The organism is Photobacterium sp. 1_MG-2023 (assembly GCF_030547945.1).
GTDB lineage: Bacteria > Pseudomonadota > Gammaproteobacteria > Enterobacterales > Vibrionaceae > Photobacterium.
This window is the reverse complement of the sequence record NZ_JAUORR010000007.1, coordinates 113,375-170,826: the sequence shown is the minus strand read 5'-3', so window position 1 is coordinate 170,826 and position 57,452 is coordinate 113,375. Positions and strand designations below refer to the sequence as shown.

Genomic DNA, 57,452 nt, shown 5'->3' with positions numbered 1-57,452 from the left:
ATGTTTGGGTTCCTTATTGTCTTCATCATGATTATTCTATAGCGACTCGTGAACATTTGGGGACGACTTCATGGGTTCTCATATTTACTCCTGCTTTGTGCCTTTTATCTTTCATGTATTTATTCAGGAAGAAATGAAATGTCAATCATTTGAATGAGACTTGCTGGAAGTTGAGTCTGTTGCAATGGAGCATCTTTTCTTAATATCCAGATTGACTAACTAAATTTTGGGGATTATTTTAAACGAAATTGTTTTTATTTGAGAGCGCTATGTATACTGAAAAAGTTATTTTTATATCAAGTGATAGTTTAGTTATTAAAGGGCAGGGGGTTTCTTTATCTAAAATTAGGCAGATGAAGGTTTGCGAGAAGTCCAGCAAAGAGGTTGTTTTAAACTTTGTAGCTTTTTCATTATTCATGTCTTCGACAGTTTGGTTGCTGCCTATTTTTGGCGCTGATCCAAAACTGTCCTTATACTTATCACCTGTGTTCTTTATTTTAGGTTTTCTTCTTGGTTTTTTTGTTATTAAAAAATACCAACTTAAAATTGAAGTGTCACATTCTGACGAGACAGGTATTCAATGGGTTAGTGTTGCTAAAAGTAATAGTGTAAAAGATTGTGAGATTTTCTCAAAAATTGTTTCTAAATATAATGCTTATATCAATTGATTAAAAAAGGTCAGCGTGACGGTTGTGAAACTGTGCAGGATTTAATCGATGTGCATGAATCGAATATTACTGAAATGAATCGTAACTTCGATGTGTATACAAACCATGGCGAAATTGAATTAGCGGTTTCTCCGTTCGGCGAAGATGATTTTCTGCCGCACTGTAAGATTGAAATCCCGGTTTCGGTTCATGTGGATGCGAGTTGAAAACGGTTTCTTTCCGTTGCGCGGAGTGACTGACGAGCGAGGAAGTTGAGTCTGTTGCAATGGATCATCATCAACAATGTCCTGTTGTTAGCTGTCAGTGGGGTGTTGCGAGTTCATGTTGAGTTCCTGGCTCAAGTCAGGCTGGTCGATTATCTCTTCTATAGTGGTTTTGTCTTCTGGTTGATCGGTGGGATGGTGTTGCTGGGGGGATCGCGCCTGACACGGGAAGATAGCATCAGTGTGGATGACATAGAGAATTACAGGGAGAATTTTCGGTTTTTTATCCTGATGCTGCTCTCGGGTTTACCCATCATTGTCAGTAGTGCTGTTTTGTATCGAATGGGTGTCATTACCTGAAGGTTGAGTGTGTGCTGGCGCTCAACCTGCCATTTTCCTGAATCATGTCTCGCTGTCATTCCCGTCAACGTCATATAATCAAGCCATTACCATCGTATCAGGGGCAGACAGCATGAGAACCCCATTGATCACCCGGGAAGGGTACAACCGGCTCAAGCAGGAGCTGGATTTTCTGTGGCAGGAAGAACGTCCGGAAGTGACGAAGAAAGTGACCTGGGCCGCGAGTCTTGGTGATCGTTCGGAAAATGCCGATTATCAGTACAACAAAAAACGCCTGCGGGAGATTGACCGCAGGGTGCGTTATCTGCGTAAAACGCTGGAGAACGTGAAAATTGTCGACTATTCCCCGGTTCAGGAAGGCAAAGTCTTTTTCGGGGCCTGGGTCGAAGTGGAAAATGAGGCTGGCACCTGTATGAAATTCCGCATCGTTGGGTATGATGAAATTTTTGGCCGCAAGGACTATATCTCGATTGATTCGCCGATGGCACGGGCGTTGCTGAAAAAAGAAGTGGACGATGAAGTCGTGGTCCGGACTCCGGAAGGGGATAAAGTCTGGTTCATCAATACGATAACTTATCTCAACGACTAAACTGTGCAGAACGGTCACTGAGTTGACATACTCGGTAACAATTTACGGTGAAGAATTGCGCACCATTTCAGTCAGAAAAGGCAAGGGTCGCGTAAAATATCGTCCCGGCGACATCCGGAATTCGAACCATAAGGTGTAACGATGCAAGACAATTTCAAGATTTTAGTGGTCGATGACGACATGCGCCTGCGTGCGCTGCTGGAGCGTTATCTGTCTGAGCAGGGTTTTCAGGTCCGCAGTGTAGCGAATGGCGAACAGATGGATCGCCTGCTGGCACGTGAGAATTTCCACCTGATGGTCCTGGATTTAATGTTGCCGGGTGAGGATGGCTTGTCGATTTGCCGCCGTCTGCGGAATGCCAACAATATGCTGCCGATCCTGATGCTGACTGCCAAGGGCGACGAAGTCGACCGAATTGTCGGGCTGGAAGTCGGCGCCGATGACTATCTGCCAAAACCGTTTAACCCGCGTGAGTTGCTGGCCCGTATCCGTGCCGTGTTGCGTCGTCAGACCGTTGAGGCGCCGGGCGCGCCGAGTGTGGAAGGCAAAATCATCACCTTTGGTGAGTTTCGTCTGAATCTTGGCACCCGTGAAATGTTCCGTGGCGAAGAATCGATGCCACTGACATCCGGTGAATTCGCCGTGCTGAAAGCGCTGGTGACCAATGCCCGTGAGCCGATGTCGCGCGATAAGCTGATGAATATGGCCCGCGGTCGCGAATATTCAGCGATGGAACGTTCCATTGATGTGCAGATCTCTCGGCTTCGCCGCATGATTGAAGAAGATCCGAGCCGTCCGCGTTATATCCAGACCGTTTGGGGGCTGGGCTACGTTTTCGTTCCCGATGGCAGTGAGGCGTAAACCATGCCGATGCGCCTGTCGCCGCGCTCGACGTTTACCCGCACACTCATTCTGCTGGCTGGCCTGTTGATTGCCAGCCAGGTTTTTTCTTATCTGGCCGTGTTGAACTATGCCTTGCTGCCCAGTTTGCAGCAGTTCAACCGGATTATGGCCTACGAAGTCCGGCTGATGCTCAAAGAAGATGTTGAGCTGGCAGATGGCCATACCTTTCATCTCGATACCCCTTTACGCCGTCAATTGCTGGAACAGCTGGGCGTCACGCTGCATGCGGATAACAGCCCGGAGTCAGAAGAGTTCCGTGCTGCAAGCAAGATTGATTATCTGAGTGATGAGATGACCCGGGAGCTGGGCACACCCACGGAAGTCCGGCTGGTGCTGGGGGCCGACAGTTATGTGCTGTGGCTCGATTGCGATGCAATGCCGGGTTTTCTGATGCGGGTGCCTTTGTCTGAACTACAGGAAGATGATTTCGCGCCGCTGTTTGGTTACAGCTTGTTTATCGCCTTTATGGTGATTGCTGGCGGCTGGCTGTTCATCCGGATTCAGAATCGTCCGCTGGTTGCGCTGGAGCAGGCTGCGCTGGAAGTGGCGAAAGGTGGATCGCCCCCGCATCTGGAAGTGCAGGGCGCGTCGGAAATTCGGGCGGTGACTAAAGCTTTCAACCGGATGGGCGAAGGCATCAAGCAACTGGAAGATGATCGGGCACTGCTGATGGCCGGTGTGAGTCATGACTTGCGTACGCCGTTGACCCGGATCCGACTGGCGACTGAAATGATGTCCCCGGCAGATGCTTATCTGGCTGAGAGTATGATTAAAGACACGGAAGAGTGTAATGCCATCATCAATCAGTTCATGGAGTATCTGAAATCAACCCATCTGCTGGAGCAGGAACTGCATGACCTGAATATTCTGGTCGAAGATGTGGTGGAAGCCGAAGGGGGGATCGAGCGAGGCATAGAAACTGCACTGGGTCCTGTGAGCGGCAAAGTTTACGTCAATGGTGTCGCGATTAAACGCTTGATTACCAACCTGGTGATCAACGCATTACGCTATGGTCACGGCTGGGTGCATGTCACCAGTGGGATGACGGCGGATCGAAAAATGGCCTGGTTCTGCGTTGAAGATGACGGCCCGGGTATCGAACCGGATCAGGTTGCCAAAATGCTGCAGCCACTGACCCGCGGCGACAGTGCCCGGGGGAGCGATGCAGAAGGTACCGGACTTGGTCTGGCGATTGTGAAGCGCATCGTGGATCAACATGAAGGCGAGATTCAGTTCAGCAACCGCAGTGAAGGTGGCCTTCGGGTACAAGTCAGCCTGCCGATGCGCACGGTGAAACAGAACGGTAAACGGGGCAGTAAGTCCTGATGCCCTGAAACTTCCCCCCCTTGAAAAGGGGGGAGGGATCGATGAGTGCGTGCTGCAATTCTGAAATTTCCCTCCCCTTGGCAAAGAGGGATCGGACAGAATCAGTCTTTCTTTTCTTCTGGCAGGATCAGGTTCAGAAGGATTGCAGTCAGGCCGCCAGCGGCCATGCCGGAAGACAGAATACTCTTCACAAACTCAGGCATGAACTGGAGAATTTCCGGCTTTTGCGCAATACCTAAGCCCATCGAGAACGACAACGCCATAATCAGAATCGCCCGACGGTCCAGCTCACAGCGGGAAATAATCCGGACGCCGGAAGCCGCGATGGTGCCGAACATCACGATGGTTGCGCCGCCCAGTACAGGTTCCGGAATTAACTGAACCAGATTGGCGACCACAGGAAACAGACCCAGCAAGACCAGCATGCCTGCCACAAAATAGCCGATATAACGGCTGGCAACCCCTGTCAGTTGGATGATGCCGTTGTTCTGGCTGAACGTCGAATTCGGGAAGCTGTTCAGCACGGCGGCCAGCGCGGAATTGATGCCATCGGCCAGCACACCACCTTTGATACGTTTCATGTAAACCGGGCCGGAGACCGGCTGTTCAGAGGTCTCGGACGTGGCGGTAATATCGCCGATGGCTTCGAGCGAGGTAATCGCAAACACGATGATCAGTGGGATCAGCAGCGACCAGTCAAACCCCAGGCCGTATTGCATCGGAACTGGAATTGCCATCAGCGAGGTCTCGGCCAGGCGGTCGGTCTCGATCATGCCCATCAGCCAGGCGGCCAGCGTTCCGGCAGCCATGGCGATCACAATAGAAGAGACCCGCAGGTAAGGGTTCTTCATCCGGTTCATCAGCACAATCAGTCCCAGTACAATGCCGGCCAGCAGTAGTTTATCCAGACTGCCGAAGCTGCCGTTTTCAATGGCAGCATAGCCACCAACGATGGAAGTCAGACCGATTTGAATCAGCGTCAGGCCAATCAGGGTCACCACAATCCCGGATACCAGCGGTGTAATCACCCGCCGTGTATGCTGTAAAATTCGTGAAATACCGACTTCTGTCAGTGAAGCGGCAAGGATCGTCCCGAAAATAGCCGCCATCATGGTTGGGACATCAGCCCCGCCGGCTTTCATCGCCAGTCCGGCACCGATTATCGGACCCAGAAAGTTGAAGCTGGTGCCCTGAATCGAGAGCAGGCCAGAGCCGACCGGGCCGATGGTGCGGATCTGAATGAAGGAAGCCACACCGGAAGCCAGCAAGGACATGCTGACAATGGTGTTGGTATCACTGGCCGGTAATCCGAGCGCCTGACAGATAATCAGCGAGGGCGTCACCACAGCGACAAACATCGCCAGCAGATGCTGCAGGGCGGCAAACAGGGTTTGTGGCAGCGGCGGGCGATCTTCAAGGCGGTAAATGAGGTCGGAAGAGCGCGGACGCTCGATTTCTCGGTGATGGCCGGTCATGGGCATTCCTTCATACGTCGACAGAGCGGCTTCAAGACGGAGATCTGAACAGAAACAGTTCGAAGCCGGACAAGACCCTTGGGTCAAAATTGGCCCTATTTTAATGACGCATCACAATTTAGCAAACGTTTGCGCAATTATACCAATCGCAGTAAATCACTGGTCATCCTAGCTTGTTCAAATGTTTGATAACTGCGTTAGATTTTTTGATTGTAGAATCACTACATATCTAAAAAGTCTGCCTTGTTCTCAACCATTTTTCCTGCGCTATTTCTGATCATTGACTTACTTTGATTGGTATTATTTATTTCGGATGAAAAGCAGAAAATGGCGGCATCATGCCGCCAAAGTGACGTAAGTTGGATGTATCGCTCAGGCGTTAGAGTAGTTTTCTTTATTACCCAGCCAGCGGTCGATAATGGCTTTTGCATTGCTGGGATACTGATCGTGCAGGTAGCGCGCCATTTTCTGAACTTGCGGGATTAAGTGCTGGTCACGCACCAGATCGGCTACTTTGAAATCGGCGATGCCGGTTTGCTTGGTGCCGAGCAGTTCACCGGGGCCCCGGATTTCGAGATCGCGTTGTGCGATCACAAAGCCGTCGCTGCTTTCCCGGAGGACGCCCAGACGCTGTTGCGCCGTTTTCGACAGTGGCGCATGGTAAAGCAGCACGCAGTGACTGGCGACGCTGCCCCGGCCAACCCGGCCACGCAGCTGGTGGAGCTGGGCCAGACCTAATCGCTCGGGATTTTCGATCACCATCAGGCTGGCGTTCGGGACGTCTACTCCGACTTCAATCACTGTCGTTGCGACGAGCAAGTGCAATTCACCCGCTTTGAAACGCTGCATCACGTCCTGTTTCTCTGCGGCTTTCATCCGGCCATGAACCAGGCCGATTTTCAGTTCCGGTAACTGAGCGGTGAGTTCGGTGGCGGTGTCTGACGCTGCCTGTGCTTCCAGTACTTCGGATTCATCAATCAGGGTACAAACCCAATAGGCCTGCCGGCCTTCGCTGAGGCAGGCGGCCCGGATACGCTCAATGATGTCGGCCCGACGGGTGTCGGAAACGGCAACGGTCTGAATGGGTGTCCGGCCCGGCGGGAGTTCGTCAATCACCGAGGTTTCCAGATCGGCATAGGCGGTCATTGCCAGCGTGCGGGGAATGGGCGTGGCGGTCATGATCAACTGATGCGGATAGCGGCCCTCATTGGCGCCTTTTTCACGCAGTTCCAGCCGCTGATGCACCCCGAACCTGTGTTGTTCATCAATGATCACCAGTGCCAGATTGCTGAAGATGACCTGTTGCTGAAACAGCGCATGTGTGCCGACCACCATTTTGGCTTCGCCGCTTTCAATACGGGCCAGCTCGGTTTCCCGGGCTTTGCCTTTGAGTTTACCGGCCAGCCAGCCGACCTGAATACCCAGTGGTGCCAGCCATTGGGCAAAATTCAGGGCGTGTTGCTCTGCCAGAAGTTCGGTCGGAGCCATCAGGGCGACCTGATAGCCATGCTCAATCGCACGGATCGCAGCCAAAGCAGCGACCAGGGTTTTACCGGAGCCGACATCGCCTTGTACCAGCCGCATCATGGGCACGGGTTTGGCGAGATCGTTTTCGATATCGGCAGTCACCCGTTGCTGTGCACCTGTCGGACTGAAAGGCAAACCCGCCAGCAGTTGCTGCTTCAGGGTTTCACTCGGCGGCAGTGGCCAGGCCTGATGCTGCTGGCCTTTTTCACGTACTGCCAGCATCGATAGGTTCTGTGCCAGCAACTCTTCCAGGATCAGGCGTTTCTGCGCCGGGTGTTCCCCGTTTTCCAGTTGATCCAGCGATACATCCGGCGTTGGGCGATGCATCACATGCAGGGCTTGCGCCAGCGTCATCTGGCGGTCGTACAAGCCTTCCGGTAACAGCTCGGTGACGGCGGCTTTATCCAGCAGTTTCAGGGCTTGGTCGGTCAGATTGCGCAGGGTCAGCTGACGCAGACCATCGGTTGTGGGATAGACCGGCGTCAGCGTTTCCTCGACAGCCAGTGCCGTCGTTTCGGAAAAAACTTTGTAATCAGGATGAATGATTTCAGGCCCGTGCTGGCCGCGGCGGATTTCACCATAGGCTTTCACCTGTTTGCCTTCGGACAGAGCGTTTTTCATCGCGGCATTGAAGTTGAAGAAGCGCAGGGTCAGCGCGCCGGACTGGTCGCTGATTCTGACGGTCAGCATCCGGCGTTTGCCGAAGGAAATGGCATTGCTGAGCACTTCTCCCTGAACCGTCAGGTGCTGGCCGGGCTGAATTTCAGCGATTGGCCAGATCCGGGTCCGGTCTTCGTAACGGAGCGGCAGATGAAACAGGAGATCCTGCACGGTATGCAGGCCGATCTTGTTAAGTTTCTCCGCCATTTTGGCGCCCACGCCGGACAATTCGGTCAGGGCGATGGTCTCCAGCATTTGTCCGCTCATGCCTGTGTTCTCTGTGCTCCGTCAGATCCGGGGTTATTTATCCCGGGATTGAATGGCCTGCCACCAGGCATTATCAGCGACAATCTGGCCCGCATCATCCAGAGGCGGGTAAGGCAGTTTTTTGCGTTTGGCAACTTTGGCCAGCACCGGGTGTCCGCGCTCAAACAGAATACGGTGAACGGTTTCCGGCGGCAACTGTGTGTGTTCCCGTTCATACATCCCGGCATTGTGTCGCTGACGCTGCGCTTCATACAGAATGAGTGCGCTGGCGACCGAGACGTTCAGCGACTGTACCATACCCACCATGGGAATGATGATGTCCTGATCGGCCAGTGCTAAGGCTTCGGGTGTGATCCCGTTTTTTTCGCCGCCCAGAATGATGGCCGTGGGTTTTGTGTAATCAATCTCGCGAAAATCAACCGCGCGATCAGAAAGATGAGTGGCCAGAACCTGCATCCCTTCGCTTTTCAGCTGGCCGACCGCGCTGGCCATGGTGTCATGGGTTTGCAGTTCGACCCAGTTCCGGGCGCCTGCCGAGGTATGGCTCAGCACCCGCATGTCGTTTGGCCAGACGGCATGGACTTTGTGCACACCCACGGCGTCTGCGGTTCGAATGATGGCAGAGACGTTATTGGGCTTGTGCACTTCTTCCAGGCACAAAGTTAAATCGGTCTGACGGGTGGCCAGGACGGACTGGATCCGCGCAAAGCGTTCTGGGGTCATGGGCTTCGTATCTTGTTACAGTTCAGGCTGATTCGTTCAGCACTCGGGAAAGCACAAACGCCCGGTGCGGGCGTTTGTCAGTTCATTCACAGTCAGGCATCGTCGCCCAATCAGTTCTTCTGCCGGGCAACCCGGACCACGTTCGGCATCACCCGGATCCGGCGCATGATATTGGCCAGATGCACCCGGCCTTTGGTCGTCAGGCGAACGGTGATGGTATACAGGCGACCGTCTTTTTCTTCCGTCGCCAGACCCTGAATGTTCGAACCGGTATTGGCGATGGTATTGGTCAGATCGGCCAGCGCCCCCTGATGGTTCTGCATATCCACTTTGAGGTTGGTGACAAATTCCTGCTCGAAGTCGCGGCTCCATTCCACCGGCATGTATTTGTCCGGTTCTTTCTGATAACCACGGATGTTCGAGCATTCCTCACGGTGAATCACCAGACCTTTCCCCGGGCTGACATAGGCCATGATCGGGTCGCCATGGATCGGGTGACAGCAGTTGGCAAAGGTCAGCAGAATCCCGTCGGCTCCCCGGATTGGCATCCGGCGTTTGTCGTCATTCTGCGGCTCTTCTTCCAGCGTGCCGAGCAAACGGCGGGCGATCACCACGCTCATCAGTTCACCCAGACCGATCGCAGCCAGCAGAGATTCGGCATCCTTGAGGCGGAGATCTTTGAGCACTTTGTCGAGTGTGACCGGGTCAATCTGATCGATATTCAGCTCACCCAGCGCATGATTGAGCAGGCGGCGACCCAGGGTAATGGATTCGGCGCGGCGCATGGTTTTCAGCACCTGACGGATTTTGGTCCGTGCACGCGAAGTCACCACATAGTTGAGCCAGGCCGCATTGGGCCGGGCACCCGGCGCACTGATGATATCGACCGTCTGGCCGTTTTTCAGCGGCTTACTCAGTGGGTAAGGCTGGCGATCGACCTTGGCACCGACACAGGTATTGCCGACATCAGTATGGACAGCGTAGGCAAAGTCGACGGCGGTTGCACCGACCGGCAGTTCCACAATCCGGCCCTTCGGTGTGAAGACGTAAATCTCGTCCGGAAAGAGATCCGATTTGACGTTTTCAATGAATTCGAATGAGTTACCGGCACTTTGTTGCAGTTCCATCAGGCTTTGCATCCAGCGCTGGGCCTTCACCTGTGCTGTGGTGCCGGAGCTTTCCCGGTCTTTGTAGGTCCAGTGAGCCGCCACCCCTTTGTCCGCCATCTGATCCATGTCTTCTGTACGGATCTGGACTTCGACCGGCACCCCGTGCGGGCCGACCAGAGAGGTGTGGAGCGACTGATAGCCGTTAGCTTTCGGAATGGCGATGTAGTCTTTCATCCGGCTCGGGCGCGGCTTATACAGGTTGTGCACCTGTCCCAGCACCCGATAGCAGGTATCCAGATCGTTCACCAGTACCCGGAAGGCATAGATGTCCATGATGGAATGGAAGCGCTGTTCCTTGTTCTTCATCTTGTTGTAGATGGAGTACAGGTTCTTTTCGCGACCGACCACTTTGCCGTCGATCCCCGCGTCGTGAAGGCGGCCTTCAATCTCGGCGTGGATCCGGTTGATCATTTCTTTCCGGTTTCCGCGTGCAGCGGCAACCACTTCTTTCAGCACCCGATAGCGGTTCGGATACAGGGCCTCGAAACCCAGCTCTTCGAGCTCAGTCTTGATATTGTGAATACCCAGACGGTGGGCAAGGGGCGAGAAGATTTCCAGTGTTTCGCGGGCAATGCGGCGGCGTTTATCCGGGCGAAGTGCACCCAGCGTGCGCATGTTGTGGGTCCGGTCGGCCAGTTTGATCAGGATGACCCGGATGTCGTTGGCCATAGCCATGATCATCTTGCGGAAGTTCTCCGCCTGGGCTTCCTTCCGATCGCGGAATTTCAGCTTATCCAGCTTAGACACGCCATCCACCAGCTCGGCGACCGTGGAACCGAATCGACTGTCGAGGTCATCTTTGGTGACTTCGGTGTCTTCGATCACATCGTGGAGCAATGCGGCCATCAGCGTCTCATAGTCCAGGCGCATTTCGGCCAGAATCCGGGCGACGGCAATCGGGTGGATGATATAAGGTTCACCGCTGGAGCGGGTCTGACCTTCGTGGGCGTCTCTTGCGACTAAATAGGCCTGCCTGAGCGCCTCAATCTGAGTCTCAGGCAGGTATTCAATTACAACTTCTTTCAGGCTATCAAAGAGATACAAATTGCCCGCTTCCTTGAATTAGCGCTGGTTACCTGCAATGGCACTCACGGCTGCCAGTTCAGCAGCTTCCTGCTCTTGCATTTCCTGACGCTCACGTGCATCCAGGATGTCTTTCGTGATCAGGCCTTCTTCGATCTCGCGCAGTGCGATGACGGTGTACTTATCGTTCTCTTCAGGAACCAATGGATCCTTACCGCCAGTTTGCATTTGACGCGCACGGCGAGAAGCAATTTGGATCAGATCGAAACGGTTGCCAATTTTATCAACAGCATCTTGAACAGTTACACGTGCCATCGAGGACTCCAGTGGGTTTAATAAAAAGATGGAAAATTGTACAAAATTACTTACTGTTGCGCCAGTAGCGCAGAAAGCATGCTGCTATATTTAGCAGCTTGTTTGTCTTGCTTCAATCGCTCAGCACGGATGATTGCCTTAAAATCCATGAGGGCCACGTCAAAGTCATCGTTCACGATCACATAGTCATACTCGGTGTAATGCGAAATTTCAGACTGGGCTTCCTGCATGCGGCGGGCAATCACGGCGTTGCTGTCCTGACCACGGGCGTTGAGGCGGCGCTCAAGTTCATCTTTCGATGGGGGCAGAATAAAAATACTTTTGGCTTGGGGCATTTGCAGGCGAATTTGCTGCGCGCCCTGCCAGTCGATATCTAAAAAGACGTCAATGCCTTTCTCGAGCTGCTGTTCAATCCACAGGCGCGATGTGCCGTAGAAATTACCAAACACTTCCGCATGCTCTAAAAAAGCACTCTGTTCGGCCAACTCTTTGAATTCTTCAACGCTGACGAAATTGTAATGAACACCATGAACTTCACCCGGGCGCATGCCGCGTGTGGTGTGGGAAACTGAAACCTTCATATCATAAGTCGGGTTGGTTTCCAGCAGGGCGTTGATCAGGCTGGATTTGCCTGCGCCGCTTGGGGCCGAAACGATATATAACGTGCCTTTGCTCATTACCGCTGTCACTCAAGTGGAAGAAAGGGCGCGCAGGGTATCACGAACTGCTGCGAAATTGAATCGACAAGTGTAAGTTTCGTCCTCAGCCTCACAACCGGATTTTTGCCCTTCACCGGTCGTCCGGCTCGCGCACCTTTTACAGGCATTGTCTTTATAAAATAGCACGCGGGAATTAATCAGGATGAAGCGGATATCAGACGCTCAAAGTTCTCCAGCATGACTTGAAAACTGAATTGCTCTTGCGCCTTGCGGCGGTTGGCCTGGCCGATTTCCGACCACAGCTCGGGAGAGGAAAGTAATCCCCGCATTGCCCGGCTGTATCCGGAGGGCGGGACTACAAAAGGCTGATTGGCCGGGGCGACCATGGTTTTGACATCGCCCACATCCGTTGCAATCACGGGTAAGGCTGCGCCCATGGCTTCCAGAACCGACAGGGGCATCTGTTCGGTATCGGAAGACAGGCAGAAGAGATCGCCCTGAGCCAGAAAGGGCCAGACTTGCTCAATACGGCCCGCCAGCTGGATTCGCCCGCCCAGCTGATGATGGTTGAGGTAGGCTTCAATGTCCGGCTTCAGCGGGCCGTCCCCTCCGATCAGCAGGCGGCATTGAGGCGCCTGTTCTGCCACGGTATCAATCAGGCGGATCAGGTTTTTTTCTTTTCTGAGCGTCGCCAGGGTGATCAGTGTCGGGAAGCAAGTGGCGGCGGATGTGGCCGGTTGTTCCGGCATCCGGATACCGTTGGGAAAATAAACCAGACGGCTGGCAGGAATGTGCCAGTTTTGCCTGGCGATGCTCATCAGTGTTTGCGACGGCACCACCACTTGTGTCCGGCCGCCCAGCGCCAGCCTGCGGAACAGGTTGCGTCTCGGCAGCAGACGTGCGGATTCTTCCGGGTTGAATCCGTCTTCCCAGTGGATCCCTTTGCAATGCCCCAGCAGACGGTTACACAAGGCCCATTCAATCGCGCCCCAGTTGTAGGTCATCAGAACATCGGGCCGGTATTGCCGCAAGTATCCGGCAATTCGCCGGAGTTTGACCGGCAGCGGGAGCGGCTTGAGGTCAGGCAACCCGATGCAGGTGATCTGCTTTTGCGGGTCAATCCGGCTGGCGGCTTCGAGCTGGCCATCGAGCGCAATCACCACATGGCGCTCCCGTGCTGAACGGGCATTCACCAACTGAGCAAACCGGACCTGCGGCCCGCCCAGTGCAAAGGTTGAGAACACGTGCAGCACTGTTGTCATAGTGCGCTGACCTTGTTTGAAGACGAGTCAGGGGTCAAGGCGTTGTGCATTGCCGGAGTGGCTTGATCGGCCTGAGAGTGGACCGCTGTTGCTGACGGTGGCTGATGGACCAGCACAGCCTGCTGATAGAACACCTGCCAGTCATTAACCGGGTGCCAGTTGAGCAGGCGTTTTTCGCCGCTGGTATCGAAGCGGGCATTCATGGCGCGGGAGCGCAGATCTCGCAGGGACGGAATCTCGGGATGCCGGCCAGCCATGCGTTTGATCGCCCATTTTCCCAGTTCCTGCAGATAGAGCCAGAGCGTCAATTGAGGCACATAGCGATAGGGGCGTGACAGTCCTTTTCTGAGCATGGCTACATATTCCCGTGCTGAGGGACGGACATCTCCGACTAAATTCAATGTTTTCCCTTTGGCATCGGGCTGGGTCATGGCGGCCAGCGTGGCGGAGGCGACATCCTGCACCAGGACGAACGGCAGCGGATTGTGGCCCAGATTCCAGCCGATGAAATACTGACTGTTGTTGAAAAAACCAATGCCGGTGTGTTGGATCAGGCCGCCTTCACCGACCACAATACCGGGCCGGAGCAGCACGACATCCAGCGTGCTGAATTCATGCATCAGCATGTGATCGGCCATGGCTTTGGCTCTGGCGTAATGGGCGCGGTGGTGGGGCGCACTGTCAACCGGAGATGCACTGTGAATGACAGTCCGGTCATTCCCCAGATATAAAGAGGCGATGGAGCCCAGATGAACCAGCCGTGTGATCCCGTGGCTTTGGCAGGCCAGCGCGACATAGCGGGCTGAGTCGACCATGGCGTGCTGGATTGCCTGCCAGTCGCCACTGCCGCCCCCATGGGCCAGATTGATCACATAGGTCGCCCGGCTGACGGCATGGTCGACGGTGGCCTGATCGCAGACATCCCCCTGTATCCATTGAATGGCAGGGTGCTGGAAACATTCGGGCAGTGCGTCCAGATGCCGCGCCATGATGCCGACGGAATAGCCAGCCGTCAGTAACTGACGGACCACATGACGGCCGATGAAGCCGGTGCCACCAATCACCAGCACGTCGTATGGGCGCTGTTCTGTCAGCGGCATTGCCCGTGGCTTTGCGCGGGGTGCTTGGGTGGCTTGCAGATGCTGCGCCCCCAGACTTTTGCCGGCCAGTTGGTGACACAGGGCCACCAGCGTGCGGCCAAAGGTTGCATTGTGAATCGGGTGCTGTTTGGTTTCAATCGACTGATAAAAAGCACGGATGCTGGCTTGCATCGACAGGAAAAAGGGATCTTTCGAGGGCTTGAATCCAGTGATTGCGCCCGCGTAATCAATCAACTGACGGAAGCCCTGAGACAGCAGACTGCCAGCCATGGCGCTGGCGGTGACGGCTGTATCCAGGGCGGGCAAAAAGCGGCTACGTTCATTCAGGATCACACGCTGGCGGATAAAATCGAGGTGCAGGCTGCCATCCTCGCCGGTGATCTCTAATTGCCAGACGGGAAACGACTGGCCCAAAGCAAAGGATAAATGGAAGGGCACGGCCAGATCGCCCATGGCATCCAATCGCAGGATACAGGGCTGGTCGTTGAGCGTTTTGATCTGGCTGATCCGGCTGATCAGTGGGCCACTCGGAGCGCCGAATAAACTCAGCAGTTGAGAGAGCGGGTGGACAGCCTGCTCCAGCAGCAGGTTGACTGGCTTTCGGAACATCCAGTGCCCGAACTGGCCACTGTCCAGCTGACGGAGCGGCATTTCATAATTCAGCGAGACCGATTTGACCGGGCCGATGGCATTGGCATCCAGATATTGTTTTGCTTTTTCCATCACCGGATGAAACACAAAATTTTGGTTGACGGCCAGCGTCAGCCCTTGCGCCTGTGCCAGCGCATTCAGGGTGTCGCAGTCTGCGATGGTTTCCGCCATTGGCTTTTCGACCAGCACATGTTTGCCATGATGCAGCAGGGCCTGGACCAGTTCAAAATGGGTGTTCGGCGGGGTCAGGACGTGGGCGGTGTCAAAAGTGACTGCAGCCAGCGCCTCTTCCAGATGGCTGAAACACTGTGGGATCTCAAATTGCCCGGCAAGCGCTTTGGCGGCTGCCAGGTTCGGATCGACAATGGCTTTAATCTGACAATCTGGGAGCGATTGAATGGCTCTGGCGTGTACCCCGGAAATAAAGCCAGCACCGATCAAAATAATTTTGTGGTCTGCCTGTGTTTTCATTGCCACTTCCTTAAAAAAATTCAAAACCCAGCCATGGAGAAACCTGTTTTATCGGATATTTATCTCAGGTTCGTTTTGTCTTTTTTTAACTATAGTCAGCGAAGGGGCAGCACAGGAGAGGCAGAGAACAAAGTCATACAAAAGTTGACGGCATAAAATTGATAAGTGATTGATCTGGTAGCGGCGCTCTCACACAAAAAAATGTGAAGCGCCGAAATAAGGCAGCGGCGTGATCAGCCTGCCTGATAACGAGACAGGCCGTTGTGGCAGAAGGCCAGACGATTTTCTTTGGTCCGCATCAGAATGTCATGGTTGCAGGCCACCATATCCCTTGGGCTTTCATCGTGATACAGGTGATAGGCTACGGCAGCAAAACGCAGGCGCTTTCGGCGAATGCCATGATTGATCATCCGGGTCGCGAATTCGTTGTCTTCTTTGCCCCAGCCGACAAAGTCTTCATTAAAGCCGTTAATGGCGACCACATCCTGTTTCCAGAACGCCATATTGCAGCCTTTGGTGCCGGAAATTGAGGTCGGTGAACCATGGCTCAGGGCTCTCAGCAACGGCAGGCGAAGTCCGTAACAGCGGTTTTTCACATCCAGAATGCCCTGCATGCGAGAATGCGGAATCACGCCGTGTTCAAACACATGCTGGTTCCCCTGTTCATTCAGCCGGACTCGCCAGCCCTGAATGAAAAATCCAGGTTGAGCGATTTGGGCATGATCGCGGAGAAAATGCTGATGTAGCACCATATCGCCGTCAATCATGACCAGATAATCGCCATGAGCACAGGCGATGGCTTTATTCCGGCTGGCGGAGAGCCGGTAACCTTCATCTTCCTGCCAGCTGTGGATCACCGGAATCTTCAGTTTTTGCTGCCAGTAGTGGACGACGTCCCGGGTATCCTGACCGGAACCGTCATCGGCAATAATCACTTCGCGGGGGAGCAGGCTCTGTCTTTCGATACTTTCCAGAACTTTATTCAAAGCTTCCGGCCAGTTATAGGTGGTTACAATTAATGAAATATCCATATTTTGACTGCTTATGTGAATATATGAATTAATTTATCAGTGATAAATTGGGTCCAAGACGCCCCGTGACTGCTTTCGCAGCCATTTTTATAGGTTTAAATCAGGAGCGGATTGCTACATCGCTGTGTCTTCTGGTGAACAAGCACAAATTTACCATTATGCAAATGACAAAAAAATGAATGGCGGCAAAATCGTGCTTATATCGTGAGTTCGGTTCACATTTGGACATTTGACTGAAAAATCAGTGGTTTCTATTTAATCTTTGATGTGGTGTATCGCCTGATTCAGACTGAAATCAAGCGAACTCAAGCGGGGAGTGATAAGCTGTTGATATGCATGATTCATGGATAGGTGACGTTTGAGATGAAAGCGATTCATTTGGCATTTTTGAGCGCTTTACTGATGCTGACCGGGTGCGGCAGCACCAGCGCAGTGCCAGCCGGACCCGCTGCATATCACTACAGTGAAGATTGGTGGTACGACGATTATCTGTATTACTGGCACCATTATTATCCGGACTGCTGCCATGGTGACGGGGAGTACAAAGAGATGATCAGCGACTGGTGGCAGAGTCTGGATTCGGATAAACAACAGGAAATCAAAGGTAGGATCAGTGATTGGCGGGGAAATCCGGGAGATATCACCGGCAATCTGCCAGCCGTGAAAGCACAGCTCGACAGCAAATGGCAAAGCCTGCCGCCGGAAACCCAGCAGCGTGTGCAGCAACAATTGCAAACCCGGCGAGCGCAGGGACCTGTCGACCGCGCAACGATCCGCACGAATCGTCCGGCGATCCAGCGCGGCACGATCAATCGTCCCAATATCGGTGCGGGTCAGCTCCGGGGGATCGGGGGCGGCGGACTGCGCGGCCGATTGTGAGTGAGCAGCTGTGGTGCCATCATGACGACTCGCCAGACAAGGCAACTCAGATTTTGAGTTGAATCGCGCTTGATTGAACCGTTTTGTACAGTTCAGCATGCTGCGTCCGTTTTGAGCTAAAAAAGCAGTTTTGAAAGGCTTTATCGGGTAAATTTTCAATACCTTTGTCTTTTATGGATACAATAGTGTCCATTTTTGGTCTTTTATCCATATAATGGATAAAACTGTATCCAATAGGGCGTTGCGGATGAATTTTACCTTACTTGATGATACCGATGTGAGCCAAGCTTATGCTGCTTATTTGCGTGAGTTACGCCAAAAAGCAAAATTGTCACGAGCGGCACTGGCAGAGCGAAGCTGCGTACCTGCGGCCACCATTAAGAAGTTTGAGTTAACTGGACAAATTTCCTTCCGCCAACTGCTCTTGCTTTGGCAGACTCTCGACTCATTGGATAGGCTTTATCAGCTCACACAACCTAACAAAGAGCGCGCCACTATGCCCTCTAGTATTGATGAGGTGCTAAAAGATGGGTTTTAAACCGATTCAAAAGCTTACTGTAACCCGTACGTTAAGCTCAGGTGAGCAGGTAGGCGTAGGGGTCTTGGCTCAGAACCGGCAGGGCGTTTTTTTTCAATATGCAGACAGCTATTTGCAGCAGTTTGGCAATTTATCACCGTTTACTGTGCAGTCGAGCACACAAGTTCAAGCCGCACCTCAACAGCCGCACCAAGGTGTGCATGGCGTTTTTGGGGATTGTTTGCCTGATGGGTGGGGCATGCTGTTACAAGATCGTATTTTCCGGCAAAAAGGCATTCTGCCGAATCAATTCACGGCGATGGACAGACTGGCCTTTGTCGGTGACAAAGGCATGGGAGCGCTGTCTTTTTCTCCGGTGTCTGAGTTTTCAGCCACGACGTACGCTGAGATTGATTTAGCAATCTTGGGCTTAGAAGCGCAAACGCTGTTCGATGCTTCAATGTCAGAAAATACGGATGATAACCACGATGAGTTAGATGGGCATACTCAACAGGTGTTGGCCGCATTAGTCGCCGGCGGTAGTTCAGGTGGGGCAAGACCCAAGGCGCAGATTTATATGCCTGCGGGGGAAACGCAACATTGTCGAACTTTTGCACGGCCTGGTGATGAAGCTTGGCTGATTAAGTTTACCTCGAAAAATCTAGCGCTCGGGCATGAAGAAGGTTTGTGTGAGGCCGTCTATTTGCAAATGGCTGAGCAAGCCAAGTGTCAACCACCTCTGTGGCAACTTATTGAAGCACCGCCTACAAGCGGTGCAACTGCGTGGTTGGCGCTCAAGCGTTTTGATGATGTCACTGAACAGACCAATTTAGACAGCAAGCGCGGTTCTGGCCGCTTGCATATGCACAGCGCCTGCGGACTGCTGGATGCAGACTTTCGAACGCCAAGTTTAGATTATATTGACTTGATCAAAGCCAGCCGTCAGTTGTGTAAATCTCCGGCTGCTGGACAGCTGCAATTTCGCCGCGCCATTTTCAACCTGCTGTCGTCTAACCAAGACGACCACAGTAAAAACTGGGCGTTTTTGCAAGCTGATGACGGTCAATGGAATCCTGCACCTTTTTACGATGTTACCTACAGCCCACATCCATTCAACGAACACGCCACTGCGTTCGGAGGTTATGGCAAAGCGCCACCGGTTAAGGTGATGCAAAAACTTGCAGCAAGTGCAGGCTATGGGAGTTGGCATGATGCAAGGCATGTCATTGAAGAAGTCGCTGAAGCACTCAGCCAATTTACTTATCTTGCACAGCAACAAGGGATCAGTAAAACAACAGTGTCTGCGATTGCTAAAACACTGGATCAGCGCAAACAAGAAAATGCAGCGCTTTTTTTACAACGATAAGAAGGGACAACAATGAAGCTCGGCCGAAACGATCCTTGTCATTGTGGCAGTGGTAAAAAATTTAAACGTTGTTGTATGAACACCGTTTCCAAGCAACATGCCCAAGTCTTCGATGATGTTGACGCCATGCTGGCAATGAACCCAAATTTGAGCCTTGATGAACTCAACGCTGCTTTACAACACAAAGTGCAGGATCGCAATAATCAACCTCATCCCGATTTTTGTGGCGTGACACCAACGCAAATGGCCAATTGGCTTTATGCGCCTTTTGATGAATTACAGTGGGTGACAATCAGCACACCCGACTCTCTTTCTGCCAGCCCGGTGATGCGTTATCTAGCGCTCATTCTTGATGAGGCCATGGCACAAGAAGGCTCATTCAAAGCCACGAGTAAAGGCAACTTACCGGCTAAGTTGGTTAAACAGGCCAGTGAGTTACTGCCTGAGTTTACCGTGGCTCAATTCGAACGTGATATAAGTATCAGGGAGTTTGCGGGCAGTAACGAAGACAAATTCAATGCCTTGCACTACACCCGAGTGCTTGCCGAAATTAGCGGTATTATTTATCGACGTAGCGGCCGCTACCATGTGAAAAAATCAGCGCAAAAGCAGTATCAGGCGTTAGGCATACAGGCATTTTTTAAACCTTTGTTAGAAGCCGCCATCAGTAAATATAATTGGGGCTATTTGGACAGTTTTGAGTTCGATGTCGATTTGCGCACTTTTTGGCTGTTTATGTTGTGGCGCATTCAGAGCCATAGCAGTGTCGATCAACTGGTTGAAGAGGTGATAACAGCTTTCCCCGATTTATTGCTGGCAATCCCTGCGGATGATTACTTCTCTCCAGAGAGATATTTAAGCGTGCTCATCGAATCACGATTTATTGAGCGATTTTTGCAGTTTTGGGGCTTTGTAATCATTGACCCAATGCGTTATTTAAACGCTGAACCCGTTGCCAGGGTGGCTCAGGTGCAACCTTTGTTAAAACAAACTTTTCAATTCACCATAAATACATAGCAAGGTTATCGTGAGTGAATATCAATACTATAAATTCGAGCGTCTGGATGGGTATGAGTAAGCGCCACTGAGTATAATCGCCTTCCCATTGTGTGGCTTGGCGGCTTTCAGATCTGCTGTGGTGGATTGAGCAGAGAAAAGCCGCTTGAGTAAAGTTAGAGCCCTGTCCCGTGTAGGGTGGGGCTTTTATATCGTCAATATTTGTTGAAGCCGATGGTAAGCTTCGGAATGTTTCTCTGGGTTCATTTTGGCCAGGTTTTGTATTTTCCAGCGAACAGCAGGTAACTGGTCGATTCCTGAAAGCTCCAAAAGAGACCAGTCGGGGGAGCGATTTTTGAAAGACAGTAAAAATGATCGCTCTTGAGGCGTCAAAGACGAGTTTATGAGCCTCACCAGCTGCTCGCGAGTTGCTTCGAGTTCCGCTTGGGGAATGTCTTGATCGGCCATATTCCGAAACTCTCCTTCATAAACACCTGAAATGTCCTTGAAGTTTGGTCTAAGTAGTTCGGCAATAGGACGTGGGTGGCTAATAATATAAACCAATAAGGCTTTACGAAGTTCATCGGTGAGTCCTTCGTTATCAAGTAGTTGCTTGACGTCGAAAAGATCTCTCGGGTGCTGACGATCCAGTGCTGCACAGATTTTCCCCGCGTATAAATCGGCAAAACTCACCACTGGCATCTCTGCAAAACCAAACTCATCTTCAACAGCCCCACTGACTGGCATGACTTTGGGGGCGTAAACCGTACCGCGTAGTACAGGGGAGAGTTCAATTTTGATTTGAACGTTATCTCGCTCCACCAATAAACGCAGAGCATCTGATTTATCCAGGAAGGCGCGGACAACACGAGTATTGTCGATGTTAGCCGTGATCGTGGAGGCCAGGGTATCTAGGTTGCTCTTGATGGTCTGCAGGGCTTCATTCCGTTCCATCATGGGCAGAAAAACCAAGTCGATATCAACCGAAAGTCGAGGAAAGTCACGAACGAACAAATTGATAGCGGTTCCACCTTTGAGAGCGAAACAGTCGTGCTGCGCAACAAAAGGAATGATCCTGAGTAGTAGCTGCACTTGTCGGTAGTCGTGGCTTTGTCTATTCATGTTTTCACATGTCCTTAGGCACTGTTATTTGCCAGGTGGGCTCGAGTTTGCCGCCTTTAGCGATCAGTCGTTTACCAGTGCCCAGTGCATACTGTTCTGGTGTGAGGTATTTAAGCCAAGCGTGTTGATGTCTTCCTGCCAGCCAGAGAAAGAGTCGCTTTGCTTTGATACTGCGACAGGCTTTCAGCAAGGCATTCAGCTTACGAGGCGATAGGTTGTGTAATCCTTGCATAAGTTGGTCAGCGTGTTCAAAGCTGATGGTATTGGGCACTATTGCTAAAAGCTCCAAAATGGCTTTCTCTGGACAGGAATAATGTAATGAAGGAAGAGATGCTTGCCAGCTATCTTGCCTCAGGTACTGGTTGTCTTGCATTAGCGTCTCTGGCCATAGGCGACGAGTGCCATGCCTCTCAAATTGTGCTGGCGCATCGATTCTAGCCAGCCATCTAGGCAGCATCTCAGCAGAATAGAGGTGAACCTTGGGTTTGTTTCCTTTGGACAGGTAATGGCCAAGTCCTTCCTGCTCTAACGCTGTCAGACCTCCAACATGGACAGGGACATCGGCCATGCGTTGCAACGAGGCAACGATTCCTTTCCAGGACAGCCTCGCTTCTTGCCTAGTGTAAACACCGGCTGCGACAGGGATCAGCGTTTGGCTCCGGACTGCATTGTCCAGAAAATGCAGGTTGAGTCCTTGCGTCTCCAGCCATGATTTGGTGGCGATCATATCCAACGGCAGCAGTTTCTTTAGTTGCAGTCTGGCTTCAGTGTTCAGCATGGCTGATCCCATTTTGGTTTATAAAAAATAAAATACACGTTGATTATCGACGTGATTTTCAGGTTTTTCAAACTGATTTGGATTTTTGGTTTGTAAATTTGTAATTTCACGTCAATTATTTCCGTGAAAATTGTGATTTAGAAACTGAATCAAAATTGACAATCTTATTTGCCTTACTGCCGAAAATCATAGGCGCAAGCGACTCACCAAAATGGGCATGTGACATCTTCGCAGTGGTTGAATGAATCTGGATAAGGGCATACCCGATCAGCTCAATTCACCCGTTGGCTGAAAGAACAGGGCAGCGTCTGAAAGTTGATAAAAACCCCTGAAAACAGGGGTTTGGTAAGAGGTGTGGCAAATGAGGTAATAGAAGAGCGCGTTACTCGATATTCTGGATCTGCTCGTGGAGTGAAAAGTATATGAATATATAAATCAATTGGTTATATGCATCTTTTGCCATGATTTAATGTTCATACTTACCAGTTCACTCACCATTTGGCAAAAGTGAAACAATACCAGTTTAAAGCGACATTCAGGCGCAATCATACCGGAAGTGTAGGAGAGGAATAAAGTTTCATACTCTTTATAACTCACTTCTGGACATAAGTGTGTTAGTGCATTTGATCTCAGTTACTTACATCAGATTAGAAAAAGTATCTTCAAACCAAAGACCCTTGGTTGTTTCGGTGTTTGTTAGTCAGCCTTTAGTTACAATCACCACCGCCAGAGACGGTGGTTTAGAGATGACAATAAAATGTGCTATTGGCCCTTTCAAGTTTACATACCAAGAGTTTGTTTCATATGATTTTTTATCCTAATCAATTCAGCATATGTAATCCTTAACGTTGGAAATAGCTGTACTCTAGTAGAAGTACTAAAAGGTGCTTTATCTGATAAGTACTCATTATCTGCATTTATAAGGCTTTGACAGATGCTTTGATCAATTTCCAGCAACGCGGAGTCTTCTGGAAGTTGATAAGTACTAATAGTAAGTTTAATTTCTCTTAGCCGACCCCGATGTTCAACTAGAGTTTCGTTACAGAAACGAAGAAAACTTGAACTCTTATTACTTCGTAAGTAGCAAAGCTCTTTTCCATAAGCAGATGGGTAGTTACCATTTAAGTAATGAATCGTATTTATAGCTTTCGTAATCACTATTGGGTTTTGACCAATATCGACCCTTTCTGCCTTTGAATCGATAGTGAAACAGATATAATCAGCGATATCATACTCCAAACTTGATGGATCTAGCAGTTTGATATCAGTTACATTACCTTCCTCATCAGTAACGAAAAAGTTCTTATTCTCTTTTGCCAGATTGCAGCCAGTACACGCTTTGTGAAGATTTTGCCAAGTGTAACCTAGTTGCGGAAAATACCTTTTAGGAAGATAGTGCTCTACGTCATAATCACCAGAACTGATATCGCCTTCACAGATATAGCACTTATCAAAATACAGCATTTTCAAGCTATTTTTGACGTCTTGATGACCGTAGATGCTGCCACTAATCTGTTTATAGTTTTCTAAGTGGGCTAAATTATCTTCTGTCAGATTTTGCTGTAGTAGTCTATTTGGAAAAGGAACAGAAGATCTATCTACTTTGCGCATCTCCCTCTCCCTTCACGGTATTAATTAGTTCTTCATCAGCATATGAAGCAAGATACAACAACAACTCCTCTTTTGCAGAGTCTGATGAAGATAACTCTCCATACAACTGCTGCAACAACTGAACATTCGGCTCCTCTAACACTAGCGCGTTCTTAAACTGACTTAGCTTGTTTTTTATTGCTTCTGAAAAGCTACCATCGTAACCAAAAATGATATTAGTAATACTATCGATATCCATTGCTTCGAAGTTCTCTTCAAACACTCTACCTGATGGTAAGTTGACAACTTTTGAGTGCTTTGGAAGTCCTCGGACTACAAAAGGGCTATGAGTGGTAATAATGAATTGAATATTGGGGAATATGTTTGTTAGTGTTTTTATGTAACTTTCTTGGGCTCTTGGATGAAGATGCAGATCTACCTCATCAATTAAAACAATACCGGGGGTATCCAATAAGGTATTAAATCCTAGTTCTTTCTTTTGGTCCTTGGTGTATTGTTTGAAATGAAATAGTTGACGAGAAAGAATCGAAGATACTGTAACAAGTAGATCAAGCTCACCTTGAGATAACGATTTTATTGGCCCATTATTCGAAGATACTACCTGCCTATAAGGTGACTGTGATATTTGTAACTGACCGAATTCCTTGCCTGTAATCTTATCCAATATGTGAGTAATTAATCTAAAGGCATGAGCCGCATCTTCATAACCAATTGTTGCGTCGAGAATCATATCAAGAATGATTGACTGAATACTTTCTCCTATATGCGATACTGTAAGTGGGTATGGCATTTCCTCATTGTATCGCTCACCTACAGAATACGCAGGAGTTTGGGATCTAGCTTCAGACACTTCAAAGCCATCCTTCTCGTATCTTGTACTCGGCCTAATAAGAAATATATGTGAGACTAGATAATCTTGATTAGCCTCTAATCTAGATAAAGTCGAGAATTCTGAATAATATTCTCGTGTTAAGCTTACTCCCTGAATTACTTCCTGATATTCAGTTGCAGGAAGGCCCTTCTTCCGACCTACAAGCTTTTTGAACTGGTAAGAGCGGTTTTCAAAGTTTGAATAGTGCAGCTCTACCGAATAAAAACTGCTGTCCGCATTTATTTCAGAGTTACTCATCAGTCGATATCTTTTGCCACTGTGCAACTCAAAGTCGGGAAACTTTAGCTTTGACTGAGATACTATCGCTTCTGCAATAAGACTCAAAACCGACGTCTTTGCACTACCGTTCTCACCAACAAAACACACAACTCGGTTTTCAGTACCCAAGCTCAAGTCGAGCATTGAGATACTTCTGAAATTGTGAATCTTCAACTTTTGAATATTCATTATTTTTATCCGTATAAGTCAATTGATTGCACATTAGCAAAACGAAGTGAGTTTCGTCTAACTTTAAAAACAAAAACTGAGTTCCCCCTCAAACGGCGTTGTTGATCAAATAATTCACCTAACGCACTGATCCCAATGGGGTTGCCCCCATCAATCAACTCGGTAACTAACAGGCATACCAAGTCTTATGACTTTGTTTATCGCTTTCACGTTGGCCAATACTTCGCCAACTTGGGCATCGTAGTTACGTAGTGTCAGCTCAGGGCTGATTAACGTTTTGTATCGAGACATGCCTGTTTCTGACAGAGAGCGTTGGTGATAACCTTCTTCTCGTTTCCAGTTTGCCAAGTTACCCGACTTTAAGGCGCTGACGGCTGCATTGCGAGGATGATCATTCTCCCAATAACCCGCATTGCTGCGCGGTGGGATGGTCGGTTTGATGCCTTTTTTCTTGAGCACCTGATGACAGTCTTTCGTATCGTAAGCGCCGTCAGCACTGACTTGGGCAATTTTTCGGCGTAACGGGTTGAGCAGCGTCGGCAAGGCTTCATTGTCACCAACAGACGCTAAGCTAACGACGGCAGAAATCACTTCATGTGTACTGTCGTCAATCGCAAGATGCAGCTTGCGCCAAACACGGCGTTTTTCCTTGCCACGTTTGCGCATTTTCCATTCTCCCTCGCCAAACACTTTTAAACCGGTGGCATCAATGACGACGTGAGCAACGGGCCCACGACTGGGTAATCGGTAATTAACTTCAACCGTCTTCGATCGTTTACTGATACAACTATATGACGGCGATTTTAGCGGTACGTCCATCAAACCAAATATCGAGTCGAGAAAGCCTTGAAGGGCGCGAAGAGGGAGCTTGAAAATGCCTTTAACCATCAGTGCTGTTTCAATGGCACCATCGGTAAACGTAAAGCCTCTGCCTCGTTTGCCCTGATGCTCTTTGCAGTGCCAAGTCTGGATTGCGGCGTCATCAACCCAAAAGGTAATCGAACCACGATTAATCAGTGCTTGATTGTATTGCTTCCAATTGCTGATTTTGTACTTGGCTTTGCTCATCATCTGTGACCTGTTTGAGGCGTTGATGATCTGATCGCGGCTCGGATGATAAGTTCAATGATTTAGGAAACAACGCCGGTTTTGAATGTAAGTAGGTGCTCGAGATCATCAATCAAATTATTCACATCCTCTAACCCAATAGATAACATCAATGTGACGTTATTGAGTGCCTTGGACTCTTTGCTGGGGAGTTCACGTGGGGCAATCAAGCTTGAGTATCCCCCCCATCCGTATCCTAGCTTGAAGTGCTGCATGGTATTTAGGCGCTCAGTGATTTCTTGGTTTGTCATAGAGGAAAGGCGTATAGCAAAGCGTCCGCTGGCGCCGAGAAAAAGTCGAGACCACAGGTCATGATCCGGATGTGTTTTTAGGGCAGGGTAGTAAACGTCAAGCACTTGTGGATGTTGAGTCAACCAGTAAGCGATCTGGTAGGCTGAACGACTGAGCTGTGCCATCCTTGCTTTTAATGTTTGCAACCCTCTCCAAGCCAGATAGACGTCATCTGGGGACACATGAATGCCTTGGTAAAAAGCGTTGAGCTTCACTTTTTCCCAAGTTGTTTCATTGCAAACGGCCACGCCAAGTACCACATCGGAATGCCCTCCTATATACTTCGAAACCGAATGTATTGAAATATCAGCACCTTGTTCTAATGGGTTGGCGTAGCATGGCGATGCCCAAGTATTATCGGCGATGATAGCGAGGTTGCCGGATTTGACGTTTTCTCTAAGTTGAGCAATGTCTGTTATTCTCCCTTTAAAGTAACTGGGCGATTCCACATAGATGATTTGAGTATTGGATTTCACTCGCTGGCAGATGTCCTCAACATGACCTGAACGATAATATTCGATCTCAATGTCTAAACGATGTAGCACCTCCTGCGCAAAACGCTTCACACCACCAAAAACGTCATCAGCAATGAGGACATGCCCTCCGGATCTAACCAAGGCCATAAAGCACATTGTGATGGCAGATAAACCGGAGGGAGCCGTTACTGCCTTGAACCCATGCTCCAGTGTAGCCATAGCTTCTTCAAAGCATCGACTAGTAGGGTTGTTAACCCGACCGTATGCGCAGCTATTAAGGGGGTCTTGATCTGCAGCAATCATATCTTCCACGTTATTAAATACGACTGTTGAGCAACGACTGATATTGAAGGTATGGCTCATACCTTTCTCTCCTTACGTTTAAGCTCACTCCATACCCAGAAATGAAACGCTAAGTAAGAAGACCATTGCTCATACCCTTGTTTAGCAGTCTGTGTATATATATGCGGTAGATGGTAAGATTGTATCTTAGGAAAGTAGTGGTGTTCAGTATGGAAGTTGGCATTCCAAATAAAGTAGCGGACAACGCTATTGCTCAGTACTGTTCGGGATTCGGCGACAGCTAGAGACTCGGGACTGATTCGGTAATGTTCAGCCAGACTGAAAATATTGATTAGGACAATTGCAGTTATCATTGGTAACCAATAGCCCAACAAGATTTCGAGCGGCCAAGTGAATGTTATGATTACCAAGGAAAGCATCACCAAAAGGAGAAGTCCGGCATTCAACATGACTGCGTTTTGCTTACGTCGGGTGTTGATAGAAGTAGGAAAGTCCCGTAGTAAACATTGAAAGAGTGAACTCAGGATATATTTCCAGTAGCCGAGCCCAAGCATCGTAGCGATATAGTCTCTTCGACTGTTAAAATGCCTAGGTATCTCAGTATCTCTGCTTGTTCCAACATATCGGTGATGATCAAGGTGTTTCCAGCGATACAGATGGTAGTTGAGCAGTAACGGTAAGCACATAATGGTGCCTGCAAATTGATTGAGCCATTTGTTGCGATAATGTGTGTTATGCGTACATTCATGAGCGGCATTGATGAGCCCAGACAAAGCAAATCCTGTAAAAAGACTAGCTGTGATGAACCCTAATATTGAGTTGAACCTAAGCACGAATGCCCAAAGACACACCACACTTCCGGCGATGACAGAGAGCTGAATTAGAGTTCGATACCCAGAAATGTGCCGAGTTTCGGCGCGAATCTGATCTGGTAACTTTAGCATGTTTCCTCCGTCTTTATGTGAATGGTATTCTTATCGAAGTGGGCGGAGTGTCGCTTGGCTATTCGTTGGTGCTCTTTACCGGTTGTATAGTGTAAGTCAATGGTACGGGCACTTTCAGCCCATTGCTGAAGGGTGTTGATCTCTTTTAGTACTTTCACATAAAGGGGATCTGACAGTCGTTCTTGTATCCGATAAAGAATGGTCGATATTTCGTCATGAAGAATATGGCCAACAGTACCCTCATAAATCAAAGATCCTCTAATTTTTCCGTCAGGTTCGATTTGTATGGCATTGACTCTGGCTGTCCCACTTTCAATATCCTGCGCGCTCATTAAGAGCCGAAAGTTATCACTTATGGTAATGTGTTGCGCTTGTTCTTTTGGAAAAGGTGCTCTCAGGTGCTCAATAAATCTTGGATCGCGGACCGATTCCAGTTGTTCAAAAGTGAGTAGTTGCGTGTCAGCAAAAGTTTGGCGATTTGCAAGTCCTGATGGTATCGCAACGCCCATATTGATGAAATCTAAGGTGGGGAAGTGGCGAGCAATATGATGGCAGAAAACGTTCAAGTGGGGCAGGTTATCCTGCACGACCACCGTATCGATGCCAACCACGTTATCGCTGTTGTGTCGTCGATTAGACAGCAATAGCTCCAAAGCCTGTAACGCGCGCTGAGCGCCCCCTTTTTTTCCCCTTACCCGATCGTTTATTTCGGGGATATGGCAGTCAAGGCTGACACGGACTTCGGGAAAACACTCCAAGATTTTGCTTACATTTTTACTGTTAATCGTGTAACCACTTGTATAGAGAGTGACTCGTATCCCCTTTGATTTCAGGTAGCTCGCAAGAGAGTACACAGACTTTACTAAGAGTGGCTCTCCGCCACTGAACGCGACGCGGTCTGGGTGGATTTCAATAATCTTATCTGCGATGTCCATGAGCTTCTTGGTATCTTGTTCTTTATTTTCTCGGCGCCCTGACTCAGAGTAACAATACCCGCATCGCAACGGACAGGCGTAAGTGAGATCCCAGATGATGTCGTTCGGTAGATTTTTCATAACCCTACTCCGTTAGTGCCTTCAAATATTGCTGCTCCATCGTCCGTGCGGTGCCCAGTGATCGTGCAATCAAAACGATTTCCATTTGCTGGCTACCCTTGTCGAAGGCGAGAATGACAATGCCTTCTTGCTTTATTGGGCAAAAGCCCCGCTCCGTTTTTTCAAGTATACTTTTTGCGTACTCAAAACTAGGTGTGTTTATGGCTCGTCGGGCCGATACGACATGCGTCGAAGCGTAGTTTCGGCCGATGAGTTTTTCGGCTAAATGGTGAAGTACGGTGCAGCCGCCCCAGCGCCCGTTGGATTCATTGAATAGAAGCTGATGACGATCGGTGACAATTGCGTCGACATCGATATAACCACGATAGCCTCGCTTGGCCGCCGCTTGCACGAATCTAGACGACTCATTCACGTAATGTGCGAGCATGAGTGGTGGCAGAGAAGTATGAAGATCTAGGCCTATCCACTTCATACTCAAGCCGCTGGAGTCATCTACCATCCTAATTTCCCCTAGGTTGAGAAAATCGGCACGGCCATCGTCCTGCACAAAAAATTCGATAAACAACATATGGGTGGCGGTGTGGTAGCTTTCTACTACGGTGTTATCGATTTGCAGTGAGTCCAAATCAAAGTCACTTTCAGAGTACAGGCGTGAAATGCCGGGCAATGGGCGCAAGGGATGTCGGGTGATGGCGATATTACCAAGTCCTGCTACACCCACATCGCTTTTAATAATGACTATGCCTGTTTCATCGATGTGCCGTTGAATCGCTCCTGCGAGCTCTGTCTTGCTATGGAGGATTTCGCCACTAGGTACGGGAAGGCTTGACTGGGTGGCAAGAGTGCGAAATTGGCTTTTTCGGTTGTAGCGGTCAATGCCCTGCTGACGGATGAATGAGTCCCCTTCGCCCAGAGAGAGTCCAAGGCTATCTGCAAGCTCCGCCACCCCCACGCTTTGATAGCAGGGATTCACTGTCCAGACGGTATCGTGCTCAATGTACGGTTGTATTTTTGCTCGAAGGTGAGGTTCACGGAGAACGCTATCGGTTAGTACCGAAGCAACATCAGGGGCTATGAAGATGACCTTATCGGGTTCGCATTGAAGCACCTCACCTACGTACGCTTTTATTTCAGGCTCAAGCGCCTTAGGCAAAACAACGACGTCGCCTTCATTGGCTAGCCATATGTTGCGCCAAGCTGAATTAATCGCAGCTTGAATGTCAGCACTTGAAAGAGAATGCCCAAGCATTTGTTCTGTTGCGGCATTCATAATAAAAAGTGTTGGCATCTATTATACTCCCATCACGCTCAGACACCACTTGTGGTGTAGCTGGCAAGCAGTATCGAAGTGTTTAAGAAATGCGGCGCTTTTCTCACTGGGAATAACGGCGTCAATCAGTCGGTTGGTCATTTCGACATGATAAGCTTCAGCCGGATCATCTCCACCTATGTGTGCCTCAAAGAAAGCCAGCCCTTTATCAGGAATGTCTGTTAGCTTTTTCAGTGTCATATAGAGTGCTGTCAGCATGCTTTCTGCGTGCATTTCGAAGGCCACCATATGCGCTACTCGCTCACTCGCATCCTCTGAACCCAGTCCTGCCTTTAAGTTCATTAGGTAGTCCGTGGTCAGTGACGTAAACTCGGGATGGTAATTGTTGCCAAATACTTGTTGCATGTCCGCTTTGAACATGGAGGAATGGAATTGACTCCGATTAATTATGTTTGGCAAAGCCGCTTGCCCCCCCTGACAGACGGTATAGTGCCCGCCAAACTCATCCCATGAAAGGAATGTGCCGACGACAGAGGTTAAGCCCACACTGTCGGAAATAGTGCTGCAAGATTGGAGTTGTCGTTCAATATACGGTGCGCATGCAATGGCCTGTATGTAAGGGAAAAAATCGCTGACTCCATAAAATTCCCCTAGTGTGGTACGTGTGGCCTCAAGGCTTTCTAAATGTATGAATGGGTGTTCTTGAAAGTATAAGCGAAAAGTAGCCAATAACGTTGTTTGTAATGCTTCTGAGCTTTTCATAACGTCCTTATATTTTTAATGACTTTGGGTTACTCGGTAAGTTTGTGCATGCCAGCTTTGATGCTTGCCTCCCAGTTCTGGCCATCAAAGTCAACATATTCGATATGCTCGGATTGCTTTAAATTCAAGCACCGGGCATTGACACTAAAATAGCCTTCAGGGTGCGACTTAGGCCGATAGAACGGCATAACCCCACAAACTACACAAAAAGTATGATCGGCAATACAATCGCCGAATCTGTAAGGTTTCAAATTGGCTTGTCCTTTGTGTAAAACAAACCGCTCTTCAGGGATCATCAACTCCTGGTGACCATGCTTGTAGCAGATATCACAGTTACACAGAGTGACGGTGAGCTTTTTTGTCGCGTAGACGTCAAAGGCAATTGCACCGCAATGGCAGCATCCTTCGTATTTGGTTAAATTTTCCATGTGGTTTCTCAATATGTGGTAGAACGTATTGATTGCGAGGTTTCAGAGTGTTTCTTCTCAAGGCGTAAATAAATTAATACGACCCAGATACACAGGCCAAACATGATCTGAAAAACGACAGGACCTCCCCAATAATCCAGAATCATTCCACCGAGGTAGGGTGCACAAACATATCCTAAGGCGTTAAATGATGACGCGCCGTAGTAGGTTCCCTTGAGATGTTCGGGTGCAATTCGATCAATCTGGACGGTCATTAGTGGGAATATGATGGTTTGACCAAGGCTCATGGCAACGGCAACGGCAATCCATCCCCAGTAAAAGGCCATGGAATTTTGGGAGCAAATAATCTGGGCGATCGCAAAGAACATAAGACCCAGAATCATCTTTTTATTGATGGATAACCGGGTCAAATGTTTTACAACAAAGTACTGAGAAACAACCGTCACAAGAGAGTTGACCGCGACCATCATCGATACCAACGACATTAGACCTTCAGCACTCTCCCGGGTAAGGTACTGGATCAAAGTAGAGTCTTGCTGACCATAGATAAACAAGATAAGAATATTCGCCAGTACGATGACCAACAATTGTTTATCATTTCCGAGCGTGGAGATGATTTCTCGTTTTGAAGGGGGGGTACAGGTTGATGCACTGGTCTTCTGTACGGTCTGGGTAGATGGCGTAACCCAGGCTAACCACATGGCGGAAATAAACATGAGATACGAAGCGGCCGTGATGAAAAAATTAGAGGCATCCCCCTCAATACTGAGCCATATACCAACAAGGGGCCCGATGGCGCTGCCCACATTGATCGCGAAATAGCGCAGTTGAAACGCAAATTCCCTTTGTGTTGGGCACTCCATCAAGTCATTAAACAAGGCCGATATTGTTGGTTCCCAGATTGCCCGGCCAATCGACGAAAGAAATATCGCAATGGCATAACCTTCGATTGATTGCAGGGTGGCGAGCATGCAAAAGGCCACAATGTTTAAACAACCGCTCAATAATAAAAACCACTTTCTGCCGATAAAGTCGGAAAGGGACCCGACCATAAAGCCAATCAGTATCGATACCACGCCCGCAAATGACAGCAACGCCCCCACTTCACTTGCGGAAAGCTGATGTTGCTTTATGAGGATGATCGAAAGATAGGGCCATATCATGTAAAAGCTGCCACGGGTGATAAAGACACCGAAAAGCAGCACCCAAACGAGCTTGGGCAACGTCCGTATATGATTCAAAATTAACTATTTTCCAAGTTCAGTGGCTGTTAGAGACTTTTTAATCTAGAGACTGAGTGGACAAGTAAGAATCAGTTCACACTTTCATCTGAAAGCCTTTATCTTTTACGCATTCTTTAACTGTGCGATAAGTTTGTAAACCCTTCTTGTAATATTTAGTCTCATACATTTACATTTTGTTACATTCATCACGTTGACGTTAGGGCTGTTAGATATTAATCGGTGCATATTCCGGCGATTCCGGAATATGCAATCACCTCCATGGTTACTTACTTAGGTGAATTGTTAATTCTAGAATCTGTGATTTCAGATAATTTTTTCTAGTGCTAGGTAGCAAGTTGAAAGGAATGGATTGAATACACTAAATTGCTTTGGGGCATTTTCGATTTAGGAATGACAGCGTATCGACTGTGATCGCTGCCATTTTAGTATGAACCGTTATTACTCTCTTACAGCAAGGCTTATCGTTGTGTTGTTACTTTTGCATCCAAGCTAGAATGTCTGACAGCAACCAGACCGTGCTTCCTCCAATTCTTTTCCTTTTGGGTACTTGACCAGCTTTTTCCAGTCTCCACCAAGTTGTCCTGCTAATCGATGTTATGCGCTCTCGCTCGTTCTCTTTTACAAAACGTTCAGATTCACGGTAGGCACAGAGAAGTGCTCCGCGCTCGTCTGCTCGCGGGGGAGCGTATCTATTAGCTTGCTTCATAGATACCCCCTTGCTTGTTACGTAGCAACCACTGGTCTATTTCTGTGCGTTTGAAGTAGACCCGTTTGCCCATCGGCTTGAAAAACGGGATCTCTTTCTTGGACGTCAACTTGTACAGGTACGAGATGGACAGGCCCGTATAGATGGCACAGTCATTAATGGTCATGATTTCTTTGGCAGGAATGGCCAATGATTGGATCTGTTCTAGCACGGATACCAGTTGATTCTCGGTCATAATCTTTCCCTTGGGCGGTCAGGAGTTGCTGTTATTTTCTCTTGATCACCCTTCGAGGCCGACCTCTGGAATTGCCCTTTTCGGACAATTTGAGCGGTATTGCTACTCTCTGATTTCACATGCAGGGTCACCGCCTTGAATTCTGTGGCTTTCTGACGAGGTTCATGGGGTACCTGATGATCAGACTCTAACGGTGTAGACTTCACAGATAACGCTTGATTGTTTCTTGAGCAGGCGGGTTAAAATAAATATTGGTTTATAGAAAAGGTTAAATAAGAGGTTAAATAAGAGGTTATATGGGTGTAGATATCCAATGTAAGAGTTTGATTTTGAAAAATAAAGATCAAATGTCCAGCCCCTATAATGTCAATAAGGTGCCCGTCAAATGTCAATAGTTGGCCCCTCAAATGTCAATGATAGCGCCCCTCAAATATCAATAACGTTGCCCCTCAAATGTCAGTAGTCCGGCTGGGTTTCCAACAGGGTTGCCCACAGCAGTAGTGGATAACTCGCCGTTGCGCTGGCGTTTTACCGCGCTGTCGCGGCTCGGAAACAGCCAAAATAGCAACGCGCCCCTCATTTGTCAGTAGCTTGCCGAGGGGGTTGCCCTTCAAATGTCAATGAAAGCCCCCACTTATCAGTATTGGCCGCATTCCCCAGAGATAATTCAGGACTTATGCACAGGCTGGTCGGTCTTCCAGGGCATTTTGTGGTGTGCGCAGAAGGAATGATTGGAGGGAAAGGTGTTGGAAATCAGAAGGGATAGAGATGGTGTTGAAACCCAGAGTCACCGTTTACAGTGCACCAAGTCATTATGAACCCAGGCACTTGCCACCATGTCGTTCTCGCACAGCTCGTCACAGGCCGCGCCGACCTGTTCGCGCCACTTCTTTGCTCTGGTTGATTCTGAGCCGCACATCAACCGAAAGGTCTCCAGCTTAAGCGGATAGGGCTCTTTGTGGGATGCGAAGTAGTCGAACATCCGCCGGGCTGTGGGCGACAGCTTGCGGTACTTTTCCCAGACGAATTTCGAATAGTGATCGCCAGCGAAGAGCACGACGATCTCCTCGTCGATTTCAACCTGGCATAGAGATGTTCTCTTGCCCCGATCCAAGACGCGGAATCGATGGATAAGCGACAGTGATTCGAGGCGGCCGATCCGCGCGGAGGAAAAGGCCATTGCGGACGCCTGGAGGCGAGACAGGCATTCTTCGGCCTTGGTGTAATAGGCTTTGTTGATCGACCAACCCAAATCCTGGCAAAGTCTGTAGAACGTGAAAGTAATTGGCTCGCCCAATGGCGACCGTTTGGAATATTCCAGTACCTGCTGCCAAACCAGTTCGTCGTCCTGAGCGCGCAGCTCAACACCTGTATAGGTTATATTCACGTCTTTGTTGACATGGTAAATGGGGTGGTTCTGCAAGGCCGCACGGGGAGTACGCTTGTTGCGCACAGTGAACAATGCCGATCGAGCGTAGTCGTTCGGCATGACCCGCATATTGTCGGACCAGGGAGCAATGTCGAATAGCGAGAGTTGCAGGTCTTTTATCTCCTGCTTCGTGTGTTGAAGTAGAGCCGCCTGCTTCGCTTCATCCACTCTCGCAGCCAGCACTTCGGCGGCTGGCTTGCGGCGCTTTTTATTGCCTTCCATATATCTACTAGCAGGCTTCATCAGACTCAACCAGACGAGACGCCAGCCAGGATTCAAGTTGGTCGACCCGATAGCGCAGTGTCCGCTCTCCAGCCAGACGATAGGGCCGGGGAAAAGTTGGATCGTTGGCCCGGATTCGTTGAAGCGTTGGCGCGGAAATCTTCAGTAGAGCCGTTACTTCGTGCACTGACAGAAGCTGTAGATGCCCGTGACCAGTGTCACTTTCGATTTGGATTGTCTGCTGCATAGGTTCCCCTGATGAATTTGATCACAGGGGTAATTTTGCTGGGTGGCGTCTAAAAACCTCTCCTCTGGAAGTGCCCTTTTCGGGCGCAAAGAACGAGAATCACGAGAGAACTTTCACATGTGAAAGTTTTCATCAATGATTAAAGCCAGCATGATGCTGGCTTTAACGGGGTGGATCTCAATTCGAGCCGTCCCAGTCCGGGAAGATCTCGGACGCCAAGTCGCGCCGCGCCTTATCTACGTCGACGCCGTTCAAGCGTTCGAGTGTCCTTTCCTGGGCGTTCTTACGGCTACCGTCAATGTTGAAGTTGCTACCGGCTCCGGTCAGGCTGTCGAGGTTTAGCGAGTTCGGGTCCGGAAACTTGCCGTTCTGTTGCAGAATCCCAAGCCACTCGTCCAGGTTGACCTTGCTCCAGTCAATCTCTGCGATATTATCCAGCGGGATACCGCCGCATTGGGGATTCTCGGCGTTCCCGAAGTCCATGCCTAGCTGAGGACGAACCTGCTCCTGGAAAATGCGGGACAAAGGTGAATTGAAGCAGCAGTAAGCCTCGCGTTTCTCGATACAGGCTCCGAGCACCTTGGACTTGCAGTAAGAGCCGACATAGGAACAGTTCTTGAGAGCTCTCTTGGCATTCATCGTGAACTCTTCCTCCTCGCACTTCCAAATCATTTGGGTCATGACCATGGCTACGACATAGACCGTGTAGATAGTCATGGCGGTGCTCAACCAGGTTGCGGCGCTTTCCATCAAGCCTTCCTGGGCCAATTTCCCTGCACCTCCGGCAGCGGCCTCTTGAGTGGCGGCATCCTGCCCGAGGGACTTCATGACATCGGCCATGACCTCTTTGACTTGTTCCGTTAACTGGTCAATCAGTTCGTCAACGAATTGCTCCACGGGTTGATAGAAGGAATCGACCGCGCCAGACATATTTTCGATGTAACTGGCGAAGGGCTTGGTAACCTCCGTCCAGCTTTCCAATACCGGCTCCCGGAGGATCTGGTAGGCGCCTTTGATCGCCGATGGGTTGGCTTCCGACCCAAGCGCCATGATGGCACCGTCGAGCTTTGGCACGGCCATGATCAGGTTCAGATAGTCGGCCAGCGAGATATTGGATGGCTTCTCGCAGCAATCCGACACCCCGCCCACGGCGATCTTGCACTCGCCGGCTTCACCGGCAAAGGCGGAACAAATAACGTTCTCATCGCCGGTGGGATTATTATCGCCGTCCAGCCCGGTGCAACTCATGTCCTGGGTCATGAACTGCGCCGCGTTGAGCAGTGCCGTGGCGCGTGCGAAGTCCGTGCTCTGGGTCTTTGTCACGTCAAGACAATCGTCTCCCATGCAGCGGATGGGTCCACCGCACTGGTATTCGGTTTCCTTCTCCAATGTCGGGACCGCGACATCGCTACCGCAGTCATAGGTATCTTCATGCACGTAGCAGGTACTGGATGCGCCCTCGGCCCCATCCACGCACTTGGAACTGATAAATCCGCACTGCGGGTTATTCTCGAATTCGGTACAGCTATTGAGATTACCGCCCGAGTTGACCGGGCAATGGGTCTCACCCTGGGGATCGGTCCAGCATTCCATCTGCCCCTTATAGAAATCGTAATCAGCTTTGACTCGGGCTTTCTTGCAGAGCTTTGGAATACCAGATAGCGGTGACGGTTTGAGCTGGGATTCGCAGATTTTGATGCCGTTGATAACGGTGCAGCCGCTTGCATCCGTTGGGTCGTCAATGCAGGCAATCTCGCCCTCTGCGAAACCGTCGATGACGCCTTTGGCCGAGTCCATACAGCTTTGCGGAGACCATTCATCCTTGGTGATGGCTTTGGCCGGGTCGTAGTGGATTTTGATACGACCAAACCCCTCGCCATTGCCAGTGACAGAAACTCTGATCTTGAATGTCACGACATCGCCGTCATTGACGTTCTTGAAGTATGGGGTCACATCGACATTCGGGTTACGCTCCCAACTCGTGGAGAGCTCACACTTACCCGCTGTCTCTGGCGGGAAGTTGTTGTTCGGCCCCTGCCAAACCTTGGTTTCCTGGCCGGATTTCCCCACCCAGACCTGCATGTAGTCGTCCCACTTGGCGTATTCAAGCGTTGCGGACACGATGGCGTCAGGGTTACTGACTTGGACCCGCGTGAATTCCTCGTAGATCTTGCAGTTTCCACCCCAGTAGTTGTCGCCCACCCGGCCAATCCACAGTTCGGTACACCCCTCGCCACAGGATTTCAGGTTGTAGGGACCATCGTAGTGCTTTACCACCGAGGCATCGTAGTCGTGGACGACCTCGCAATCTGCGCTCTGGTCCACAACACGCTGACAGCGTTCGTACTCCGGAATATGGGCGTTAATCGTGCCCTGGTTGATCGTTGTCTCGGCGGAACAATCTCCGAATCCTCCGGCAATCAGATCCATGTCCTCGTAGGTCTTCTTGCTGAGGTTCAGCATCGGATCATTGGTGAAGTCAGGACGCGAGCGGTTGGCCGCATCGAGGAGCACTTTGTAGGCGGCGCCTGAGATGGATGGATCGGCACTATTCGCGTCGGACCAAAGAGCCCCCTTGGCGCTGTTGCCCACGTCGTCCATGTCGTCGCCGGAATCATAAATACCCTGGAGCATGTCAACATCGGGTTTGTTGGCATCCGGGAAATAGTAGCTCTCGGGTTGGCCGTCACCGCCGCTGGTTCCTGGAAACAGGTCATTCACATTGATCTGGCTTCCGCCATTCATCTGGAATTGACCGTCTTTCAGCGTCGGCATCGAGATCGTGCCGTTTTGGACCGAACCAGAGTTAGCTCTGAACGAGTTGGCGAGGTCTTGACCAAAGGCCTGGGCTTCTTTCCCAACGGAGGAGATGTCCGGATTCTGACCGCCGGTGGCGTATGCATTGGTCGGCAGTACCGACATTGTGACCGTAAGCAGCGAGGCCACCGTTCTCATGAAGAGTGTTTGGTTTCTCATAGCATGGCTCTCAATAAAATCTTGAGCACCATGCTATTCGCCTGAAGTAATAAACCTCCTACGCCAAACTGCCCAATTGAGGAAAATCATGCCGCTTTACTTTTGTCGGCGACACAAAACGGACACTCCACGCAGGTTCTTTGGTTGACCGAGGTAAAGTACGTGCATTCGCAATTACCGCACTCCTCAAGCATGGCATCACCACATCTGAGTTCGGATGCCAAGCACCAGGCATCGGTGATATCGAAGGGAGCCCATCGAGCCCCTTTCATTCCAGGAACTTCCTTGCGAATCGCGTGATACATACGAAACGCCTTGTTCAGTGCCTTGATATCAATCGATCTGATCACGTCCTCGCCACCAATATTGCGGTAAAGCTGCATCAGCAGTGACGCCTGAATCTTGGAGGTGTGACTGTGGATAAGCGTGGCTCCACCACGGAATGTACGTGATCTGCGTTCCAGCTCGTATCCATCGCTTTCGATGTCCTGATATAACCTGCGTACCTGTTTGTACGTCAGACCCGTCTCGATCATGATGATCTTGGTGATGTAGCCAGCCAGGGCCATGTGGCGTGCGGCTATCCATCGGCCTAGCCACCCTGATTTATAATCCGTGCTTTTCTCCATTGTTAGGCTTCCTTGCTATTGGCGAACAAATTTCGGTATTGCATCCACAACGCTGCTATTACTGCTGGAAGAGCTGCCGCGTAAAGCCAATTGCTTCGCTCCACCCCGTCAAGCGTAATCAGCGACGCGACAGACAAGGAAAAGAGGGCGGCAACGAACCAGACTAGTTTGTTTTTCTTGGTGTTCTTCATCACATATCTCCTACGATGAAATTAGGGTTTCAATTCCTTTCTATCACGAAAGTTCAGATATGCAACGCCAAATACTGTGTTTTTTTACAGTATCATTTTTTGATACTTTGAAGACTTGCAGTTTCAGGTAATAATGAAATATTGGTCATAGAATGACCGGAGGCATTCAATATGAAACGTATATTTGGATGGGGCATAGTGCTAGCAACTTTGTTCGTTGCATACAAAGTTGCGGGAAGCGGGGGGCTTATTCTGTCCTTAATCCCATTAACTATTCTTATCAGCATCTTTGCGAGCAGGTGCCCCAGTGATGCATCTTCACAAGATGACAGTTTTCAGGAATCGGCAAACCTTGATGATCCGGAAGACGTGAGTGTTCCCATTCCTGATGCTTTGGATATAGGCGCCGACTGGCGGGGAATCCCTTATTGAGAGAACTTGCGTTATGTAGCGTCTTTCCTGTCAGTCTTCCCCGCCGTTGATTAACCTTCAACTCGAAGGATTAGTTTACCGTCCTTGCAAACTAATACGGGGCGGTGCTGGGCTCGACTAAGCATCCCCCGCAATAAATGCGGACAAATACCGGTTTCCCTACTGGCGACCTTTAAGGCTTCCGCACTGGTCACCAGGGCATCACCAGCTCGCTCCACTGGAGTTACAAGCCAATCCCCGTATCCTTCCAGCATCATCAGTTTCAGTGTATTGATGACCAAGATCGGAGTGATAGGGCCGCACACTTCATGAGCTTCTAGCAGGCTATCCATTCTTGCCCATACCTGTTCCAGTTCGTCCTGAAGCTGGCGTTCCCGAAGTTTCAGTTGGACCAGTGCCGTATTCATGAACCACCTCCCTGCTTAACTGCAAAATAGCGCGAAACTGGAGCCAGATACCCCCCGGCCTGCTCTCGTCCGGCTCCGGCGGCGGACTCAATGATATCCGCTGCTTTGTTTGCCAAGGCGTCATCCCCCATTTCACGCCGGAGTTGAGCTCGATACTCCTGCTCCTTTCCATCGCTTGCGCCTAGTATGGACGATGCAAACAACCGTGCTCCCGCCTCCGAATGGAGGCCATGCTCTTGTATCGCGGTCTGCATGGCCAAATTGCGGAACTCATCTCCGTACTGCTGAACAAAGGCCTGCGCATGCTCTGCACCTGCTTCGCTCGCACTAGCAAACGCTGCCGCGAAGAACATACCACGCTCGCGAACCGACATGCCCTTGGCCGCCTCGGATAGGTCCGATTTCCCGGTGAGCCATTCCTTGGCCGCATAGAAACCGGAAACGCCTGCTCCGATAATGTCCCTACCCAGATTGGCCGCACCAGTAGCCAGGAATCCTGGAAGGCCATACTGATCTTTGATGTACTGATCTCCCTTGTGTGCGTCGGCAATAAACTGATCGCGCTGCTCGGGCGTCATCCGTGCCAGTTGGTTCATCGAGTTGGCAAAGTCATTTGAGAACCCATCCATGGCCGCCCCTGAGCCGCCAACGATCTTGTCGAAGAATCGACCAGCCCCTTCGGACGAGGCAAAGATATTGGATGCGATGGATGGTTCTACATTGGAGTTCATTATCTGCGTTCTCAGTGACCCCAATCGCTCATCCTGGAACGACTCCTTTTGATTGGCATGAACGTCCTGTACTCGGCTCATATTCTTGTCATGCTGCTGGAAAACCGCCTCCTCGCCAGGCACACTGCCATAGGCCTGGGTACGCTGCCTCTCGGTCATACGACTGGGGTCTTGGATTTTCTGGGTGTTGGAAAGGCCGGTGATTGCCGGAGCTTGCTGGACAAGCAACTGGTTCTCGTTAAACCGCCCCACACCCAGTGTGACGACACCACCTGTAGCCGCCGAGATGGCCTCAGCCGCAACAGCCTGCTCCGCTCCCTTGCCTGAATTCAAAAGCGCGTATATTTGTCCACCGGCTAATGCCTGCGCGGAGTCCATTCCCAGAGCCTGATAAAACCGTGCTTTTTCGGCAGCGGCCTGACGAGTCTCTGGCGATGCCATACGCATTCCATTCTGTAACATGGTGCTTGCGGCTTGACTATCAACGGTAGAGGCCGCCAATGCCCGCATATCCATTTGACTGGCCGTGCCAATTGAGCTTTGAGCAGCTGAAAGGCGCTGATAAGTATTTTGAGCGCTAACGGCTTGTGTCGCGGATTGGGAAAGTTGCTCGCGTTGTTCCTCACCCAATGAATTGGTGAACCGCTGGCCTGACTCGGTGTTGGTTTGTCGCGCCAGATCTTGGGTCAACGCGGCGGAATCATCCTTAGAAAAGCCCAAGTTTTTTGCCAGCTTATCCAGATCTGTGGTCAATCGCTGACGCTGATCCGTCGTCTTGGATTCAGCAGACCCCGAAACATCTCCCTGTACTTTCAATGGCGCGTCTTTGCCAACTGCTCCCGACGCAGCAGCGATTCGACCTATTGGCCCACCAATCACCGCAGCAAGCTTACCTGCATCAACTGATCCTGAAGCCTTCATAGCGATGGCACCAGCTATGGCATCAGTATGTGTTTCCGACAATCCGTACTGCCGTGCGTAATCCTGAGCCTGACCGTAAATTGCCTTGGCCTGACTCGAATCGGATGCCCTAAGAGTTTGGCCCAGCCCCTGCAACCTGGCGTAGCTCTGTTCAGCCGATGCCCCGGAGAAAACCGAGTTTGATAGCTGCTCTGAGAAATTCCGCGTAGCTTGGGCAGATGCGGCTTGGCTGCTGCTAACCACCGAACTCAGGGTTTGTCCTATGTTCACCTTATCGACAAGCGACTCGGCCCCTGACGCCATGGCACCACTGAACTGGTTATATGAGAACGCTGGCTGGCCTTTCATTACCGGATCTTGCTGCAAAAGATCAGGCGTTTGCATTTTCTCGTTCACATGGTCACCGCCATTTATGCGCGAGGCAAGGCCAGTAAAGGCGTAAGTGCTGCCTGTGACAATGAACAAGGAAATTATTGGTGTAGCCGCAGCCAGCATCCCACCCGTTGCGATCCAGTGTTGCAGGACGTCACCTGTCGATGACAGTGCATACATAGAGTCGAGCCCGGCGCTACTCAAGCTAGACATATCCTTAGATGCCGCCGTATGAACAAACAAGTTGATAATAGACAGAACTGGCATCCAAAGCTGAATCCATAAGATTGTTTGCACATATTTACTAGCTAACTGGAGGCCAGAGCTGCCCATCACAATGATAAAGGCGATAATCGGTGTGATGGCATAGATGAACCCTTCAAAGAAGGTCAACATAGGGCGAACCACCGTCATGAACATGGACTGTTCCGCTGCCCATTGTGTGTTCCGTTGCTGAATGGCCTGATTAATCATTAATGCCGAGCTATAGTCCTGTAAGTCTTGATAGCGGCCAGAGGCTGCCTCGTAATAAAGGGGTTCTAGTACGGCGGCTTTCAGGTAGTCGATTGACGAGGTGGTTGTGGCTCCCATTGCTTGAAGTGAATCAGTAAGCTTTGTGATAGAGTTATTACCCGTTGATGTATCAATGTCTAACAGGTTGTTTAGCGCATTCACCACCACCGGACTGTTCAGATTATCAGTAGCACCACTAATGGCGAACCATCCATCTGTGCAGGTGTAATCAGCTCCGTCGGGAGTGGATGTAGATAGGTAAAGACGAGTGCCATAGAGCTGGGAATTAAACCGAAGTGCTGTCTCGGTAGGACTATTCATAAGTTCATCCAGAGACATCAGTTTAAGGTCAACCTTGGTCAGTGTGCATTCACGGATGTAGTTGTTCCAGGACAGGCGCACATCGACGTATCCACCGCCATTAGCCGCATTGAGAGCGGTGAAGACTCCGGTATCATAAGCTCTTCTGCGAACGTCATTCAGCAGCTTTAAAGTCTCCGAGAAGTGGCTTTCCGTAACGTTCGGTACGATGACCCCGTATCCGGTCTCGAAGAGGTTGGTAATGGTGTATCCCACGTTGGAGATCATCCCGCCCGCAAACCCAACCAGTAGAGGGACGTTGGCAACAACACGAACCTCGCCAGTATAGGCGTCTTCAATGGTAACCGTCGTGGTCGGCCCAAAGGAGCAGGCATAAATGACCCAGCCCAGCAAGACCTGCTGGAAGTTGATTTGTTTTGCTCCCTGAAAAACTGATTGGATACAGATGATGAGCACGCCGAGCAGCAGGCCAATGCTCACCATTTTCTCGAAGTCCCCGGTACCAGTGATCATGGACACCGCAATCAGGATTTGCTCCAAGAATGCCGAGTCCCCGATAGAGTGAATTGTAAACATAGGCGTATTCTCCCGAAATTTGGAGATAGCCTATTCGCTCAATCCTCTTTACCACGACTCTGTAACTGCCCAATTTTGGCGTTTTACCCAATTATCCCAACTTTGTCCGGTAAGAACATATTTCCATTTTTTTCAAGATGATGCCTGCATGTTATTGCGTTTTTGAAGACCTATGGCAACCTAATCCAATTGTTATAGGAGAAACCTCAATGACGAAGAAATTAACCGTAATAATTCTTGCAGCCGGACTGGCCTCAGGCTGTGCAACGACGACAAGCAGCTACCAATACAAGGGAGACCATAGTCTCGCTTACAACTTGGCTAAGGCCGGAGACCTCTACGACGCCAGGGATTACGACATCCCCAGGGACCAACGAGACGGCCTTATCAGCAAGGGATGGGATGTCACGGGTGACGCACTGCTTTTCAATTCCGGACATGGGCTTGGATTGGACTGGGGCAAGTCACTGGGCTTGGGTCTGTTAACCAGTGCCTTTGCACCAAAGGGCGTTATGGAGCGAGACAGCGTATTTGGCTGGGTTCCGGAAACACAAGCAGGTGATGCCGGAGAAGCCTGGGAACTGATGTCGAACACCCTGCTCGATGGCATTGAGAAGTCCTTACGGCAGGCGAATGTCAAATACATTGTCGATAACAGGAATCTACACCAGGACCTTCCCCTAGTGTCGGAGTACATTTTTTCCTCGGTGCGGATTGTCGCTCCCGAGCACGGTTGTCCTGACTGGGAAACCGCCAATCGAGACTATGATCAGTCCTGTTATGTGGCCACGACCGTGTATGCCCCCACAAAGGCGCCGAGAAAAGCTCCTGATTTTGTGGCAGGCGAGCAGAGCGGTTATGGCTTCTATGCGGATGACGAAACGGATTACTCCCGCATCAAAGTGAACATCCCCAAGGGTTCCAGCCTGGACAAGAACCAGTTGCTTGCAGGCATCAGCCGGGAGCTTCCGTCATGGGCATTCATCTTCGTTGCATCGCAAAAGCTGGACACCGGCGGCTACACTGCACCGGTGATCCTGACAGCAGGGAAGGCGGAACTATTCATCACACCGGACCAAGGATGAGCGTGTGGCATGATGCCCTGGAGATCGGTCTGCTTCCTCTGGAAGAGACCGGCCTCGACTGTGATGGCATGACGTATGTGATCAGCCACGTGCTTCGGAAAGCCGACATCCCACATCGGTGCTACATGGGCTATGTGAAAGACGAGAAACGTGGCGACCTGGTGGCGCCGCACTGCTGGGTCGAACTGGAGGGCGATGGTGATTGGATTGTCGATCTCCGGCTACGTACCTGGTTGGGAGATGATGACGAGGTACTTCATGGGGGGTTCCAACTTGCCGGGTGGTCCAGATTCACCTACAGGGGGCAGTCCATGGCAGGTATCGATCTGGATGAAGAGGCGGTCGAGGCCATGACCGACGGAAAACTTTCACATGTGAAAGTTCATAGATGATGCAATGTGGGTGCGCTACATGTCACGCAAGGGCTTCAACGCTCAGAACCGTTTTTTCCGGGATTTGTTATAGAGATACAAACTTCCAAAGGTCACCACGGTAAAAAATGCGAGCAAACTCAGCATGGCAATTGTGAATGCATCCATGATACTCATCCTCTCTATCCAAACGTTCTATAATCAGATTTTAACTAAACTAGCGAGGTATTCCAGTGGCAAGAACACTAGAGCAACTCTTGGAGCAGGAGAAACCCGAAGTTGTGGCCGAGGCCAAACGCATGGCATCAGAAATGCTCCGTATCGTGGATGAGCAGACGACGGCCAAACAGGATCATGAAGCCAATTCTGTAGTTGCCCCTTCGCAGAAATAACAAAGGGCCAGACAGGCTGGCCCTTTGTTATTATCGAGGCGCATATCCCGATTCAGCAAGACTCTTCTGCAATGCAGATAAAGCCTCTCTCATCAAATACGCATCGTCGTCATCCACCGCATTGATCCGAACCTCGTTCCAGCCGATACGCTTAACGAGTTGAGCCAAAGCCCAGGCATGGCGATCAGATAACTCAGTGGTGATTGTGATGGTGTCTTCCATTTTTCCTACTTAAATAGCAGGAGGGGAAGCCCCCAGGGCCTCCCCTGAGGGTTTTGCGATTAATGGACCAAGAACGGTTCATCGCTGTCACTCTCAGCAATCGTCAAATCGATAGTGAAAGTGATTTCGACGCGATCCACGGTCAGGTTGAACTCGCGAGCGTGTTCAACCAGATTGTTTCGAAACACGGTTTCCGCCTCGTCATGGGATAAGGCCTCCACCGTTTCAGCCACCAACTCGCCTTCTTTCCCGGTGTAATTGACCTCGCGGTAATACACGCGGCCACATACGTCGAACTGATGGATTTCTTTTTGAGTTTGTCCCAGCATTTTCATTCTCCAAGAGTTTAAAAGCCGGGACTTAGCCCAACCGGGCAAAGTACCCGGCAGGGTGATTTAAGATAACAAGGGCTATCGTTCTGAAAGGTTATTCACACCTTGGCTGACAAAAACTTCTTGTTGGAAGCAATTGCAGCTCGCTCAGAAACCAGTTCCCCTTCAAGTGGCGCGCATTCGATAGCATCGAAAACGCCGGATTGATTGCTACCGGAGGTAGCTCTCAACCATTCTCCGTTCAATGAACTGCTGACAGTAGCCAGCGGACTGACGATCCGTACGGGCCGCGTTTTTCTCAAAGACCGATATACCGCCATCGACGCCGCGTTTAATAGCTTGGCAACGATGGAAGCTCCGAAAGCAATGACGCCAACGGTAACAATCATGATCAAAACGAAAGTGGAAAAGTACATAAACACCTCCAATTAATTTGGAATTGAAGGGGCTACACCGCGTAACCGGTGAACCCCGGTTACGGGATAGGAAAGGAATTATTGGACGGTATTGAACCAATCTGCGATTGGTTCAAATTTGTCACCCCATTCCATGATTTTCACGAAGTCTTCTGAGTTATCAGCTCTCGCCAATCCGCAGTAAGTTTTCGTATGACGACCATCAAGACACCGCAATACGGTGATATGAAGTGGTTCGCCAGATTCAGTTCTAGCGGCTGTTACCCCACGCCGTTGATGAACATGTGCATCATTAAGTGGAAGAATCAAACCGTTAACTTCGATTTTTGACATACAACACCTCAAATTTCTTTGAGGGTTCTCCCTTAACCGGAGAACCCCCGGTTAAGGGAAGGATTTAAGTTTGCTGTTTGTTTTTGGCGACCAGCTATCGCGCTCACTCAGCCTTAGGCTGAAGTTGTGAACACTGTAACAGCCAAGGCGTCGGGGGATACTCGCTGGAACTGCCCTTTTTGGGCGCATAGGTCAATAATTGAGATGAAGGAACTTTGTAGAAGGGAGAAGTTGATGCGGCATCTGGCGAATATGGGCCTTCTGATTCTGCTCATCCTAGGGCTGGTTGTCGCTGCCTATAAGCCTGGTATGGCGCTAGTGTTGTTGGTGATCTTGGGTATCTTTCGCCTGGCTCGGCTTCGAAAGAACGCCGTAGCGGGCAGTAAGGAGAGCAGTTCTCGACGTCGAAAGAAAAAGAGGAAAGGAGGATTCCAGGAGTCCTATGACTATGACCAGAGGTGTCACATCGGTACGAGTGAGGATTAACCCGGCGCTCCACCATCTTTTGGCCGGGGAGGATCGCCAGCGCGACCAAGCAATTCCCACAGGAGTCGGAACGCATAGAAGTGATCGCGCAATGTCGGCGCACTCAGTCTCTGGTGCCTAGCGTAGTATCTGTGGATATGGGCTCTTCCGACCTGGGACGGGGATTTGACGCCTTTCTCATTGGCCGCAATGTCCTCCAAGGCCGCTATCAGACGTTTCACCATCGCCCGCCTTGCGGTCTTTCCGCCATGGCGGACATAGACATGTGATCTTTCTCTAACCCATTTTTCCATTGGTTCCTCCTGATATTACTTACCCCAGATAGGAGTTGGTTACGTCGATACGCCCGTGGCCCAGCTCTCGCGCAACCTCCGACCGGATCTCTTTGTCCAGCATCCTGGCGTGGGCCACGGATACCCCAAGTTCCTTGGCAAGGTATTCATGATGGGCACGGCCATGCTTTATTCCGGCTTTTACCGGGCATTCCGCGCCCAGCAGGTACCGGTAGCGGGTTTGAGCGTAGTGGTGCCGTTCGCCGTGGAAGTTCACCGGATGGCGGCCAATCTCCCGGTATGCTTCTTGCCGGAACTCACGATAATTCTGCTCGGCGGGGATCATGCTGCGGCCATCCTGTATGGCGGCGACTCGCTGGAGCGCCGTAATTTGAGCATCACTGGTGATCGGAACAGTGCGCGCCCGGCCCCCCTTGGTACCATCCTTTATGCTCATGGAGCCGGTTTTCTCGGCCTCTCTTAGTGCCCTGGCAGCATCCAGCTTCGCCGATTCCTCGAACCGCAGACCAAAATTACGCTGTAGTTCCAGCAAAGCCCCAAGGCGCTCGGAGACCGCACCCATAGCGGCATTATGGGCCGCTTCCGAAACACTTCGGTTGCCAGTGGCGATACCTGAGCGCTTTGGAAGTCCACCCTCGGAGACGGGGTCTACACGTACCTGACGGTCGCCTCGCGCAATCTCCATCACCCGATTCACTGCGCTCAGGTAGTTCTGCGCCGTGGATGGCGCGATTTCTCCCCGCTCAAAGCGATCATTAAGGTGCGCCGCATAAGCGACCAAATGAACCTTTTCTATATCACGCATGTCCTTAATGCCCTGTTCGGACTTAATCCAGGTGCTAAACACGCTCCATCGGTCGTGGATCGTGGCTATGGACTGGAAACTCTTCATACCTTCCTTCAGTGCATTCAGGCCTGCTTTGCCCATATCGCGACTTCGGAGACCAAAATTCCGGGAATCCGGATTAGTCCGCTCTGAGCGCATCGTGTGCTCCTTATGATCTTGTTAATCAACGTGTTGCTGGCCCGTCCGTACTCGGTGGTAAGTGAAACGCAGTTTTTAATTAGCTCTGCATGCTAAGGCCAGCGCTGGGGATCTCGCCCAGGCACAGGGCAGATAAACCGATGCCCACGGTCGTTTCATACGAGCGGTACTGCTATGGAGCGAACTACTCATTCCACTCGCTGGTCTGTTCCGACGGAACAAACTGCCAGCAGATCCGGCTGGTACTGTCGTGTCATTCTCTGGAAAGGAAGCGCGAAGCGCGCCAACCGCCGAAGGCGGTATTGTTCGCGCACATTCGTGCGCGGGGCGAAAGCCTTGAGCTGTTGAGGCACAAGGCTTCCGTCGGGGGCTATACCCCCGTCTCTGTTTACGCCTGCGGCGACAGAGACGGGGTGGAGCATCGAGTAAGCCGGAAAACCAGCACTCGTTCTGACGGATGAGGGAGGCCCTCTTGTATTTGGCCGCTCGGAATTGAGCACCAGGAACGCGACATAGCTGTCAGCCAAGTCACGATATGGAAGCCTGGTCGTTTGCGGAATGCACAAACGCAGGCAGCAGCAGATCGCTGCAAGCACAGTGATGATAAACATCTGATTTTCCTCCGGGGAGATAGGTTTTAGACGGAGGAGTACCCCTAGGGGACAGTCCCCCTGAGGGTTAGCGAAGTGAAGGCAAACGCCTTGAATTTGGAAAAATGCTGTTTTGGGCCAGCTACCGTTTACAGCTTATATATTAATCAAGCTGATAGAGCCGTCAAGCCCATCGTAAAGTCGCTTTTCGGTGGCTTTTCAGTATCTTCTAAGCTCTGAGAAGAAGCATCCACAAATCAAGAAGTCGCTTTTTGATTGGTTTTCGATAGTGGCACAGTAGCTCTCAGTTCAATCTTTAAAGTAAAGTATCCAAAAGCGATTTTTGGATGCTGTTTAGATGTTTAACCGGGCTAGCTAGAAATGGCTATACGTAGCCCAAATACTCAGTTTGAGGGCTTGTGGAAGAGTCATCTCATCAAAGGAAATCAGAGCACACCTCTGACAATGGTCTGATCAGTCAGGAAAGAAGGACGAGGTTAGCTCGTCCAGTTGATTTCAGAGGGGCGTTGTTTATCAGAAAATAAACCCATTCATCCTCTCATGGAAATAACTTGGATATTTTTCTATCGTAGCAGAAGCCGCGTCTCGCTTTTGTTTAAAGGTATTAATCAAATCATCCTTTTGTGTTTCAATAAGACCCATTTCTTTTGCAATGCCTTGGGAAACCACACGATCAGAAAATCCGAGTTCATAAAGGGAGATGGCAGTTTCTGTAGGCAAGCCATATTTGAGACGCTTTTGGAAAAGTTGTAGCTTACTTATAAGCTCTCCAGCCTCTTTTTGGTCTGATGCCCCCACGAATTCACATAATGCGCCTACTAAGAGAGCTCCTTCGTAGGCAAGCGTACCTTCGCAAACATCGACAACATGGTCGACCTTGAACTCTCGCCGTCGGGTGCCCCAAATCATCTTACATTTTCGCTCACGAATGATTTTGAGGAGATCGTTAAAGGGCCTTCCATTGATCCATCCATGCGCGATTTCTTTAAGAACCTCCGGTTTATCGAACTTTGTGAACACTCCCCCGTTGATATGCTGGGTAAGCAATGGCCAGACAAGATCGAGCGCTTCTGTTTCATCATCAATCGAAAGCAGTCTGTCAACGTTGGCTTGAACCCATCCCTCAATGGCTTGGGCATCCCGAATTCCGTAAAGCGTCCTGCCGTAGATTTTGCGGCGAGCCGGATCTGTGATATTTGCCGATATGTTCCCAGCGAGAAGCTGAAACAACTCGCGGATATGCTCCTTTTTCTGATCATCGGCCAGGAAGAAAGCCAGAGTCCCTTCGGCCAGACGGGTCACATCAGCTTCCGAAAGACCATCCTCGGATTCATCCCAATGGGATAACAGGAAGCTCTCGACGGCACAGATGAGGCTGATTCTCCAGGCGACCTGCCGCTCGACACCATCTCGTGAGAATCCTTTGTTCCTATGTTGTGCGGCTATCCTAGCAGCATACTGGGTAACTTCATCGGGATCGTTGATATAGGCCTTGGCAAAATCCAGAGCCTCCATTGTGATGATGAATTTCTCGTCATCACTCTTGATGGCGTCGAAGATCGATAAGAGGTTACTAATACATGGCTCTGAATTAGAAGGCTCAAGGAGTTCTTTCACTTGCTCCCAGCGCCACTTGTCCCTACGGACCTTTCGCCTATCATAGATTACCGGATCTGCAAACAGAATACTGCCTTCAGTATGCATCCCGGCGCGACCCGCTCGGCCAATGAGGTTGTGGAAATCGCGAACTTTGATGCGCTCCATACCTTGGTAAACACTGGTCACGATGAGATATCGAATCGGAAGATTTACGCCCTGTGCCAATGTGGATGTGCAAACAACGAATCGCACAAGGTCGTTGCGCATGGCATGCTCCACCGCCAGACGGATACCGTGCGGCGTATTGCCATGATGGGAGAAAATGCCGTGAGCCGCGCTTTGTGACGCCGGGGCGTCAGCGCCGAGATTTTCGACATGAAGATGTCTCAGCCGCTCAACTTCCTGGGTGTCAGAGAAATCTGACGGCAAGGCCAAGGGGGCGCCTCGTTCGATAATATCGACGATTTTATCGCAGATGCTTGCTGCTGTTGATTTCCTCCCACAAAAGATAGCGATACTGCCATTCGGGGCCAATCTCAACCCTAGGTAAAGTGCTACTGTTTTCCCAAAATCAGGATTTGGCTTGCCATTAGGTTTCATCGCTTGTTCTGGAAAAAAACGTTCAGTTGTTTCCCTTGGTTTCCGTCCAAGAGTGAATCTTTCGATTACCCTCGGAACGAAAAACTCGCCTTGTTCGGCATCACGGCTGTCGACGTATTCGATCCTTCCCAATTGATCAAGCCAGCTCGCGAATCCGACTGACCTGAAGGTCGGAATCAGAGTCGTGCCTTCAACAACATTGGGTTCCCCGTTCAGCCACTCTCCGACAGACTTGGCGTTGCTGATAACAGCCGAGATTAACACCTTCTGAGTTCTTTCAGGGATCATTGAGCGCAACGATGTCAGGAGTAGTTCGTATGTTATGCCTCTGGTGCCGCTGTCAAACTGGTGGCCTTCGTCAAAAACTAATAGCCCAATGTGATCAGCCAGCTCTGGAGCATGCCTAAGGACGTAAAGCAGCTTCTCGGGAGTAACAACAAGGATCTGTTGGTGTCCCAAGAGCTCGGCAATTTCGAAGTCGGTCTGTAGGGCATCGGATAATTCATCCACCTTAGTGGGTTCGTTGTGGCACGCCTCAATGAGACTGTTTTTTATCTCATGGCATAGTGCCCGAAACGGAGCGATGATAATGGCCAGTGCCACGCGATCTGCCAGAAACGCGCTACGAAGAATAAGCTCGGTTGCTTTTGTTTTTCCCGCACTGGTAGGCATTTGAACGATAGCAGATTTACCTTTGAGAACATCTGCTCTTCCCAAAAGGTGTTGTGCTGGCCACAACTCTTTGATGAAAGACTTCTTCTGAATAGAGGGTTGCCATTTATCTCTTGAAAGCCCTGAATAGAAAGGGAGAGCAATCCAACAGGAGTTCTGAATTTTTTTTCTGATTAGGGCGGTAGCAATATCACCGAGAAGAAGCTGCCTAGGAGAACCTAATTCATAAACAGCACCCCTTAGCTTTCTAAGCTGGTCGAGGATTTCTTTTTCACCAGTGCCATTTTGTACAAACTGGACTAGCGCCTCGAAAACGACATCAATATAATTTCCGAGTTTTCCCTCTGCACCACCAAAATATGTAGATATATCTCCTCGCAACATCCAAAAAATTAGATTTTCCAGGCCGTAGGCATCTAGATCTGGGAAATCAGCATCTACTTTCCGGGCTAGTACCGAGGCGCTTCCAGGTAAATCACAAAGATAGTACGAAGAAGCTCCAACTAGTAAGAGATACGGATCTAGACTTTCATTCAACTTTGACTGGACATACGAATCAAAAAAATGGGCAGAGAAGAGTAGGCTTCTCCTCAGTTCCGAGAGTAACTCAGGGTCCGGATTGTCTCGGTTCATTGTGGCGGCAAGGTCACCCAGTAGCCCGATCGAAATAGGGAAAAGCTTGGCTGGATCTTGTATGATTTTGATGTGATGTTCTTCCGGAACATTATACTCGATCATCTTGGCCTTTGACCGTGTGACGCCAAGCAGTAGTTGGGATTTCTGTTCAGGCTTCATCCGCAGCCCTCCTGTAGAGCTCGTGGACCAAAGCCATCATGTCGGGCCCCTTTATAACCAAGAGGACAAGATTTTCACCGTTTGGATGAGAGATATGTTCCTTTGATTTTGGAGACTTCGGGATTGTCTCGCAATTCGAAGACCCTATGACATTCGCATCAAAGTGTTCATCTGAGATGATTGCCGCAGCACCAAAGGACTCTTTATATGGAATGTCAACTGGATTTTGGAATCGATCAATTAGCTGAGCTTGCTCTCTGCTTCCTTTATCGAATAGCTTTTGCTTAATGAAGTGGAGCGATTCACCTATTCTAAGGTGATCTTTTGCTGAATCATTAATAGCATCTTGTAACCTGTTTTTCCCAGATCCTGAGAACTGAGTCTTGGCTTCGAATACAGTCAGAAGGTCTTCTGGAGACGTCGAGTAATCCTGATTGCGGAAGCGAAAACCAATAACGTCGCTGCCCTTGGGTGACTCATCTCGGACAACCTTCGACGACCACCGTACTCTGGGAACCCAGAAGCCGAGACGCCATTGAAGATAGTCGGCAACGAGAATTTCACCAAAATCACCTGCTCGGATTCCAGGGCCAAGCTTTGTAGAGCTACAAGGGAATTTAAGTGTATTGAGATAGTCTTTACGAGATTGTTGACCTCTGAGGAAGTCTATATCGGTGTCCAAGCAGTAGTGGTTGCGAAAGTGTTTTGCCCAAGCGGAGAGTATAGCCTCGTCTTTCTCATGACGGAACGCCCAAACTTCTACCTCCTTGCCATTGGCAGTTTTCAGTCGTTCACCCGTATCAATGAGCCAGTTAATATGCGCCGAAGTCCAAGGCATTTGTTATAATAATCCTTATATGTTGCGACCACCTTAGACCGCATGATCATACCGTTATGGTCTTATCTGCTAAATAAGTGCTTCCCTCTTTTCTAAGAGAGGTGTTACTCGTTTAACATTCTTTGCTTCCTGCTCAAAGGCTCTATGCCGAACATCCCACAACTCTACTGAGTGCTGAATATTGAGCCAGAACTCCGGCGTATTACCCAAGGCCGCAGCCAGCTTGATTGCCATGGGCGCGGTCAAAGCCCCCTTGTCGTGAACGATCCGACTCAGGGTGTTTCTGTGTACACCCATGGCTTCAGCCAGTTCGTTGATCTCAATGTTCATAGGCTCCAGGAACTCGGTCACCAGCATCTGACCGACCGTTACTGGGCGACGTTTTGTGTTCCTCATAACCTTATCCTCCACTAGCCCCTGTAAACATGGGGGTCCAGATAGGTATCTTGGGCAATGCCATCGATCCATCTGAAGATCAGCCGGTATTGCTTGTTTACCCGGATGGAACACCACCCGGCCATATTCCCTTCAAGGTGCTCGAAGCGGTTACCCGGAGGGATTCTCAAGTCTGACTCCTGGGTTGCTGCGTCTAAGATCTCCAGCTTCCTGAACAATGCCCCCTCGATGGTGCTGGGTATCTTCCTGTGGCTTTGGTCATCCTCGTAAAACGCTTCCAGCCACGAGTCTCTGAATTCGACAGCCATATCGTGCGATTCTCTTTACTTCATGATATGCACAACATCATTGTGCGTCAACTGGCTTATTTCTGACTGGAGTGTCCAAGATGGTCACTCCAATCGTTGGTATATGGGATGGTTGCACGGACAAGCCGCCTATAGGTATGGCGAGACCAGATCGGCTACCTTCTGGTGAGCCGCTTTCCGCTCCTCGAAGTACTCATGCCTGTCATAGATACCATCTACTCCTCCCTGCCGATGGTTGGTGCAGAGACGCGCAATGTGACGCGGCGTCCCAACCGAGGAGGCCAGGCTTCTGAAAGTTCGTCTGAGATCATGGACGGTGAAGTGCTTGATGTCGCCCATCACGTTGGGTGGCTGGATCTTTCGTCCGGCTTCTCGTCCAAACAGCTTGGAGATCGCGCGATTCAGTGTGTCAGGCCCCATATGGGGCAGTTTGCTGCGGCGCCTGGCTGGGAAAACGTACTCAGAACCCAGTGATCTTACTTTGAGCTCATTCAGCCACTCCATTGCTTGGCCTGGCAGAGGGATAGAGATGGGGATTCCGGTCTTTACCCGCCTCTCGGGCATGTGCCAAACATACTGCTCCAGATCAAATTCTGACCAAGGGGCCTCGCACAACTCGCTCTTCCGGTTCCCGAGCACCAGGAACAGGCAGCATGACAGGTAGTTGTCTCTGCCAAAGCTGTTCAGATGCTTCCTGAAAATTTTGAATACCTGTTCTACTTCGTCCAGCTTCAGCGCCCTGGCTCGGGATTCTTCGAGTCCTCCTGCATCGTTGATGGTGAAGGGTGATGCAGGATTGTTTGCGGTCAGCTCAAGCTTTACTGCGTGGTTGAAGAGCTGCTTCATGTATCCCAAGGTGTCGTTCGCAACGGTTGGACGCCCGCTGTCTCTGACTCGATGGATGACTTCGCGAACATCAAGGGCCGTTACATCATGAATCTTGAGCTCACCGATGACGGGTTTGATGTCTTTGTTGAAAATCCTGGCCGGAATCTTGGGGTGCTTCAATCTGGGCAGCAAGTCATTCGTGTACCAATCCTGGAACAAGTCATCGACACTGCTGATCCCGATCCATTTCTGGCGTTGTTTGGCGACCAGCGGGTCGACTCCTTGGCGGAGTTCGCGCTTGAAGACTTCTGCTTCTGTCCGAGCATCTGCCAGTGACATGTCGGCATACTGGCCCAGTGTCATCTGCTTGCGTTTGCCATCCACGCTGTACCTTAACGCCCAGTACGGGCTTCCCGAGTCTGGGACGACGAAGTACAGCCCTTTACCGTCTGACTTTCGTATCGGCTCCCCAGACTTTGCAAGTGCGGCGACTTGCTTTGCTGTCATGGCCATAGGCCCTCCTGTTACTCACCATTTGATGTGAGTATACAGAGCCATTACTCACCAGTTAACTCACCGCATGGATGAAACAAGATGAAACGAGGCAGGACAGGATGAAAAACAAAAGCCCTGTAAAATCAAGGCTTTGTTAATAATTGGAAAGCGTTGGAAAGCAAGGGAAAACTACTCAATATTCTGAATCTGCTCGCGCATCTGTTCGATCAGCACTTTGAGTTCAACGGCTGAGGCGGTGATCTCTGTGTTGATGGACTTAGAGGCGAGGGTGTTCGATTCGCGGTTGAATTCCTGCATCATGAAGTCCAGGCGTCGGCCACAGGCGCCGCCTTTTTTCAGAATTTTGTGCGTTTCTTTCACATGGGAATCGAGACGGTCCAGCTCTTCAGCAACATCGCTTTTCTGGGCCAGCAGGATCAGTTCCTGTTCGATGCGGTTCGCGTCCAGCTCGATCTTGGCTTCTTCCAGACGGTTCAGAATCCGCTCGCGTTGCCATTGCATCACTTCCGGCATCAGCGCGCGCACTTTGGTGGCTTCTGTTGTGATGGCATCCAGACGCTGGTCGATCAGATCTTTCATATTGGCGCCTTCGCTGGCACGGGCCGCGATGAAATCATCGAGCGCACCGTCAAATGCGGTCAGCAGCTCCTGATTGATGGCGTCCATATCCTGCTCCGGCGTTTCCATCACGCCCGGCCAGTTCAGCACCTGAAACGGACCGATGTTGCCTTCACCGGCGGTTTCTTTCACCCAGCTGGCGGCTTTGATCACCTGCTTGGCTAGAGATTCATTGATACGCAGTTCTGTGCTGGCAGCCGGGTTGGCTTCAAAGCGCAGGCTGCATTCCACCTTGCCGCGTGCCAGACGCTGACGAAAACGCTCGCGCAGCACAGGTTCCAGGCTGCGAAACTGCTCAGGCAGACGCAGGTAAGTTTCCAGATATCGTTGGTTTACCGAACGGATTTCCCAAACGGCGCTGCCCCAGTCGCCTTTTACTTCGCGACGGGCATAGGCGGTCATGCTGTGAATCATTGGCTATCGGCCCTTAAGAAATGATGGCTTGATTATACGTGCCAGTACGAATAATGGAAATTGATCCGCAGCGGGAAGGCAAGTTCGGGGATGCAAGGGCGGGGAGATCTGGCTATAATCGCCGGTTAATGTCAGGCCGCCCTCCGGTGGCCCGGTCCCAGCTCATAATAGCAACCAAGGTGAAGCCCGATGCGTCCAAGCGGAAGAAGTGCCAGTCAAGTTCGCCCGATTACCATTACCCGTCATTTCACAGCCCATGCCGAAGGCTCGGTGCTGGTTGAATTCGGCGACACCAAGGTGATTTGTACCGCCAGTGTTGAAGAAAGCGTGCCGCGCTGGCTGAAAGGCAAAGGCCAGGGCTGGGTCACGGCAGAATACGGCATGCTGCCCCGTGCGACACATTCCCGGAACCGTCGTGAGGCGGCCAATGGGAAACAGGGTGGGCGCACACTGGAAATTCAGCGCCTGATTGCCCGCAGCCTGCGTGCAGCGGTTGATCTGGAAGTGCTGGGCGAGCAGATGATCACGGTCGACTGTGATGTGATTCAGGCGGATGGCGGAACG

The 57,452-nt window shown here is 50.3% G+C and carries 56 protein-coding genes and 1 pseudogene (2 of these 57 running past the window's edge); 16 read left to right on the top strand and 41 right to left on the bottom strand.

What is annotated here, in order from left to right; translation table 11 throughout:
- From Q4579_RS09015 to envZ, 7 genes are all read left to right on the top strand, one after another.
- On the top strand, window positions 1-137 hold the 3' end of the coding sequence (locus Q4579_RS09015; RefSeq protein WP_303563361.1) for a CPBP family intramembrane glutamic endopeptidase. The gene continues 658 nt to the left of window position 1, outside the view; only the last 137 of its 795 coding nucleotides appear in the window; the start codon falls outside the window, past its left edge; it ends in the stop codon at window positions 135-137.
- 132 nt (window positions 138-269) lie between these two features.
- Complete coding sequence (locus Q4579_RS09010; RefSeq protein ID WP_303563359.1) at window positions 270-668, top strand: hypothetical protein; 399 nt, start codon at window positions 270-272, stop codon at window positions 666-668.
- A gap of 32 nt (window positions 669-700) precedes the next feature.
- Window positions 701-874, top strand: a complete 174-nt coding sequence (locus tag Q4579_RS09005; RefSeq protein ID WP_303563357.1) for a hypothetical protein — start codon at window positions 701-703, stop codon at window positions 872-874.
- Window positions 875-928: 54 nt separating this feature from the next.
- On the top strand, window positions 929-1,231 hold the full coding sequence (locus tag Q4579_RS09000; RefSeq protein ID WP_303563355.1) for a hypothetical protein: 303 nt from the start codon (window positions 929-931) through the stop codon (window positions 1,229-1,231).
- Between the two features lie 112 nt (window positions 1,232-1,343).
- Complete coding sequence (gene greB, locus Q4579_RS08995; RefSeq protein WP_303563353.1) at window positions 1,344-1,820, top strand: transcription elongation factor GreB; 477 nt, start codon at window positions 1,344-1,346, stop codon at window positions 1,818-1,820.
- 141 nt (window positions 1,821-1,961) lie between these two features.
- Window positions 1,962-2,681 carry a two-component system response regulator OmpR gene (ompR, locus tag Q4579_RS08990; protein ID WP_211646531.1) on the top strand — a complete coding sequence of 240 codons (720 nt, stop codon included), beginning with the start codon at window positions 1,962-1,964 and terminating at the stop codon, window positions 2,679-2,681.
- A gap of 9 nt (window positions 2,682-2,690) precedes the next feature.
- Window positions 2,691-4,049 carry a two-component system sensor histidine kinase EnvZ gene (gene envZ / locus Q4579_RS08985; protein ID WP_303563376.1) on the top strand — a complete coding sequence of 453 codons (1,359 nt, stop codon included), beginning with the start codon at window positions 2,691-2,693 and terminating at the stop codon, window positions 4,047-4,049.
- A 101-nt stretch (window positions 4,050-4,150) separates the two neighbouring features.
- On the opposite strand, the gene Q4579_RS08980 is transcribed toward envZ, so the two are convergent.
- The 9 genes from Q4579_RS08980 to Q4579_RS08940 form a co-directional block, all read right to left on the bottom strand.
- Window positions 4,151-5,524, bottom strand: a complete 1,374-nt coding sequence (locus Q4579_RS08980; protein WP_303563351.1) for a uracil-xanthine permease family protein — start codon at window positions 5,522-5,524, stop codon at window positions 4,151-4,153.
- A 372-nt stretch (window positions 5,525-5,896) separates the two neighbouring features.
- A complete protein-coding gene (gene recG, locus Q4579_RS08975) occupies window positions 5,897-7,978 on the bottom strand; it encodes an ATP-dependent DNA helicase RecG (protein ID WP_303563349.1) in 2,082 nt (693 codons plus the stop codon).
- 33 nt (window positions 7,979-8,011) lie between these two features.
- Window positions 8,012-8,701 carry a tRNA (guanosine(18)-2'-O)-methyltransferase TrmH gene (gene trmH, locus Q4579_RS08970; RefSeq protein ID WP_303563347.1) on the bottom strand — a complete coding sequence of 230 codons (690 nt, stop codon included), beginning with the start codon at window positions 8,699-8,701 and terminating at the stop codon, window positions 8,012-8,014.
- Between the two features lie 110 nt (window positions 8,702-8,811).
- Window positions 8,812-10,914, bottom strand: a complete 2,103-nt coding sequence (gene spoT / locus Q4579_RS08965; RefSeq protein ID WP_303563345.1) for a bifunctional GTP diphosphokinase/guanosine-3',5'-bis pyrophosphate 3'-pyrophosphohydrolase — start codon at window positions 10,912-10,914, stop codon at window positions 8,812-8,814.
- A gap of 18 nt (window positions 10,915-10,932) precedes the next feature.
- On the bottom strand, window positions 10,933-11,208 hold the full coding sequence (rpoZ, locus tag Q4579_RS08960) for a DNA-directed RNA polymerase subunit omega (RefSeq protein WP_027250547.1): 276 nt from the start codon (window positions 11,206-11,208) through the stop codon (window positions 10,933-10,935).
- A 50-nt stretch (window positions 11,209-11,258) separates the two neighbouring features.
- Window positions 11,259-11,885, bottom strand: a complete 627-nt coding sequence (gene gmk, locus Q4579_RS08955) for a guanylate kinase (protein WP_303563343.1) — start codon at window positions 11,883-11,885, stop codon at window positions 11,259-11,261.
- A gap of 179 nt (window positions 11,886-12,064) precedes the next feature.
- On the bottom strand, window positions 12,065-13,129 hold the full coding sequence (locus Q4579_RS08950; protein WP_303563341.1) for a glycosyltransferase family 4 protein: 1,065 nt from the start codon (window positions 13,127-13,129) through the stop codon (window positions 12,065-12,067).
- Window positions 13,126-15,351, bottom strand: a complete 2,226-nt coding sequence (locus Q4579_RS08945; protein WP_303563339.1) for a Gfo/Idh/MocA family oxidoreductase — start codon at window positions 15,349-15,351, stop codon at window positions 13,126-13,128. The genes Q4579_RS08950 and Q4579_RS08945 overlap by 4 nt, the downstream gene beginning before the upstream one ends.
- Window positions 15,352-15,584: 233 nt before the next feature.
- Window positions 15,585-16,382 (bottom strand): glycosyltransferase family 2 protein, encoded by a 798-nt coding sequence (locus Q4579_RS08940; protein WP_303563337.1) that lies wholly within the window; start codon window positions 16,380-16,382, stop codon window positions 15,585-15,587.
- A gap of 363 nt (window positions 16,383-16,745) precedes the next feature.
- Between Q4579_RS08940 and Q4579_RS08935 the strand changes: the two genes are divergently transcribed.
- From Q4579_RS08935 to Q4579_RS08920, 4 genes are all read left to right on the top strand, one after another.
- Window positions 16,746-17,261: a hypothetical protein gene (locus tag Q4579_RS08935; protein WP_303563335.1), complete on the top strand. Its 516-nt coding sequence runs from the start codon at window positions 16,746-16,748 to the stop codon at window positions 17,259-17,261.
- A 247-nt stretch (window positions 17,262-17,508) separates the two neighbouring features.
- Window positions 17,509-17,799 carry a helix-turn-helix transcriptional regulator gene (locus tag Q4579_RS08930; RefSeq protein WP_303563334.1) on the top strand — a complete coding sequence of 97 codons (291 nt, stop codon included), beginning with the start codon at window positions 17,509-17,511 and terminating at the stop codon, window positions 17,797-17,799.
- Window positions 17,789-19,144, top strand: coding sequence for a type II toxin-antitoxin system HipA family toxin (locus tag Q4579_RS08925; RefSeq protein ID WP_303563333.1), 1,356 nt, complete (start codon window positions 17,789-17,791; stop codon window positions 19,142-19,144). The genes Q4579_RS08930 and Q4579_RS08925 overlap by 11 nt, the downstream gene beginning before the upstream one ends.
- 12 nt (window positions 19,145-19,156) lie before the next feature.
- Window positions 19,157-20,161: a YecA family protein gene (locus tag Q4579_RS08920; protein ID WP_303563332.1), complete on the top strand. Its 1,005-nt coding sequence runs from the start codon at window positions 19,157-19,159 to the stop codon at window positions 20,159-20,161.
- Window positions 20,162-20,347: 186 nt separating this feature from the next.
- Here the strand turns inward: Q4579_RS08920 and Q4579_RS08915 are convergent, their stop codons facing one another.
- The 19 genes and pseudogenes from Q4579_RS08915 to Q4579_RS08830 all read right to left on the bottom strand — a co-directional run bounded on the left by Q4579_RS08915 (window position 20,348) and on the right by Q4579_RS08830 (window position 39,505).
- Complete coding sequence (locus Q4579_RS08915) at window positions 20,348-21,262, bottom strand: nucleotidyl transferase AbiEii/AbiGii toxin family protein (protein ID WP_303563331.1); 915 nt, start codon at window positions 21,260-21,262, stop codon at window positions 20,348-20,350.
- Between the two features lie 4 nt (window positions 21,263-21,266).
- Complete coding sequence (locus Q4579_RS08910; protein ID WP_303563329.1) at window positions 21,267-22,040, bottom strand: type IV toxin-antitoxin system AbiEi family antitoxin; 774 nt, start codon at window positions 22,038-22,040, stop codon at window positions 21,267-21,269.
- A gap of 780 nt (window positions 22,041-22,820) precedes the next feature.
- Entirely contained in the window at window positions 22,821-23,651 is an 831-nt protein-coding gene (locus Q4579_RS08905; RefSeq protein ID WP_303563327.1) for a hypothetical protein, read from the bottom strand.
- Window positions 23,635-24,990, bottom strand: a complete 1,356-nt coding sequence (locus Q4579_RS08900) for an AAA family ATPase (protein WP_303563326.1) — start codon at window positions 24,988-24,990, stop codon at window positions 23,635-23,637. The genes Q4579_RS08905 and Q4579_RS08900 overlap by 17 nt, the downstream gene beginning before the upstream one ends.
- Window positions 24,991-25,140: 150 nt before the next feature.
- Window positions 25,141-26,058 carry an IS5 family transposase gene (locus Q4579_RS08895; protein ID WP_303563324.1) on the bottom strand — a complete coding sequence of 306 codons (918 nt, stop codon included), beginning with the start codon at window positions 26,056-26,058 and terminating at the stop codon, window positions 25,141-25,143.
- Window positions 26,059-26,120: 62 nt separating this feature from the next.
- Window positions 26,121-27,227, bottom strand: coding sequence for a PLP-dependent aspartate aminotransferase family protein (locus Q4579_RS08890; protein WP_303563323.1), 1,107 nt, complete (start codon window positions 27,225-27,227; stop codon window positions 26,121-26,123).
- Window positions 27,224-28,111, bottom strand: coding sequence for a fatty acid desaturase (locus Q4579_RS23060; protein WP_368501974.1), 888 nt, complete (start codon window positions 28,109-28,111; stop codon window positions 27,224-27,226). Before Q4579_RS23060 ends, Q4579_RS08890 begins: the two co-directional genes overlap by 4 nt.
- Window positions 28,105-29,166, bottom strand: coding sequence for a radical SAM protein (locus Q4579_RS08885; RefSeq protein ID WP_303563321.1), 1,062 nt, complete (start codon window positions 29,164-29,166; stop codon window positions 28,105-28,107). Before Q4579_RS08885 ends, Q4579_RS23060 begins: the two co-directional genes overlap by 7 nt.
- Before the next feature lie 4 nt (window positions 29,167-29,170).
- Window positions 29,171-30,454 (bottom strand): hypothetical protein, encoded by a 1,284-nt coding sequence (locus tag Q4579_RS08880; RefSeq protein ID WP_303563319.1) that lies wholly within the window; start codon window positions 30,452-30,454, stop codon window positions 29,171-29,173.
- 3 nt (window positions 30,455-30,457) lie between these two features.
- Window positions 30,458-31,198 (bottom strand): hypothetical protein, encoded by a 741-nt coding sequence (locus Q4579_RS08875; RefSeq protein WP_303563318.1) that lies wholly within the window; start codon window positions 31,196-31,198, stop codon window positions 30,458-30,460.
- Window positions 31,199-31,227: 29 nt separating this feature from the next.
- Window positions 31,228-31,626, bottom strand: coding sequence for a GFA family protein (locus Q4579_RS08870; RefSeq protein WP_303563317.1), 399 nt, complete (start codon window positions 31,624-31,626; stop codon window positions 31,228-31,230).
- 8 nt (window positions 31,627-31,634) lie between these two features.
- Window positions 31,635-32,867 (bottom strand): MFS transporter, encoded by a 1,233-nt coding sequence (locus Q4579_RS08865; protein ID WP_303563315.1) that lies wholly within the window; start codon window positions 32,865-32,867, stop codon window positions 31,635-31,637.
- A 475-nt stretch (window positions 32,868-33,342) separates the two neighbouring features.
- Entirely contained in the window at window positions 33,343-33,576 is a 234-nt protein-coding gene (locus Q4579_RS08860; protein WP_303563313.1) for an AlpA family transcriptional regulator, read from the bottom strand.
- Window positions 33,563-33,811 (bottom strand): AlpA family transcriptional regulator, encoded by a 249-nt coding sequence (locus Q4579_RS08855; protein WP_303563312.1) that lies wholly within the window; start codon window positions 33,809-33,811, stop codon window positions 33,563-33,565. Before Q4579_RS08855 ends, Q4579_RS08860 begins: the two co-directional genes overlap by 14 nt.
- A gap of 787 nt (window positions 33,812-34,598) precedes the next feature.
- Window positions 34,599-35,444: pseudogene (gene trfA, locus Q4579_RS08850) on the bottom strand (plasmid replication initiator TrfA); the annotation flags it as partial.
- A gap of 25 nt (window positions 35,445-35,469) precedes the next feature.
- On the bottom strand, window positions 35,470-35,709 hold the full coding sequence (locus Q4579_RS08845) for an AlpA family transcriptional regulator (protein WP_303563309.1): 240 nt from the start codon (window positions 35,707-35,709) through the stop codon (window positions 35,470-35,472).
- 177 nt (window positions 35,710-35,886) lie between these two features.
- Complete coding sequence (gene traN / locus Q4579_RS08840) at window positions 35,887-38,685, bottom strand: conjugal transfer mating pair stabilization protein TraN (RefSeq protein ID WP_303563308.1); 2,799 nt, start codon at window positions 38,683-38,685, stop codon at window positions 35,887-35,889.
- An 86-nt stretch (window positions 38,686-38,771) separates the two neighbouring features.
- Window positions 38,772-39,314, bottom strand: coding sequence for a FlhC family transcriptional regulator (locus Q4579_RS08835; RefSeq protein WP_303563306.1), 543 nt, complete (start codon window positions 39,312-39,314; stop codon window positions 38,772-38,774).
- A gap of 2 nt (window positions 39,315-39,316) precedes the next feature.
- Entirely contained in the window at window positions 39,317-39,505 is a 189-nt protein-coding gene (locus Q4579_RS08830; RefSeq protein ID WP_069140158.1) for a hypothetical protein, read from the bottom strand.
- 171 nt (window positions 39,506-39,676) lie between these two features.
- Here Q4579_RS08830 and Q4579_RS08825 point away from each other — a divergent pair, with 171 nt between their 5' ends.
- On the top strand, window positions 39,677-39,937 hold the full coding sequence (locus tag Q4579_RS08825; protein ID WP_303563304.1) for a hypothetical protein: 261 nt from the start codon (window positions 39,677-39,679) through the stop codon (window positions 39,935-39,937).
- 50 nt (window positions 39,938-39,987) lie between these two features.
- Here the strand turns inward: Q4579_RS08825 and Q4579_RS08820 are convergent, their stop codons facing one another.
- Entirely contained in the window at window positions 39,988-40,344 is a 357-nt protein-coding gene (locus tag Q4579_RS08820; RefSeq protein ID WP_303563303.1) for a hypothetical protein, read from the bottom strand.
- On the bottom strand, window positions 40,341-43,778 hold the full coding sequence (locus tag Q4579_RS08815; RefSeq protein WP_303563302.1) for a conjugal transfer protein TraG N-terminal domain-containing protein: 3,438 nt from the start codon (window positions 43,776-43,778) through the stop codon (window positions 40,341-40,343). The genes Q4579_RS08820 and Q4579_RS08815 overlap by 4 nt, the downstream gene beginning before the upstream one ends.
- Window positions 43,779-43,987: 209 nt before the next feature.
- On the opposite strand from Q4579_RS08815, the gene Q4579_RS08810 reads away from it, so the two are divergent.
- From Q4579_RS08810 to Q4579_RS08795, 3 genes are all read left to right on the top strand, one after another.
- Entirely contained in the window at window positions 43,988-44,863 is an 876-nt protein-coding gene (locus tag Q4579_RS08810; protein ID WP_303563301.1) for a hypothetical protein, read from the top strand.
- On the top strand, window positions 44,860-45,255 hold the full coding sequence (locus Q4579_RS08805) for a transglutaminase domain-containing protein (RefSeq protein WP_303563300.1): 396 nt from the start codon (window positions 44,860-44,862) through the stop codon (window positions 45,253-45,255). The genes Q4579_RS08810 and Q4579_RS08805 overlap by 4 nt, the downstream gene beginning before the upstream one ends.
- 212 nt (window positions 45,256-45,467) lie before the next feature.
- A complete protein-coding gene (locus tag Q4579_RS08795) occupies window positions 45,468-45,626 on the top strand; it encodes a hypothetical protein (protein WP_303563298.1) in 159 nt (52 codons plus the stop codon).
- Window positions 45,627-45,656: 30 nt separating this feature from the next.
- Here Q4579_RS08795 and Q4579_RS08790 read toward each other — a convergent pair whose 3' ends face one another.
- The 11 genes from Q4579_RS08790 to Q4579_RS08740 form a co-directional block, all read right to left on the bottom strand.
- Window positions 45,657-45,848 carry a hypothetical protein gene (locus Q4579_RS08790; protein ID WP_175215566.1) on the bottom strand — a complete coding sequence of 64 codons (192 nt, stop codon included), beginning with the start codon at window positions 45,846-45,848 and terminating at the stop codon, window positions 45,657-45,659.
- Window positions 45,849-45,907: 59 nt separating this feature from the next.
- Window positions 45,908-46,177, bottom strand: a complete 270-nt coding sequence (locus tag Q4579_RS08785; RefSeq protein WP_046127286.1) for a hypothetical protein — start codon at window positions 46,175-46,177, stop codon at window positions 45,908-45,910.
- Window positions 46,178-46,278: 101 nt separating this feature from the next.
- Window positions 46,279-46,596: a hypothetical protein gene (locus Q4579_RS08780; protein WP_303563297.1), complete on the bottom strand. Its 318-nt coding sequence runs from the start codon at window positions 46,594-46,596 to the stop codon at window positions 46,279-46,281.
- Window positions 46,597-46,674: 78 nt separating this feature from the next.
- Window positions 46,675-46,929 (bottom strand): hypothetical protein, encoded by a 255-nt coding sequence (locus tag Q4579_RS08775; protein WP_074448774.1) that lies wholly within the window; start codon window positions 46,927-46,929, stop codon window positions 46,675-46,677.
- 798 nt (window positions 46,930-47,727) lie between these two features.
- Window positions 47,728-48,693, bottom strand: a complete 966-nt coding sequence (locus tag Q4579_RS08770; protein WP_368501973.1) for an integrase domain-containing protein — start codon at window positions 48,691-48,693, stop codon at window positions 47,728-47,730.
- Window positions 48,694-49,817: 1,124 nt separating this feature from the next.
- Entirely contained in the window at window positions 49,818-52,970 is a 3,153-nt protein-coding gene (locus Q4579_RS08765) for a DEAD/DEAH box helicase (RefSeq protein ID WP_303563295.1), read from the bottom strand.
- Window positions 52,960-53,808: a Hachiman antiphage defense system protein HamA gene (locus tag Q4579_RS08760; RefSeq protein WP_303563294.1), complete on the bottom strand. Its 849-nt coding sequence runs from the start codon at window positions 53,806-53,808 to the stop codon at window positions 52,960-52,962. The genes Q4579_RS08765 and Q4579_RS08760 overlap by 11 nt, the downstream gene beginning before the upstream one ends.
- 69 nt (window positions 53,809-53,877) lie before the next feature.
- A complete protein-coding gene (locus Q4579_RS08755; protein ID WP_175215573.1) occupies window positions 53,878-54,204 on the bottom strand; it encodes a HigA family addiction module antitoxin in 327 nt (108 codons plus the stop codon).
- Window positions 54,205-54,218: 14 nt separating this feature from the next.
- Window positions 54,219-54,512, bottom strand: a complete 294-nt coding sequence (locus tag Q4579_RS08750; RefSeq protein WP_303563292.1) for a type II toxin-antitoxin system RelE/ParE family toxin — start codon at window positions 54,510-54,512, stop codon at window positions 54,219-54,221.
- A gap of 129 nt (window positions 54,513-54,641) precedes the next feature.
- The gene (locus tag Q4579_RS08745; RefSeq protein ID WP_303563291.1) at window positions 54,642-55,853 is read right to left on the bottom strand and encodes a site-specific integrase; all 1,212 of its coding nucleotides are present in this window, start codon (window positions 55,851-55,853) and stop codon (window positions 54,642-54,644) included.
- A 171-nt stretch (window positions 55,854-56,024) separates the two neighbouring features.
- Entirely contained in the window at window positions 56,025-56,888 is an 864-nt protein-coding gene (locus Q4579_RS08740) for a YicC/YloC family endoribonuclease (RefSeq protein ID WP_303563290.1), read from the bottom strand.
- Window positions 56,889-57,077: 189 nt separating this feature from the next.
- On the opposite strand from Q4579_RS08740, the gene rph reads away from it, so the two are divergent.
- Window positions 57,078-57,452, top strand: partial view of a ribonuclease PH gene (gene rph / locus Q4579_RS08735; RefSeq protein ID WP_303563289.1) — the 5' portion only. Its footprint extends 342 nt past the window's final position; the window shows 375 of its 717 coding nt (coding positions 1-375); it begins with the start codon at window positions 57,078-57,080; its stop codon lies off the right edge, out of view.

What these genes read in the sequence shown, in the direction of transcription:
- Q4579_RS09010 (WP_303563359.1), top strand. Translation starts at nt 270, where the DNA reads ATGTATACTGAAAAAGTTATTTTTATATCAAGTGATAGTTTAGTTATT.
- greB (WP_303563353.1), top strand. Translation starts at nt 1,344, where the DNA reads ATGAGAACCCCATTGATCACCCGGGAAGGGTACAACCGGCTCAAGCAG.
- ompR (WP_211646531.1), top strand. Translation starts at nt 1,962, where the DNA reads ATGCAAGACAATTTCAAGATTTTAGTGGTCGATGACGACATGCGCCTG.
- envZ (WP_303563376.1), top strand. Translation starts at nt 2,691, where the DNA reads ATGCGCCTGTCGCCGCGCTCGACGTTTACCCGCACACTCATTCTGCTG.
- Q4579_RS08980 (WP_303563351.1), bottom strand. Translation starts at nt 5,524, where the DNA reads ATGACCGGCCATCACCGAGAAATCGAGCGTCCGCGCTCTTCCGACCTC.
- recG (WP_303563349.1), bottom strand. Translation starts at nt 7,978, where the DNA reads ATGAGCGGACAAATGCTGGAGACCATCGCCCTGACCGAATTGTCCGGC.
- trmH (WP_303563347.1), bottom strand. Translation starts at nt 8,701, where the DNA reads ATGACCCCAGAACGCTTTGCGCGGATCCAGTCCGTCCTGGCCACCCGT.
- rpoZ (WP_027250547.1), bottom strand. Translation starts at nt 11,208, where the DNA reads ATGGCACGTGTAACTGTTCAAGATGCTGTTGATAAAATTGGCAACCGT.
- gmk (WP_303563343.1), bottom strand. Translation starts at nt 11,885, where the DNA reads ATGAGCAAAGGCACGTTATATATCGTTTCGGCCCCAAGCGGCGCAGGC.
- Q4579_RS08950 (WP_303563341.1), bottom strand. Translation starts at nt 13,129, where the DNA reads ATGACAACAGTGCTGCACGTGTTCTCAACCTTTGCACTGGGCGGGCCG.
- Q4579_RS08945 (WP_303563339.1), bottom strand. Translation starts at nt 15,351, where the DNA reads ATGAAAACACAGGCAGACCACAAAATTATTTTGATCGGTGCTGGCTTT.
- Q4579_RS08940 (WP_303563337.1), bottom strand. Translation starts at nt 16,382, where the DNA reads ATGGATATTTCATTAATTGTAACCACCTATAACTGGCCGGAAGCTTTG.
- Q4579_RS08935 (WP_303563335.1), top strand. Translation starts at nt 16,746, where the DNA reads ATGAAAGCGATTCATTTGGCATTTTTGAGCGCTTTACTGATGCTGACC.
- Q4579_RS08930 (WP_303563334.1), top strand. Translation starts at nt 17,509, where the DNA reads ATGAATTTTACCTTACTTGATGATACCGATGTGAGCCAAGCTTATGCT.
- Q4579_RS08925 (WP_303563333.1), top strand. Translation starts at nt 17,789, where the DNA reads ATGGGTTTTAAACCGATTCAAAAGCTTACTGTAACCCGTACGTTAAGC.
- Q4579_RS08920 (WP_303563332.1), top strand. Translation starts at nt 19,157, where the DNA reads ATGAAGCTCGGCCGAAACGATCCTTGTCATTGTGGCAGTGGTAAAAAA.
- Q4579_RS08915 (WP_303563331.1), bottom strand. Translation starts at nt 21,262, where the DNA reads ATGAATAGACAAAGCCACGACTACCGACAAGTGCAGCTACTACTCAGG.
- Q4579_RS08910 (WP_303563329.1), bottom strand. Translation starts at nt 22,040, where the DNA reads ATGCTGAACACTGAAGCCAGACTGCAACTAAAGAAACTGCTGCCGTTG.
- Q4579_RS08905 (WP_303563327.1), bottom strand. Translation starts at nt 23,651, where the DNA reads ATGCGCAAAGTAGATAGATCTTCTGTTCCTTTTCCAAATAGACTACTA.
- Q4579_RS08900 (WP_303563326.1), bottom strand. Translation starts at nt 24,990, where the DNA reads ATGAATATTCAAAAGTTGAAGATTCACAATTTCAGAAGTATCTCAATG.
- Q4579_RS08895 (WP_303563324.1), bottom strand. Translation starts at nt 26,058, where the DNA reads ATGAGCAAAGCCAAGTACAAAATCAGCAATTGGAAGCAATACAATCAA.
- Q4579_RS08890 (WP_303563323.1), bottom strand. Translation starts at nt 27,227, where the DNA reads ATGAGCCATACCTTCAATATCAGTCGTTGCTCAACAGTCGTATTTAAT.
- Q4579_RS23060 (WP_368501974.1), bottom strand. Translation starts at nt 28,111, where the DNA reads ATGCTAAAGTTACCAGATCAGATTCGCGCCGAAACTCGGCACATTTCT.
- Q4579_RS08885 (WP_303563321.1), bottom strand. Translation starts at nt 29,166, where the DNA reads ATGAAAAATCTACCGAACGACATCATCTGGGATCTCACTTACGCCTGT.
- Q4579_RS08880 (WP_303563319.1), bottom strand. Translation starts at nt 30,454, where the DNA reads ATGCCAACACTTTTTATTATGAATGCCGCAACAGAACAAATGCTTGGG.
- Q4579_RS08875 (WP_303563318.1), bottom strand. Translation starts at nt 31,198, where the DNA reads ATGAAAAGCTCAGAAGCATTACAAACAACGTTATTGGCTACTTTTCGC.
- Q4579_RS08870 (WP_303563317.1), bottom strand. Translation starts at nt 31,626, where the DNA reads ATGGAAAATTTAACCAAATACGAAGGATGCTGCCATTGCGGTGCAATT.
- Q4579_RS08860 (WP_303563313.1), bottom strand. Translation starts at nt 33,576, where the DNA reads ATGAAGCAAGCTAATAGATACGCTCCCCCGCGAGCAGACGAGCGCGGA.
- Q4579_RS08855 (WP_303563312.1), bottom strand. Translation starts at nt 33,811, where the DNA reads ATGACCGAGAATCAACTGGTATCCGTGCTAGAACAGATCCAATCATTG.
- Q4579_RS08845 (WP_303563309.1), bottom strand. Translation starts at nt 35,709, where the DNA reads ATGCAGCAGACAATCCAAATCGAAAGTGACACTGGTCACGGGCATCTA.
- traN (WP_303563308.1), bottom strand. Translation starts at nt 38,685, where the DNA reads ATGAGAAACCAAACACTCTTCATGAGAACGGTGGCCTCGCTGCTTACG.
- Q4579_RS08835 (WP_303563306.1), bottom strand. Translation starts at nt 39,314, where the DNA reads ATGGAGAAAAGCACGGATTATAAATCAGGGTGGCTAGGCCGATGGATA.
- Q4579_RS08830 (WP_069140158.1), bottom strand. Translation starts at nt 39,505, where the DNA reads ATGAAGAACACCAAGAAAAACAAACTAGTCTGGTTCGTTGCCGCCCTC.
- Q4579_RS08825 (WP_303563304.1), top strand. Translation starts at nt 39,677, where the DNA reads ATGAAACGTATATTTGGATGGGGCATAGTGCTAGCAACTTTGTTCGTT.
- Q4579_RS08820 (WP_303563303.1), bottom strand. Translation starts at nt 40,344, where the DNA reads ATGAATACGGCACTGGTCCAACTGAAACTTCGGGAACGCCAGCTTCAG.
- Q4579_RS08815 (WP_303563302.1), bottom strand. Translation starts at nt 43,778, where the DNA reads ATGTTTACAATTCACTCTATCGGGGACTCGGCATTCTTGGAGCAAATC.
- Q4579_RS08810 (WP_303563301.1), top strand. Translation starts at nt 43,988, where the DNA reads ATGACGAAGAAATTAACCGTAATAATTCTTGCAGCCGGACTGGCCTCA.
- Q4579_RS08805 (WP_303563300.1), top strand. Translation starts at nt 44,860, where the DNA reads ATGAGCGTGTGGCATGATGCCCTGGAGATCGGTCTGCTTCCTCTGGAA.
- Q4579_RS08790 (WP_175215566.1), bottom strand. Translation starts at nt 45,848, where the DNA reads ATGGAAGACACCATCACAATCACCACTGAGTTATCTGATCGCCATGCC.
- Q4579_RS08785 (WP_046127286.1), bottom strand. Translation starts at nt 46,177, where the DNA reads ATGCTGGGACAAACTCAAAAAGAAATCCATCAGTTCGACGTATGTGGC.
- Q4579_RS08780 (WP_303563297.1), bottom strand. Translation starts at nt 46,596, where the DNA reads ATGTACTTTTCCACTTTCGTTTTGATCATGATTGTTACCGTTGGCGTC.
- Q4579_RS08775 (WP_074448774.1), bottom strand. Translation starts at nt 46,929, where the DNA reads ATGTCAAAAATCGAAGTTAACGGTTTGATTCTTCCACTTAATGATGCA.
- Q4579_RS08770 (WP_368501973.1), bottom strand. Translation starts at nt 48,693, where the DNA reads ATGCGCTCAGAGCGGACTAATCCGGATTCCCGGAATTTTGGTCTCCGA.
- Q4579_RS08765 (WP_303563295.1), bottom strand. Translation starts at nt 52,970, where the DNA reads ATGAAGCCTGAACAGAAATCCCAACTACTGCTTGGCGTCACACGGTCA.
- Q4579_RS08760 (WP_303563294.1), bottom strand. Translation starts at nt 53,808, where the DNA reads ATGCCTTGGACTTCGGCGCATATTAACTGGCTCATTGATACGGGTGAA.
- Q4579_RS08755 (WP_175215573.1), bottom strand. Translation starts at nt 54,204, where the DNA reads ATGAGGAACACAAAACGTCGCCCAGTAACGGTCGGTCAGATGCTGGTG.
- Q4579_RS08750 (WP_303563292.1), bottom strand. Translation starts at nt 54,512, where the DNA reads ATGGCTGTCGAATTCAGAGACTCGTGGCTGGAAGCGTTTTACGAGGAT.
- Q4579_RS08745 (WP_303563291.1), bottom strand. Translation starts at nt 55,853, where the DNA reads ATGGCCATGACAGCAAAGCAAGTCGCCGCACTTGCAAAGTCTGGGGAG.
- Q4579_RS08740 (WP_303563290.1), bottom strand. Translation starts at nt 56,888, where the DNA reads ATGATTCACAGCATGACCGCCTATGCCCGTCGCGAAGTAAAAGGCGAC.